The 57,365-nt window shown below is 56.2% G+C and carries 53 protein-coding genes (2 of these 53 cut by a window edge); 26 read left to right on the top strand and 27 right to left on the bottom strand.

The annotated features are described in order from the left end of the window. The 4 genes in view from E0L35_RS07600 to rfbC are tightly spaced (at most 15 nt apart) and all read left to right on the top strand, a layout consistent with a single transcriptional unit that may run on beyond the window. Positions 1-462, top strand: the 3' end of a protein-coding gene (locus E0L35_RS07600; RefSeq protein WP_022520459.1) for an SDR family oxidoreductase. 639 nt of this gene lie to the left of the window's left edge; the window shows 462 of its 1,101 coding nt (coding positions 640-1,101); its start codon lies off the left edge, out of view; the stop codon is at positions 460-462. Between the two features lie 15 nt (positions 463-477). After that, positions 478-1,254, top strand: coding sequence for a glucose-1-phosphate cytidylyltransferase (gene rfbF, locus E0L35_RS07605; protein ID WP_009287302.1), 777 nt, complete (start codon positions 478-480; stop codon positions 1,252-1,254). A 7-nt stretch (positions 1,255-1,261) separates the two neighbouring features. Further along, a complete protein-coding gene (locus E0L35_RS07610; RefSeq protein ID WP_022520458.1) occupies positions 1,262-2,608 on the top strand; it encodes an SAF domain in 1,347 nt (448 codons plus the stop codon). 3 nt (positions 2,609-2,611) lie between these two features. Beyond that, positions 2,612-3,160 (top strand): dTDP-4-dehydrorhamnose 3,5-epimerase, encoded by a 549-nt coding sequence (gene rfbC / locus E0L35_RS07615; RefSeq protein ID WP_022520457.1) that lies wholly within the window; start codon positions 2,612-2,614, stop codon positions 3,158-3,160. Positions 3,161-3,262: 102 nt separating this feature from the next. Here the strand turns inward: rfbC and E0L35_RS07620 are convergent, their stop codons facing one another. Continuing rightward, the gene (locus E0L35_RS07620) at positions 3,263-5,203 is read right to left on the bottom strand and encodes an exoribonuclease II (protein ID WP_022520456.1); all 1,941 of its coding nucleotides are present in this window, start codon (positions 5,201-5,203) and stop codon (positions 3,263-3,265) included. A 173-nt stretch (positions 5,204-5,376) separates the two neighbouring features. Between E0L35_RS07620 and E0L35_RS07625 the strand changes: the two genes are divergently transcribed. After that, positions 5,377-6,174, top strand: coding sequence for a Cof-type HAD-IIB family hydrolase (locus E0L35_RS07625; RefSeq protein WP_022520455.1), 798 nt, complete (start codon positions 5,377-5,379; stop codon positions 6,172-6,174). A 221-nt stretch (positions 6,175-6,395) separates the two neighbouring features. On the opposite strand, the gene E0L35_RS26250 is transcribed toward E0L35_RS07625, so the two are convergent. Together E0L35_RS26250 and E0L35_RS07630 are read right to left on the bottom strand one after the other, a co-directional pair. Continuing rightward, positions 6,396-6,536, bottom strand: a complete 141-nt coding sequence (locus E0L35_RS26250; protein ID WP_158414233.1) for a hypothetical protein — start codon at positions 6,534-6,536, stop codon at positions 6,396-6,398. A 64-nt stretch (positions 6,537-6,600) separates the two neighbouring features. Continuing rightward, a complete protein-coding gene (locus tag E0L35_RS07630) occupies positions 6,601-7,383 on the bottom strand; it encodes a hypothetical protein (RefSeq protein ID WP_022520453.1) in 783 nt (260 codons plus the stop codon). A gap of 280 nt (positions 7,384-7,663) precedes the next feature. Between E0L35_RS07630 and E0L35_RS07635 the strand changes: the two genes are divergently transcribed. The 6 genes from E0L35_RS07635 (at position 7,664) to E0L35_RS07660 (ending at position 14,462) form a co-directional block, all read left to right on the top strand. Next, on the top strand, positions 7,664-8,389 hold the full coding sequence (locus E0L35_RS07635) for a response regulator (RefSeq protein WP_009287305.1): 726 nt from the start codon (positions 7,664-7,666) through the stop codon (positions 8,387-8,389). Continuing rightward, entirely contained in the window at positions 8,386-9,897 is a 1,512-nt protein-coding gene (locus E0L35_RS07640) for an ATP-binding protein (RefSeq protein ID WP_022520452.1), read from the top strand. The genes E0L35_RS07635 and E0L35_RS07640 overlap by 4 nt, the downstream gene beginning before the upstream one ends. 111 nt (positions 9,898-10,008) lie before the next feature. Beyond that, entirely contained in the window at positions 10,009-11,268 is a 1,260-nt protein-coding gene (locus E0L35_RS07645) for an ABC transporter substrate-binding protein (protein ID WP_022520451.1), read from the top strand. A 93-nt stretch (positions 11,269-11,361) separates the two neighbouring features. After that, a complete protein-coding gene (locus E0L35_RS07650; RefSeq protein WP_041157867.1) occupies positions 11,362-12,288 on the top strand; it encodes a sugar ABC transporter permease in 927 nt (308 codons plus the stop codon). Next, positions 12,281-13,159 (top strand): carbohydrate ABC transporter permease, encoded by an 879-nt coding sequence (locus E0L35_RS07655; RefSeq protein ID WP_009287309.1) that lies wholly within the window; start codon positions 12,281-12,283, stop codon positions 13,157-13,159. The genes E0L35_RS07650 and E0L35_RS07655 overlap by 8 nt, the downstream gene beginning before the upstream one ends. A 181-nt stretch (positions 13,160-13,340) precedes the next feature. Then, complete coding sequence (locus E0L35_RS07660) at positions 13,341-14,462, top strand: ABC transporter ATP-binding protein (protein WP_022520449.1); 1,122 nt, start codon at positions 13,341-13,343, stop codon at positions 14,460-14,462. A gap of 96 nt (positions 14,463-14,558) precedes the next feature. Here the strand turns inward: E0L35_RS07660 and E0L35_RS07665 are convergent, their stop codons facing one another. From E0L35_RS07665 to E0L35_RS07685, 5 genes are all read right to left on the bottom strand, one after another. Further along, entirely contained in the window at positions 14,559-16,199 is a 1,641-nt protein-coding gene (locus E0L35_RS07665; protein ID WP_138799962.1) for a BCCT family transporter, read from the bottom strand. Between the two features lie 109 nt (positions 16,200-16,308). After that, a complete protein-coding gene (locus E0L35_RS07670; RefSeq protein ID WP_138799963.1) occupies positions 16,309-17,346 on the bottom strand; it encodes a TIGR01620 family protein in 1,038 nt (345 codons plus the stop codon). After that, positions 17,343-18,746 (bottom strand): YcjX family protein, encoded by a 1,404-nt coding sequence (locus E0L35_RS07675; RefSeq protein WP_138799964.1) that lies wholly within the window; start codon positions 18,744-18,746, stop codon positions 17,343-17,345. Before E0L35_RS07675 ends, E0L35_RS07670 begins: the two co-directional genes overlap by 4 nt. Before the next feature lie 188 nt (positions 18,747-18,934). Beyond that, on the bottom strand, positions 18,935-19,126 hold the full coding sequence (locus E0L35_RS07680) for a hypothetical protein (protein ID WP_022520445.1): 192 nt from the start codon (positions 19,124-19,126) through the stop codon (positions 18,935-18,937). 61 nt (positions 19,127-19,187) lie between these two features. Beyond that, positions 19,188-20,057, bottom strand: coding sequence for a D-hexose-6-phosphate mutarotase (locus E0L35_RS07685; protein WP_022520444.1), 870 nt, complete (start codon positions 20,055-20,057; stop codon positions 19,188-19,190). A 138-nt stretch (positions 20,058-20,195) separates the two neighbouring features. Here E0L35_RS07685 and E0L35_RS07690 point away from each other — a divergent pair, with 138 nt between their 5' ends. From E0L35_RS07690 to E0L35_RS07705, 4 genes are all read left to right on the top strand, one after another. Continuing rightward, a complete protein-coding gene (locus E0L35_RS07690) occupies positions 20,196-20,438 on the top strand; it encodes a GlsB/YeaQ/YmgE family stress response membrane protein (protein ID WP_008958536.1) in 243 nt (80 codons plus the stop codon). Positions 20,439-20,603: 165 nt separating this feature from the next. Continuing rightward, positions 20,604-23,081 carry a YbeU/YbeR family protein gene (locus E0L35_RS07695; protein ID WP_138799965.1) on the top strand — a complete coding sequence of 826 codons (2,478 nt, stop codon included), beginning with the start codon at positions 20,604-20,606 and terminating at the stop codon, positions 23,079-23,081. 260 nt (positions 23,082-23,341) lie between these two features. Then, positions 23,342-23,809 (top strand): NlpC/P60 family protein, encoded by a 468-nt coding sequence (locus tag E0L35_RS07700; RefSeq protein WP_202606267.1) that lies wholly within the window; start codon positions 23,342-23,344, stop codon positions 23,807-23,809. 27 nt (positions 23,810-23,836) lie between these two features. Further along, positions 23,837-25,027: an MFS transporter gene (locus tag E0L35_RS07705; protein WP_138799966.1), complete on the top strand. Its 1,191-nt coding sequence runs from the start codon at positions 23,837-23,839 to the stop codon at positions 25,025-25,027. A 177-nt stretch (positions 25,028-25,204) separates the two neighbouring features. Here the strand turns inward: E0L35_RS07705 and E0L35_RS07710 are convergent, their stop codons facing one another. The 5 genes from E0L35_RS07710 to E0L35_RS07730 all read right to left on the bottom strand — a co-directional run bounded on the left by E0L35_RS07710 (position 25,205) and on the right by E0L35_RS07730 (position 30,057). Further along, the gene (locus E0L35_RS07710) at positions 25,205-25,819 is read right to left on the bottom strand and encodes an ATP-binding cassette domain-containing protein (RefSeq protein ID WP_022520441.1); all 615 of its coding nucleotides are present in this window, start codon (positions 25,817-25,819) and stop codon (positions 25,205-25,207) included. Further along, positions 25,812-26,636: an ATP-binding cassette domain-containing protein gene (locus tag E0L35_RS07715; protein WP_138799967.1), complete on the bottom strand. Its 825-nt coding sequence runs from the start codon at positions 26,634-26,636 to the stop codon at positions 25,812-25,814. Before E0L35_RS07715 ends, E0L35_RS07710 begins: the two co-directional genes overlap by 8 nt. Positions 26,637-26,699: 63 nt before the next feature. Further along, on the bottom strand, positions 26,700-27,500 hold the full coding sequence (locus E0L35_RS07720; RefSeq protein ID WP_138799968.1) for an ABC transporter permease: 801 nt from the start codon (positions 27,498-27,500) through the stop codon (positions 26,700-26,702). Further along, on the bottom strand, positions 27,497-28,477 hold the full coding sequence (locus E0L35_RS07725) for an ABC transporter permease (RefSeq protein WP_138799969.1): 981 nt from the start codon (positions 28,475-28,477) through the stop codon (positions 27,497-27,499). The genes E0L35_RS07720 and E0L35_RS07725 overlap by 4 nt, the downstream gene beginning before the upstream one ends. Beyond that, complete coding sequence (locus E0L35_RS07730; RefSeq protein ID WP_138799970.1) at positions 28,468-30,057, bottom strand: ABC transporter substrate-binding protein; 1,590 nt, start codon at positions 30,055-30,057, stop codon at positions 28,468-28,470. The genes E0L35_RS07725 and E0L35_RS07730 overlap by 10 nt, the downstream gene beginning before the upstream one ends. A gap of 107 nt (positions 30,058-30,164) precedes the next feature. Here E0L35_RS07730 and nikR point away from each other — a divergent pair, with 107 nt between their 5' ends. Further along, complete coding sequence (gene nikR / locus E0L35_RS07735; RefSeq protein ID WP_007111085.1) at positions 30,165-30,566, top strand: nickel-responsive transcriptional regulator NikR; 402 nt, start codon at positions 30,165-30,167, stop codon at positions 30,564-30,566. Between the two features lie 53 nt (positions 30,567-30,619). Here nikR and E0L35_RS07740 read toward each other — a convergent pair whose 3' ends face one another. Beyond that, a complete protein-coding gene (locus E0L35_RS07740) occupies positions 30,620-31,102 on the bottom strand; it encodes a peptidylprolyl isomerase (RefSeq protein WP_071695751.1) in 483 nt (160 codons plus the stop codon). A gap of 176 nt (positions 31,103-31,278) precedes the next feature. On the opposite strand from E0L35_RS07740, the gene E0L35_RS07745 reads away from it, so the two are divergent. Beyond that, positions 31,279-31,560 carry a hypothetical protein gene (locus E0L35_RS07745; protein ID WP_027959688.1) on the top strand — a complete coding sequence of 94 codons (282 nt, stop codon included), beginning with the start codon at positions 31,279-31,281 and terminating at the stop codon, positions 31,558-31,560. Positions 31,561-31,646: 86 nt separating this feature from the next. On the opposite strand, the gene E0L35_RS07750 is transcribed toward E0L35_RS07745, so the two are convergent. The 9 genes from E0L35_RS07750 to E0L35_RS07790 all read right to left on the bottom strand — a co-directional run bounded on the left by E0L35_RS07750 (position 31,647) and on the right by E0L35_RS07790 (position 40,708). Then, on the bottom strand, positions 31,647-32,117 hold the full coding sequence (locus tag E0L35_RS07750) for a glycine zipper 2TM domain-containing protein (protein WP_022520434.1): 471 nt from the start codon (positions 32,115-32,117) through the stop codon (positions 31,647-31,649). A gap of 319 nt (positions 32,118-32,436) precedes the next feature. Beyond that, positions 32,437-34,035 (bottom strand): isocitrate lyase, encoded by a 1,599-nt coding sequence (locus E0L35_RS07755; protein WP_022520433.1) that lies wholly within the window; start codon positions 34,033-34,035, stop codon positions 32,437-32,439. A 400-nt stretch (positions 34,036-34,435) separates the two neighbouring features. Further along, positions 34,436-34,861: a GNAT family N-acetyltransferase gene (locus E0L35_RS07760; RefSeq protein ID WP_138799971.1), complete on the bottom strand. Its 426-nt coding sequence runs from the start codon at positions 34,859-34,861 to the stop codon at positions 34,436-34,438. 143 nt (positions 34,862-35,004) lie between these two features. Continuing rightward, positions 35,005-36,195 (bottom strand): cupin domain-containing protein, encoded by a 1,191-nt coding sequence (locus E0L35_RS07765; RefSeq protein ID WP_022520430.1) that lies wholly within the window; start codon positions 36,193-36,195, stop codon positions 35,005-35,007. 63 nt (positions 36,196-36,258) lie between these two features. Then, positions 36,259-37,644, bottom strand: a complete 1,386-nt coding sequence (gene purB / locus E0L35_RS07770; protein WP_138799972.1) for an adenylosuccinate lyase — start codon at positions 37,642-37,644, stop codon at positions 36,259-36,261. A gap of 83 nt (positions 37,645-37,727) precedes the next feature. Further along, the gene (gene hflD / locus E0L35_RS07775) at positions 37,728-38,366 is read right to left on the bottom strand and encodes a high frequency lysogenization protein HflD (RefSeq protein ID WP_138799973.1); all 639 of its coding nucleotides are present in this window, start codon (positions 38,364-38,366) and stop codon (positions 37,728-37,730) included. Continuing rightward, entirely contained in the window at positions 38,363-39,550 is a 1,188-nt protein-coding gene (mnmA, locus tag E0L35_RS07780) for a tRNA 2-thiouridine(34) synthase MnmA (protein ID WP_138799974.1), read from the bottom strand. The genes hflD and mnmA overlap by 4 nt, the downstream gene beginning before the upstream one ends. A gap of 82 nt (positions 39,551-39,632) precedes the next feature. Then, complete coding sequence (locus tag E0L35_RS07785; protein ID WP_027959682.1) at positions 39,633-40,073, bottom strand: NUDIX hydrolase; 441 nt, start codon at positions 40,071-40,073, stop codon at positions 39,633-39,635. Further along, positions 40,073-40,708, bottom strand: coding sequence for a pseudouridine synthase (locus tag E0L35_RS07790; protein WP_138799975.1), 636 nt, complete (start codon positions 40,706-40,708; stop codon positions 40,073-40,075). Before E0L35_RS07790 ends, E0L35_RS07785 begins: the two co-directional genes overlap by 1 nt. Before the next feature lie 175 nt (positions 40,709-40,883). Between E0L35_RS07790 and E0L35_RS07795 the strand changes: the two genes are divergently transcribed. The 3 genes from E0L35_RS07795 (at position 40,884) to clpA (ending at position 46,181) form a co-directional block, all read left to right on the top strand. Beyond that, positions 40,884-43,118 carry an NADP-dependent isocitrate dehydrogenase gene (locus tag E0L35_RS07795; RefSeq protein ID WP_138799976.1) on the top strand — a complete coding sequence of 745 codons (2,235 nt, stop codon included), beginning with the start codon at positions 40,884-40,886 and terminating at the stop codon, positions 43,116-43,118. A gap of 338 nt (positions 43,119-43,456) precedes the next feature. Continuing rightward, a complete protein-coding gene (gene clpS, locus E0L35_RS07800) occupies positions 43,457-43,765 on the top strand; it encodes an ATP-dependent Clp protease adapter ClpS (RefSeq protein WP_035538640.1) in 309 nt (102 codons plus the stop codon). 139 nt (positions 43,766-43,904) lie between these two features. Then, positions 43,905-46,181: an ATP-dependent Clp protease ATP-binding subunit ClpA gene (gene clpA / locus E0L35_RS07805; RefSeq protein ID WP_022520422.1), complete on the top strand. Its 2,277-nt coding sequence runs from the start codon at positions 43,905-43,907 to the stop codon at positions 46,179-46,181. Between the two features lie 191 nt (positions 46,182-46,372). Here clpA and infA read toward each other — a convergent pair whose 3' ends face one another. The 3 genes from infA to aat form a co-directional block, all read right to left on the bottom strand. Then, positions 46,373-46,591 (bottom strand): translation initiation factor IF-1, encoded by a 219-nt coding sequence (gene infA / locus E0L35_RS07810; protein WP_007111068.1) that lies wholly within the window; start codon positions 46,589-46,591, stop codon positions 46,373-46,375. A gap of 131 nt (positions 46,592-46,722) precedes the next feature. Further along, entirely contained in the window at positions 46,723-47,457 is a 735-nt protein-coding gene (locus E0L35_RS07815) for an arginyltransferase (RefSeq protein WP_171051131.1), read from the bottom strand. Between the two features lie 63 nt (positions 47,458-47,520). Beyond that, on the bottom strand, positions 47,521-48,267 hold the full coding sequence (aat, locus tag E0L35_RS07820) for a leucyl/phenylalanyl-tRNA--protein transferase (protein WP_138799978.1): 747 nt from the start codon (positions 48,265-48,267) through the stop codon (positions 47,521-47,523). Positions 48,268-48,398: 131 nt separating this feature from the next. On the opposite strand from aat, the gene E0L35_RS07825 reads away from it, so the two are divergent. Both E0L35_RS07825 and lolA read left to right on the top strand, forming a co-directional pair. Then, positions 48,399-51,650, top strand: a complete 3,252-nt coding sequence (locus E0L35_RS07825; RefSeq protein ID WP_138799979.1) for a DNA translocase FtsK — start codon at positions 48,399-48,401, stop codon at positions 51,648-51,650. A gap of 191 nt (positions 51,651-51,841) precedes the next feature. Further along, positions 51,842-52,507, top strand: a complete 666-nt coding sequence (gene lolA, locus E0L35_RS07830) for an outer membrane lipoprotein chaperone LolA (RefSeq protein WP_138799980.1) — start codon at positions 51,842-51,844, stop codon at positions 52,505-52,507. Between the two features lie 102 nt (positions 52,508-52,609). Here lolA and E0L35_RS07835 read toward each other — a convergent pair whose 3' ends face one another. After that, a complete protein-coding gene (locus E0L35_RS07835; protein ID WP_138799981.1) occupies positions 52,610-53,944 on the bottom strand; it encodes a replication-associated recombination protein A in 1,335 nt (444 codons plus the stop codon). A 297-nt stretch (positions 53,945-54,241) separates the two neighbouring features. On the opposite strand from E0L35_RS07835, the gene E0L35_RS07840 reads away from it, so the two are divergent. The 4 genes from E0L35_RS07840 to E0L35_RS07855 all read left to right on the top strand — a co-directional run. Continuing rightward, on the top strand, positions 54,242-54,787 hold the full coding sequence (locus tag E0L35_RS07840) for a hemerythrin domain-containing protein (protein ID WP_009288045.1): 546 nt from the start codon (positions 54,242-54,244) through the stop codon (positions 54,785-54,787). An 85-nt stretch (positions 54,788-54,872) separates the two neighbouring features. After that, the gene (locus E0L35_RS07845) at positions 54,873-55,724 is read left to right on the top strand and encodes a glutamate racemase (RefSeq protein WP_041157881.1); all 852 of its coding nucleotides are present in this window, start codon (positions 54,873-54,875) and stop codon (positions 55,722-55,724) included. 46 nt (positions 55,725-55,770) lie between these two features. Next, on the top strand, positions 55,771-56,895 hold the full coding sequence (trmA, locus tag E0L35_RS07850; RefSeq protein ID WP_138799982.1) for a tRNA (uridine(54)-C5)-methyltransferase TrmA: 1,125 nt from the start codon (positions 55,771-55,773) through the stop codon (positions 56,893-56,895). Between the two features lie 158 nt (positions 56,896-57,053). Next, positions 57,054-57,365, top strand: partial view of an NAD-glutamate dehydrogenase gene (locus E0L35_RS07855; protein ID WP_138799983.1) — the start only. It continues 4,512 nt past the right edge of the window; the window shows 312 of its 4,824 coding nt (coding positions 1-312); the start codon lies at positions 57,054-57,056; the stop codon falls past the right edge of the window.

Below are 57,365 nucleotides of genomic sequence, written 5' to 3' on the forward strand. Positions count from 1 at the left end.
GTCTCCGATATGGCCAGAGCTGTCGATTGGGCAGTACAGCGCAAGCCTGAAAACGGCGGGCGCATACTCAATATCAATACCGGATCGAACGAACGCAATCATCAAGTGCGAGACTTAGCCACTGCAGTGGCCAAAGCCGTTCCCGGCACCACGCTGAGTATCAATACCCAAGCCCCGGCGGACAGTCGCTCCTACCAAGTGGATTTCAGCCTGTTTGCCAAGTTGGCACCTGAGCACCAACCACAAATGACGCTAATAGATTCGATCATGGGATTGATCAATGGGCTCAAAAGCATGGAGTTTTCCGATACCCAGTTCCGAGCCTCGCGCTATATGCGTCTGCATGCGCTGCAGGCACATATCACTGCGCACCGTCTATCTGAAAACCTGCGCTGGCAAATGTGTGATGCAGTCACCCCGAGTGCTTTGTCTGCTGCTACCCACATTAACCTTGAGGCCTGAAACGGAGGCTAGACTATGAAAGTCGCAATTTTCGCGGGAGGGTTCGGAACGCGCTTAAGTGAAGAAACAGCCATTCGCCCCAAGCCCATGGTGGAAGTGGGTGGTCGGCCGATCCTTTGGCATATCATGAAGATGTACGCCCATCATGGCTTAAAGGAGTTTATCGTCCTGGGTGGCTATAAGGTGGAGTACATCCGTGACTATTTCCTCAATTATCGCGGCAATCGAACCGATTACACCATCGATCTGAAGACAGGTAACGTCGACTGGCTTCAGAGCGTTAATGATGATTGGAAAATCACTGTGCTGGATACAGGCGCCGATGCCATGACCGGAGGGCGTCTCAAGAAGGCAATGTCCCTCCTGGCAGATGAGCCTTTCTGTTTGACCTATGGCGATGGGTTGAGTGATCTGAATATCAATGCCTTGATCGACTCACATCTGGCCTCGAAAAATTGGTGCACCCTGACGGCAGTAACGCAGCCGGGCCGCTACGGTGCCCTGCGTTTGAAAGAGGGCAACAGCCAGGTAGAGGGCTTTCGTGAAAAGGGCGAAATAGATGGAGGGCTGATCAATGGCGGCTTCTTCGTCTGTAATCCAGAAGTGTTCGAGACGATCGACGATAGCCAGACCGTATGGGAAAACGAGCCCATGAACCGGATGATCGAGCTGGGGAAATTGGGCTACTTCCATCATAACGGGTACTGGCAAAGCATGGATACGCTGAGAGACAGAATGGTACTCGAGACCGCCTGGGCAGAAGGCGCCCCCTGGAAGCTCTGGAAGGAATGAACCATCAATGATTATTGTTGATACGGCGCTTGCCCAACGAGAGGCGCAGGGTAATCCCATTCGAGTGGGGATGGTCGGGGCGGGGTTCCAAGCGGGCGGTATCGGTCTGCAGATTATGACCGCTACGCCCGGGATGCGCCTTTGTGCGATTGCCAATCGTCATTTGGATGCAGCGATCAAAGTCTTCCAGCAAACCGGGATTGAGCCAGTCGCCTGCGAGACTCAGCAGGAACTTGAAGCGGCGATTGCGGCTGGGCGACCGGCAGTCATCGAGGATGCCGTGGCACTGGCACGCGCAGAGGGATTGGATGCAATTATTGAAGTCACTGGCTCGTTGGAGTTCGCGGCGCATGCCGTCCTGGCGGCGCTGGAAAGTGGTAAAGACGTCATTCAAATGAACGCGGAACTCGACGGCACGATCGGCCCCATCTTGAAAGTGAAAGCCGATGCGGCAGGGGTTGTCTACAGCTTTGCTGATGGCGACCAGCCTGGTGTACAGATGAATCTCTATCGGTTCGTCGCCGGGCTAGGCATTAAGCCGGTACTGTGTGGCAACATTAAAGGCTTGCATGACCCATATCGCAATCCGGCTACCCAGGAGAGCTTTGCTAAACGCTGGGGGCAAAAGCCGGCAATGGTGGCCTCTTTTGCTGATGGCACCAAGATATCGTTCGAACAGGCGATCGTCGCCAACGGCACCGGTATGCAAGTGGCGCAACGCGGTATGTTGGGCCCTGATTTCTCCGGTGGCGTAGCCGGTGGCCCTTTACTGCCCATCGAACAGGCGGTGTCGGCATTTGAGCCCTACTTGAACCCAGAGGAACCGGGTTTGGTTGATTATGTTGTTGGAGCGCAGCCAGGGCCGGGCGTATTTGTGCTCGGGACGATTGATAGCCCCCGCCAGCGCCACTATCTCGAACTCTACAAGTTGGGCGAGGGGCCATATTACTGCTTCACAACGCCCTACCACCTTTGCCATTTCGAAGTGCCCACGTCCGTTGCCCGTGCCGTGCTTTTCCGTGATCCAGTGTTATCCCCCTTAGAGGGCCCGAGGGTGGGCGTTATCGCCATAGCCAAAAAAGCGTTGCGAGAGGGGGGAACAATAGAAGAACTCGGCGGTTTTGAAGTCTATGGTGTGGCGGAAAACATTGAGGTAATACGCAGGGAACGGCTGTTGCCTATCGGGCTAGCGCTGGGCTGTCAGGTGGTGGGCCATGTGGAAAAGGATGCGGCGCTGACCTTTGATGATGTGCGTATACCGCCAGGGCGGCTGATCGACCGTCTTTATGCCGAACAGGAAGCCATGTTTGCCCTGGAATTGACGTCTGGTGTCGCTGCTACTTTCACGGAGTAAGACATGCATTTTCATCAAACGAACCTCAAGGATGCCCGCCTGATAGAACTTGAACCACATGGTGATGAGCGCGGTTTTTTTGCCCGTACCATGTGCCATGCGGAGTTTGAGCACCATGGCCTGCTGAGTGATTTTGTGCAGCAGAATACCTCCTTTTCTGCTCAGCGAGGCACCTTAAGGGGGTTGCATTATCAGCGGCAGCCCCATGCCGAAGCTAAACTGGTGCGCTGCATTCGAGGCGCGATTGTCGATATTATCGTGGATATCCGTAAAAACTCGGAAACCTACTTGCACCATCAGTTATTTGAATTAACCGATGCAAACCGGCACCAGCTGTATGTACCGCCAGGCTTTGCGCACTCCTTTCAGACGCTGACCGACGATGTTGAAGTCAGCTATCTGGTCTCGGCTGCCTATCATCCCGAGGCTGAAAGTGGTTTGCGCTATAACGATGAACGTCTCGCGATTGAGTGGCCGATTCCACCCACGGTGGTGTCTGAAAAAGACGCTAGCTGGCCCTTAATCAGTGAGCGAAACGAAGTGCTTTTTTGACCACTTGCCAATAGCTAGTAGCGAATCCAGATATCAAACACACTAAAAAAGGGGCAGCGTGATTGCTGCCCCTTTAGGTAATATCTAGCTAGTGATGACCCATCAATCAGTGGGCTTTGCCACCAGCGAGCGGGTCTCTTCACGCGCTTCGGTGAGCACTACGCGTAACGGATCACCAAGCTTGTAACGCTCTTCGCCCTCGATCTGGATACGGCCCTCTTTATCGTCAATGACCACTTTGCTACGGTCACTGTGCATCAAGGGCGCGGGTACAAACGCCGTTGCGCCGTTTTCCACCAGACGAACGCGCATGCCGCCACGGTTGATGGCCATGATTTCGGCCTCAAACGTATCCTGGTTCTGCGCAGCGGGCGTTAGGTAACGCACGTAGAGCCAGTCTTTCACGTCGCGCTCGGCCATACGGTTCAAGCGGCGGCGTTCCGTCAACTGCTCGGTGAGCTGCTGGGTCGCTTCGGCGGGGGCCTGTTCGCCTTTCAACACGCGTTTGATCAGGCGGTGGTTGACCATATCGCCATACTTACGAATTGGCGACGTCCAGGTAGCGTAGGCGGCTAGGCCCAGGCCAAAGTGAGGGCCGGGCTGGGCCGACATGCTGGTAAAACCCTGGAAGCGCCGCAGGCGCGCATCCAGCCAGGCGTCATCGCGGCTTTCCAGCGCACGCTTAAGCTCGGTGTAGCGGGCAAGCTCGGTGAGCGCTTCGCGCTCAACCACGATCTCCTGACCTGCCAGGAACTCCTGGGCGGCTTCGGCTTTTTCCGGCTCGAAAGCACGGTGCACGTTAAAGATACCGTGGCCGATATGCTGGGCCAGGAAGTCCGCGCAGCAGGCGTTGGCCACAATCATCGACTCTTCGATCATGCGGTTGGCAATGCGGCGCTCTTCGGTGCGCACCGCCAATACGTTACCGGCGGGATCGAGATCAAACACGTAGTCGGGGCGGTCTTTAAACACCAGCGCGTGTTCATTGCGCCAAGCGGTACGCGCTTCGGTCAAATCACGCAGCGCAGTAAGCTGTTCGGCGATCTCATCCGCGGGTGCCCAGTCGCCTTGACCTTCGATCCAGTCGGAGACGTTGTCGTAAACGAGCTTGGCGTGAGATTTAACGTTCGCCGCAAAAAAGCGGTAATCGCCCATGCTGCCGTCAGCATTAATATCCAGCGTACAGGCCAGCGCGGGGCGCTCCTTGCCTTCCCACAACGAGCAGAGATCATCTGCTAGCTGCTCTGGCAGCATAGTGACGTTTTGGCCGGGCAGGTAAACGGTAAAGGCGCGAGTGCGGGCTTCTAAATCAGCCGCATGGCCCTCTTCCACATAAGCGGTGGGGTCGGCAATCGCTACGCTCAACCGCCAGCCGCCTTCCGCACGGGTAGCCACGTGCAGCGCATCATCCATATCGCGGGTCTTCTCACCATCAATGGTGAAGAAGGGCGTGGACGTTAAATCTTCGCGAGTCAGGCCTTCATCGATCAGCGGCCAGTCGGTGCCCGCATCGGGGCACTCTTGCTCCAACGCATGGCGTGCAAGTGTGACGCGCCACGGCACCGCTGGGTCGTCGCTTTTGGCGACCAGCTCATCAATCTGGGCAAAGAAAGCGCGGTCATCGGCTTTTAGCGGATGGCGTACCAAGCGGGCAACGACCCAGTCGCCGTCAGCAATGGTGTCCTCATCAAGGCTGTTCTTAATCCGTGCCTTGATCACATTTTTAATCGACGGATGGTCGGGTACGACGGACAGGCGGCCTTCGCGCTTCTGCACGCGGGCGACAAACCGATCAAGACCCGCTTCAATCAGCTTTTCCGGCTCAATGGACTTTTTGTCACCGTTCTCGTGAATCACGCCTTCCACGCGATCACCGTGGATCACCTGCTTCATGGCGGGCGGCGGCACGAAATAGGATTCACCGTCGTCGGTTTCGAGAAACCCGAAACCTTTGTCAGTAGCTTTGATCACCCCTTCAGCGCGGGGGGTGGTTTGACGAATCTGTTGCTTGAGCTGGGCAAGCATGGCGTTGTTCTGAAGCATGAGCTCAATCAGTTGGCGAGAGTTAGGGTGCCACTATACGGATTCCCGCAGGCTGCGCCAATTGTCGCTATGCGATGTTGGCCCTGATGTTGGCTTTGGTAATGGCGAGTCAAAGGCTTACATGCGCTCAAGGGAATCGGTTAAGCTGAATATTCATACTCACGGAGCGCGCTATGACACCTCGCTTAATTGTTTCTGACCTGGATGGAACCCTATTAGGAAGCGACCACACCCTGCACGAGAGCACCATCGAGGTGCTAAGAGCATTGGTGAAGCAAGGTCATCATGTCGCGCTCGCCTCGGGTCGCCACTACCACGATATGAAGGTCTTTCGTGATCAGTTGGACATTCCTGCGCACTTGATCAGCACCAACGGCGCCTATGTTCATGACCCCGAAGATACTCTGCTGGCGGCTAATCACCTTGAGCCTGAACATGCAAAGACGCTGATCAATCTGCCGCGCCCGCCTCAAGTACGGCTTAACCTTTATCGCGAAAGCGGCTGGCATATTGATTCAGAGGCCCCGCACTTATTATCACTTCACGCTTCTACCGGTTTTGGCTATGAAGTTGTGCCGCCCGCGCAAATGGACACTAACGGTGTAGGCAAAGTGCTCTATCTAGGCGACCCAAATGCGCTAAAACAGCTAGAAGCCCAGGCGCAAGACGCCCACGGCGACGGGTTTCATATCACCTACTCCACGATTGATTCTCTGGAAATCATGGCCGGTGGGGTCAACAAAGGCGTGGCGCTGTCATCACTGCTGGAACGGTTAGGATTAACGCCCGCCGATTGCCTAGCGTTTGGCGATAATCTTAACGACACCGAAATGCTCGATTTAGCCGGGGAGGCCCAGGTAATGGGCAATGCTCACCCGGCACTATTTGACCGTGTCACCGGGGCTGAGCGTATCGGTCACCATGGCGAAGCCGCCGTTGCCCAATGGCTGAAAAAGCGCTTTGGGCTGTAGGGTTACGTATTAATTAGTGGCTCTTAATTTCGTCACTTGCAGCGACTTGGGGCTGAGGTCAATCTGAAGCAGCTCAACAGCTTGGCCTAAAATTTGGCGAGCTGCCTGTTTGGGCAGAACAGCGGCTGGAGCAAGCAACGCCTGCGCAGTTGGATGAGTGGTCTGGAGCGATCTTGACCGCCAACTCCCTTGATGAGCTGTTCAAAAACTGACGTTACGCTTTATTTATTCGCTGGTGGTTTCAGCCAATCAAACAATTTCATTATAAAGCTACGTTCAGTGGGTTTTTCATCGTTCTTGCCAATAAAAGCCTCAAGCAGACTTTGATTAAGCTGTTGAGGGAGAGCTTTGGCGTCGGCCATGAGCGCTTCGCGTGAAATATCTTCCTCAGCGCTAGAATTGCTTCGCATTTACTATTATCTCTTTTCAACTAACCGTTGAGTTAGCAAAGCGTTTACCAAGGTTGGCGAAGTCGTCACTTGACATCAGTATGTCAAAAATATCTTCAGGTGCCCCTTTGCCTTCGGCGCGGTGGGTTATAAAGTTGAAGTCCATCTCGATCAGGTGCTCAAGGCGTGGGGCATAGAAGTCGGGATATTGTGCCTGCATGATAGGGGGCAGCTCGTTGTAATTACCCAGCACTTCTTTGAAGAATTCTGTCATCTTGCCGGTTTGTTCATACTCCAATTTACCTCGAGCTATAACCGCTAATCTCCTTGCTGTTTCCTGGTCATACTCTTCTTTCCAGGCGGCTTTTCGCTCATTAGCCGTAAACGTGCCGCTATCATCATAAATAATCAGTGCAAGCTGATCTTGCGACAGGCCGCTAAAGGGGTTGCTGCCCCTTCCGCTGACAAAGGAGGTGGCTTGTTTTGCTCTATCTAATAGCTCGGGATCATCGGTGTTAGGTACTTCAGCGTCATATTTTGCACGGTGAAGATGAAAGTCCCGAGTTATTGGCTGGAGCAGTGCATCGGCTTTTTGCCCTAACGCTTTACGATCCAGGCTGGCATCACGCTCTTCGGCACGCAGGGCACTATCGCTTAACTGCTGAGCCAAAGTGGAAAGTTGGCTTGATGGCTTCGATGAACCAGAGGACGATGTCGTGCTTTCGCCTTTTTCGGTTCCTGTTGTTAATACGCCCTGAGTGCGGCTACCCGATGTAGATTGAGAGGTTACCGGAGTGGATGGCCCGATACCGATTGTCATTGCAATACCTCCTTGTGGCTTTGCTTAATCGCTATCAATATGTGGCCGATGATAGTGACGAAAGCGCTGGTTATTGCTCTATATCTACATTATTAATCGGCTAAGCAAACAAAAGCATTAAGTAAATATTGTATTTTTTTGTTAGCATTCTTATTAATACACAGAAATAGCGTAGCCACAGGTGATTTCATCATTAGTCGAAGGGGGCTTGAGGTGCACAGTTTCCTCGACCATCATCAAGGCCCAATAACGACAATAGCGTAGGGCTGAACCCGCTGAGATGACGACAACCCCTGCTACTTTGATTGTGGTCGACGATGACCCAGAGATTTGTGAACTGCTCGCGGACTACCTGGGGCGCCATGGCTATCGGGTATTCACAGCGGACGGTGCCCAAGCGCTGCATTCGTTGCGTGCAGAACACGCCCCCGACTTGCTGATTGTCGATTTAATGCTCCCCGGTGACGACGGCTTTACCATCTGCCGTGACGTCCGAAAGCACAGCGATGTGCCGATAATCATGCTTACCGCCAGTGCCGATGAGACCGACCGCATTCTTGGTCTGGAGCTGGGTGCTGATGACTACTTGGGCAAGCCGTTTAATCCCCGCGAATTGCTGGCGCGCGTCAAAGCGGTATTGCGACGCACCCGCAGTGCTCCACCAGAGTTGCCTGCGGGGCAGGCGCGCTGGGTCAGTTTTGGTAATTGGCAACTCGACCGCATGACCCGCGAGTTGATTGACCTGCAGGGCGAGCGCGCCGCGCTTTCAGGGGCTGATTTTCAGCTATTGCAGGTGTTTTTAGAGCATCCGGCGAAGGTGCTCACTCGGGATGATCTATACGCGCTTACCCGTGGGCGGGACGCGCCGCCGCTTGATCGCTCCATTGATGTCCACGTTTGCCGCCTGCGCCAACGGCTGGGTGAAGATGCCCAGCACTCGCAGTTGATTCGAACGGTGCGCGGGGCAGGCTATGTGTTAACCGCCCAAGTAGATGCATTAACGTGAGACGCGTGGAGTGGGCAACCATTCGTCGACGCTTATCCCGACGAGCTGCCCGCTGGCTGCCGGCGTCGCTGCGCGGGCGCTTCGTGATCATCATGATCGCCGGAGTGCTTGTCGCCCAAGGGGCCAGCTACGCCATCTGGACTTCCCAGGTGCGCTCCAGCCACTTGGCACAGCTTGATGAGCTGTCCACCAATATGGCGTTTAGCATCGCCTCCACCATGAAGTTTTTCCGCTCACTGCCCGTTGATTACCGCCATATTGTGCTCGATCAGCTGCGTAATATGGGTGGCACGCGCTTTTTTGTTAGCGTCAACGAACGCAGGCTGGCCATCGACGATATCGGCTCCGGGCCGGAAAAACAGGTGGTGGTGAACAATGTGCGCTCGGTGCTCACCCAGCAGCTCAATATCGACGACGTGATTGTCGAGTTCTCCCGCCCGGAAAACCTGCGTGTGCTCAATAACGAAGTACTGCTTTACGACCTACCGCCCCGCTGGGGGCAGCACAGCCTGCTGATGGAGCCACTCTCGCCGCCGATTTTAGTGGTCCAACTGGAGCTTGCCCCAGGCACCTGGCTCTATGTTGCCACGCTGCTGGGCGTACCCGATATTTTCAGCGGTTATCGCTGGCTTTCTGAAGAGCGTTTGCTGGTCGGGTTACTGGTGCTGCTGAGTGTGCTGGCGCTTTCTCTATTGGGTATTACCAGCGTGACCCGGCCACTGGCGCGGCTTTCACGGGCAGCGAATCAGTTGGGCGATGATTTGGATATGCCGCCACTACGGGAGAGTGGCCCCAAAGAAGTGGCCGCCACCGCCGCGGCGTTCAATCGTATGCAGCGGCGTATTCGTGAGCAGATTGAGGAGCGCGAACGGCTGTTTTCAGCGATTTCCCATGATTTAAAGACCCCCTTAACCCGCATGCGCCTGCGCGCTGAGATGCTCGATGACGACTATCAGCGCGAGCGTTTTTGCGCCTCATTGGATGAGCTGGATAGCTTGGTTAAAGGTGCCTTGGCCTCGGTAAAAGGCTTAGACCTGCATGAGGAACCCGCGCCCGTTGATCTAACGCACCTGCTCGAAGAGCTGGCCGAAGAGCTTAGCCTTCAGGGTGGTAAGGTCACTATCGAGATTAAAAGTGGTTCTCTTATCGCGCCGCTGATTGTCAAACCGGTAGCGCTTAAACGCTGCCTGGCAAACCTGCTTGAGAACGCGGTGTTCTATGGCAAGCAGGCCGATGTGCAGCTAATAGATCACGGTAACGCGGTCACCATGCGTATTCGTGACCACGGCCCAGGTATACCTGAAGAGCAATTGGGGCGGGTGTTTTCGCCCTTTGTGCGCCTGGAGCCCTCACGCAGTCGACACACGGGTGGTAGCGGCCTCGGGCTGGGCATTGCCCGGCATATTGCCCGTGCCCATGGCGGCGATATCACGCTCGCCAACCATGCTGATGGTGGGCTGGTGGTGACTCTCTCGCTACCCCGCCAGGAAACTATTACAGGTTTGTAATAAAACCCCAACACTATGCAGTACTCGGTAACTCCCGTTGACGCTTGCCTTGGCGTAACCTCTTGGATGTCGAACGTCCGAGAGGACAATAACAATATAAGGAGTTACTCCATGTCGACGCTTAAGAAGACGACCCTCGCGCTTGCTCTGGCAGGTGCCACGCTAGCCACCACCGCTCAAGCGAATGAAGTTGAAGTGCTGCACTGGTGGACTTCCGGTGGTGAAGCTCGCGCTGCCAACGTGCTTAAAGAGTTAATGGAAGCTGAAGGCTACGGTTGGCAGGACTTTGCAGTGGCAGGCGGCGGCGGTGAAACCGCCATGACGGTGCTTAAATCTCGTGCCATGTCGGGCAACCCACCCTCTGCAGCTCAAATCAAAGGCCCCGAAATTCAGGAGTGGGGTGAGCTTGGCTTGCTCGGTGACCTGAACGGCGTTGCCGATGCGGAAGGTTGGGATGAACTGCTGCCGGAAGTCGTGGCCGATATCATGCGTCACGACGGCAAATACGTGGCGGTACCCGTCAACGTGCACCGGGTAAACTGGCTGTGGGCCAACCCCGAAGTGCTCGAAGCGGCAGGGGTAGAGATGCCCACCACGCTGGATGAACTATTCGAGGCAGGTGAGGCTATCCGAGAAGCGGGCTTCGTACCGCTGGCTCATGGCGGCCAATCCTGGCAGGACGCTACGGTCTTCGAAAGCGTACTGTTAGGTGGTCAGGGTAGCGAGTTTTATCAGCAGGCATTGGTAGAACTAGACCCTGAAGCCCTGGGCGGCGAACAAATGATCGATGCCCTTGAGGACTTCAAGCGTACCCGCGAGCTGATGGATGAAGGCATGCCCGGGCGTGACTGGAATGTTGCCACGGCAATGGTGATTGAAGGAGTGGCTGGGTTTCAGCTGATGGGCGATTGGGCCAAAGGGGAGTTCACTGCGGCCGGACTGACCGCCGGGGAAGATTACCTCTGTGCCGCAGCGCCGGGCACCGAAGATGCGTTCACCTTCAATATCGATAGTCTGGCCATGTTCCGGGTCAGCGACGACGAGGAGCGCGAAGCGCAGCAAGCGTTAGCCCGCCTGGTGCTTGAGCCTACTTTCCAGGAAGCGTTTAACCTTGCCAAAGGCTCGATTCCTGCGCGGCCTGATCTGGACATGAGCGAATTCGATAGCTGTGCCCAGCAGTCGTTGGCTGATTTCCAGCGCACCGCTGAAGAGGGTGGCCTAGTGCCCAGTATGGCTCACGGTATGGCCGTACGTGCGGATATACAGGGTGCCATTTTTGATGTGGTTACCAACTACTTCAACGACGCCGATATGCCTGCTGAAGAAGCGGCAGAACGTATGGTGAGCGCTGCCGAAGCGGCCTCTTTCTAGGCTTTTCTAGCGTTAGCGTTCTTCAGGCGCCGCTGCAACGGCGGCGCCTTCGTTGCTTGGCAAGGATACTTCTCCATGAGAGATTCCCTCCCCATGAAAAATACCTCTGCGACGCCTTTAGGGGCTGGCGCTAAGCGGTCGACGCCATCCGGCGGTTTGCAGGCGTGGCTGCCTCGCCTGGTGCTGGCACCGTCGGTGGCAATTTCGCTGTTCTTTGTTTACGGCTTCATGCTGTGGACGTTCGTACTCTCGCTAACCAGCTCGCGCATGCTGCCCAGCTATGACTTTGTCGGCTTTGGTCAGTACGCACGCCTGATGGCCAATGAGCGCTGGTGGGTCGCCTCGACCAACCTGATGATTTTTGGCGTGCTGTTCGTGGTGATTTGCCTGGCGATTGGCTCGCTGCTGGCGATACTGCTTGATCAGAAAATTCGCCAAGAGGGCGCGCTGCGTACGATCTATCTTTACCCCATGGCGCTGTCATTTATTGTTACCGGGGTAGTGTGGAAGTGGCTACTCAACCCGCAGCTGGGCATTCAAGCGATGGTTCAAGGCTGGGGCTTTGAGTCGTTTCGCTTTGACTGGATTGTCGATCCTGATATGGCGATTTATACCCTGGTGATTGCCGCCGTATGGCAGGCGTCAGGCTTTGTGATGGCGCTGTTTTTAGCTGGCTTACGGGGTATCGATGACAGCATTATCAAAGCGGCGCAACTAGATGGCGCTAGCCTGCCGCGCATTTATTGGCGCGTAGTGATGCCCTGCCTGCGCCCAGTCGTGTTTAGCGCGGTGATGATTTTGGCCCATATTGCCATTAAGAGCTTTGACCTGGTCGTTGCGCTCACCGGCGGTGGGCCTGGCTATGCCACCGATTTACCCGCCACCTTTATGTACGCCCACGCCTTTACCCGGGCGCAGATAGGTTTGGGCTCTGCCAGCGCCATGCTGATGTTGGGCGGCGTGTTGGCGATTTTGATTCCTTATCTCTACTCCGAATTAAGGAGCCGCAAGCATGGCTAATGTGATTCGTCGTCAGACGCCCGCTGCGCGGCTGGGCCGTGGCCTGCTCTATGGCGTGCTGATACTCGCCGCGCTGTTCTATATTCTACCGCTGGTGGTCATGCTGATGACCTCGGTGAAGCCGCTGAGCGAAATCAGTGCCGGGTCGCTGCTCTCGTTTCCGCAAAATCCCACTTTCGCGCCGTGGACAAAAGCCTGGGGTGAAGCCTGTACCGGCATGCGCTGCGATGGCGTTGGCGGCTACTTCTGGAACTCCTTTGCGATTGTGATTCCAGCGGTGCTGATCTCAACCACTATCGGAGCCCTTAACGGCTATGCGCTGACCAAATGGCGCTTCAAAGGCTCTGAATTAGTCTTCGCGCTAATGCTGTTTGGCTGTTTTATTCCTTTCCAGGTGGTGCTGTTGCCCATGGCGCAAACCCTCGGCTGGCTGGGGATCTCCAGCTCCCGCGCCGGGTTGATTCTGGTTCACGTGGTCTTTGGCATCGCTTTCACCACGCTGTTTTTCCGCAACTTCTACGTGGGTATCCCCAACGAGCTGGTATCGGCGGCGAAGTTGGATGGCGCGGGCTTTTTCCGCATCTTCTGGCGCATTCTACTACCGGTTTCGGCTCCGATTATTGTCGTCTCAGTGATTTGGCAGTTCACCCAAATCTGGAACGACTTCCTGTTTGGCGTGGCGTTTTCAGCCCACAACACCCAGCCCGTTACCGTGGCGCTAAACAACCTAGTGAATACCTCCACCGGCGTTCGCGAGTACAACGTGGATATGGCGGCGGCGATGATTGCCGCGCTGCCCACTCTGGTGGTGTACGTGCTGGCGGGAAAATACTTCGTACGCGGGCTGACAGCCGGTTCCGTTAAAGGCTAATAACAACTAGGTGAGTGGCAACCATTTCTAGAAGGTCAGAAGCAGCCCGTAGCGGGGGTCTTTCGCCAGGGATGGCGAAAGTAGCGCCCAGGGATGGGTTCACAGCGCCCCCGCGGAGGGCTGCTTCTGGCCAACCCAGATGAATGGAGTTTGTCAGTCGCTTTAGAATAGGATTTTCATTATGGCAGCGTTAGAAATCCACAACGTGCGTAAAGAGTTTGGCAGCGAGCGGGTGCTCAAAGACGTTAGTATCTCCATCGATTCCGGCGAGTTTTTGATTCTGGTTGGGCCGTCAGGCTGCGGTAAGTCCACGCTGATGAACGCCATTGCCGGGCTTGAGCCAGTGACGTCCGGCAATATTTATATCGATGGTGAAGACGTAACCTGGCGCACCCCCGCGGATCGGGATATCGCCATGGTATTTCAGTCCTACGCGCTTTACCCCAGCATGACTGTACGCCAGAACATCAGCTTCGGGCTGGAGATGCGCAAGGTGCCCAAAGCCGAGCGGGAAGCCGCGGTGGAGCGGGTAGCCGATCTACTGCAAATTACCCACCTGCTGGAACGCAAGCCTGCACAGCTCTCCGGCGGGCAGCGTCAGCGTGTAGCCATGGGACGTGCGTTGGCTCGGGAGCCAAAGGTGTACCTGTTTGACGAACCGCTCTCTAATCTGGATGCCAAACTGCGCGTGGATATGCGCACCGAGATCAAAAAGCTCCACCAGCGCCTGGGCACCACCATTGTGTACGTCACCCACGACCAGGTCGAAGCCATGACCCTGGCCGACTGCATTGCGGTGATGCGCGATGGCCATATTCTGCAGCTCGGCTCGCCGGATGAGGTCTACAACAACCCGGTGGATATGTTTGTGGCTGGCTTTATGGGCTCGCCGTCGATGAACTTCATTCGCGCCACACTGGAGGACGATAACGGTGGGTATCAACTGAGGATTGCCACGCCAGGTGAGGATGAGCTGGTGCTACCCTGGCCGGAGGAGCGCATCGCCCCAGATATGGCCGAACGGCTTAACCAGCCGGTCATTCTTGGCCTACGCCCAGAGCACTTCAGCGAAGAGGATGAGCGGTTAACGTCCCAAGCCGAAGGAACGCTGCTGAGCGCCAGTGTGGCGGTGGTAGAACCTACCGGGGCGGATATCTTGCTGCGTTTACCCCTGGGCGAACAGGAAGTTACCGCCCGTGTTGGGCCTAAATGCGCAGTGGTTGCAGGGGAGCGCTTATCGCTACGTGTTGATATGGGCAGAGCGATTCTATTTGATGCCGAGACCGAACAGCGTATTGCGTAAGCGGTTTGACTTGAACCTGTTGTGAAATAGTAGGCCCCCTGCTGGTTTCAGCAGGGGGCCTCTTTTGTAGTTGCCTAAAGATTTCAACTGCAGGTATCACTTACGAATAAGCCGCAGCTCGCCATTGAGCGCCTTGATGATCGAGTAGCACATCAGCAGCATCACAATCGAGAACGGAATAGCGGTGGCGGTAACACCTGCCTGAAGGGCGGTCAGACCACCACCGATCAGCAGCACAATCGCGATGAGGCCCTCGACGACCGCCCAGAACATACGCTGTGGCCGCGGAGCATCGATTTTACCACCGGCGGTGATGGTATCGATGACCAGGGAGCCGGAATCCGAGGAGGTGACAAAGAAGATCAGCGCCAGGACGATACCCAAGGTCGACATCAGGCCCGTCAACGGTAGTTCGTTCAGCATGCCGAACAGCGAAAGCTCGGGTCTGTAGTTGTCGATTACATACTCTTTAACCAGGCTGCCCACCGGGTCAGCATAGAGCTGTTCAAGGGCGGTTGAGCCAAAGACGCCCATCCAGATAAAGATAAACAGACTGGGAACCAGCAACACGCAGAGTATAAACTCACGCACCGTGCGGCCCCGGGATACCCGAGCGATAAACATCCCCACAAAAGGTGCCCAGCTAATCCACCAAGCCCAGTAGAAAATCGTCCAGGACTGGCGGTAGGCATCATCCTCACGACCAAAGGGCGCGGACAGAGGAATAAAGTCCGTGACATAGGTGGTAAGTCCCGACCAGAAACCCGCCATGGCCAGCAGAGTAGGGCCAGCGAAAAGCACAAAAAAGAAGAACAGAACGGCCAGGATCATGTTGATCTCTGAGAGCTTCTTCAAGCCGCCCTCAAGACCGCGCCAAACCGACACCAGCGCCACCGCCGTCACCAGAATGATGACGATGACCTGGGTCAAGGTACTTACTTCCAGGCCGAAGACAAAGTTCATCCCCGCATTAGCCTGCTGTGCCCCAAGCCCAAGTGAGGTGGCCAGCCCGAAGAGGGTGGAAAACACCGCCAGGATATCGATCACATGGCCCCACCAGCCCCAGACACGCTCACCGAGAATGGGAAAGAACGCCGAGCGAATAGAGAATGGCAGGCCCTTGTTATAGGTAAACAGGCCCAGCGCTAGCGCCATCACCACATACACCGCCCAGCCATGGATACCCCAGTGTAGATAGGTACCCGCCAGGCCCATGGCGCTGGCATCATCAATAGCCGCTGAGTTCAGTTCGCCATCGGCGCCGAAGGGGGATGCGATGCCCAGAGGCAGCGAGACATTGGCGTGATAAACCGGTTCGAGTACGCCGAAGAACAGCAGGCCGATGCCGATTCCCGCGGTGAACAGCATGGCGAACCAGGAGAGATAGCTGTGATCCGGTCGCGCATCGGCCCCGCCCAGCCTGACTGAGCCATAAGGCAGAACCACCAGCGCTAAGCAGAACAGAATAAAGAAGTCGACCAGAATCATGAAATACCAGTCCAACGTTCCCGTCGAGAAGGCAACAATGGACTGAAAAGTGCTCCCCGCTCGCTCTGGAAACAGCAGGGTGAGGACGATGAAGATAGCGGAAGCAAGCGCGGATACCACAAAAACGCGGTTGTGGATGTCGAAACCGATGGGCCCAAGCTGCCCCTTGATATTGTCCTGGCCGACGACATAGTCGGTCTGCATGTCGCTCGTTACCGAAGGCGACTCAGGATCATTGGGATGGTTCATACACTACGTCTCCTCAGTGGAAGATGCCATGTCAAACCCCCATCATGAGGATAAACAGCGTTGAATCCCATTTTGTGGCCGAAAAGGAGGGGTGCCGCCGTTTAACCCTTTAGCGATTCTGCGGCACCTTTTCTTTATCGAGCCGTTTGATTTGCCGCCACAGGTCTTGGCGTAGATCGGCGATTTTGGGCTGCTCATCGGCAGTGAAGGGCACCGGACGACAGAGCCGCTGGGCGCGTAACCCAAGGCGCGCGCTAAGCAGCCCGGTGGCGAGGCCTTGACCCGCACGGGCGGAAAGGCGGCTGGCTAAATCCAGCGAGAGCATATCCATACTGGCGTCGGTGGCCAGTTCGCTGGCACCGGCAAAAGCCATGTTGTGCAGCACGTTACGAAACAGCCGCAGGCGGCTGGCGTAGCCCAGCTCAAGCCCATAAAGGCGGCAGAGTCGATCCACCATCGCCAGGCTGCGCCAGGCCACCAGCGCCATATCCACCAGTGTTAGCGGGCTGATGGCGACCATGATGGCGGTTTCACCGGACATACGCGTAATCAGGCGCTGGGCCTCGCGGTCACGCGGCGCTAGCAGGTGGTAACGCAACAGCGTCTGGATCTCCTCACCACTATGGTGGGGTTGGCAAGCGCGCTGAAAGGCTAGCCAGTGCGGGTCATCGTCGGCGAGCTTAAGTTGGCGCCTCAACTGCTCGGCCATGGCCCGGGCCTGCTTGGGCGAGCGTAGCGGCAGCTCGGCCAGATCGCCGCGCAGTTTGTCGTGGCGCTTGAGACGGCGCAAACGGCCCACCTCTTTGAGCAGGGAGAGGCCGCCCAAGCCAATCAGGCTGACCCCGAACAGCTGCCAGGCCATGGCTAGCCACTGCGACTGAGCCATCGCATCAGGAATGCCGGTGACCAGTTCTGCCGTGCCTAGCCCGGCACCACCCACCAGGGCAAATAGCAGCCCCCAGCGGCGTTTACGCGGCGCACCTAAACTGGCAGCAGGCAGCGCTTTATCTTCGGGAAGGGGCGCTAATGGATGATGCTCGCTGGCGCCAGCAAAGGCTTCGCGCTGACGTAGGACTGTCTCTGCATCAGCGGCCTTTTCAGGCTGGTCATCCAGCGTGAAGTGGCGGCGTGGCTGTGGGGTGGTCATGTCAGTTTATCTCCAATCAGCCAGTCGATGGCGGCGTCCATGCGGATATGATCCAACGCTTCTGAGCTGGTTGGCATCGGGCGAAAGCCGGGGAAGTCGAAGCCCTGCTGCTGCCAGAAATCGGCAGCGGGCAGCCGGGCGGGCACATCGCCGGGGTAAACCAGCACCTCTTCCCCCTCTAGTGTGGTGCCTCGCAGTGCAGGTGAACGCTTACCCTCATGGATCACCTCACGGGCTTCAGTGGCACGAATGGCCGCCAGCGAGAGCGCTTTAACCGGCACGTTGGCAAAACGAAGGTCTTTGAGAGGCTCTGCCAGCAGGGCCTCCAACAGCTGTACCAAGTGGCCGTGTTGATCGGGAGTGACGTGATCGGCTTTGGTGGCGGCAATCGCCAGGCGGTCAATTCTAGGTGCGAAGAGGCGCGTAAGTAGGCTGCGTTGGCCATAATCGAAGCTGTGCATTAACTGGCGTAGCGCGCTGGAAAGGTCTTCAAAGCGTTCTGGCCCGGCATTGAGCGCGCCCAGCACGTCCACCAGTACAATCTGGCGGTCAAAGCGGCGGAAGTGATCGCGATAAAAGGGCTTGACCACTTGCTGCTGGTAGTAGCGAAAGCGCGCCGCCAGGGTAGCGTAAAGGCTATTGGCAGGCAGTGCCTCCAGCGTTTCTCTAGAGGTGTTGAGTTGAGAGGCGTCGAGCTGCGGTAGCGGAAAAAACTGCAGCACCGGCGCACCTTCCAGTTCGCCGGGCAGTAAAAAACGCCCTGGCTGCAGGTCGGAAAAACCGGCCTTTTTGGCGCGGCGAAGGCCTTGAGCGTACTCCTCGGCAAGAGCAGCAAGCTGGGCTTCATCCGCTTCGCCAGCGGGGTCGAGCTGTTCTACTGCGGCAAGCCATTCGCTAAACAGGCTGCGGCGCTGTTCGCCCTCGTGTAACGCCTGGGCCTGGCTCCAGCTATAAAAGTCGTGCTGCAGCAGCGGCAAATCGAGCAGCCACTCGCCGGGGTAGTCGAATAGATCCAGGGTAAGGTGGGCGATTTCAGGGGTTAGCCAGCCGCTGCGGGCAGGGCGGTAGCGCAGCTGTAAGCGTAACTCGCTGATGCCGCGGGTGGGCTCCGGCCAGCGCGGCGGCGTATCGCGTAGTGCAGCCATGCCGGGGTCGTAGGGAAACCGTGGCACGCCTAAGTCGGGCTGGTTAAGCCGCTGGGCACCCAGCAAGCGGCCTTCCCGGGCAGCGGGTAGCAAATCGAGCTGCGCCTCAACGCCCGCATGACGCAGTTGATTGACCAACGACGTCAAAAACGCGGTTTTCCCCGCTTGGGAAAGGCCGGTGACCGCCAAGCGCAGCTGGCGATCTCGCCCACGCTCTAATAAATTGCTCAGTTCGCGACTTAACGGCTGGCGCATCCTTTCGATCCCTTTGTAGGAGCCTGTCTGACTTAACACTGATCTACTGCGAATCCCGGTATTTTGGCCAACTTTATTCGATCGATTTCGTTAAATAGCACGCTATTCGCCTCAATCGATCGATAAATTTGGCTCAAAATCCGCGCTTCTCGCGACGATCGGCCAAGCCAGGCAGGCTCTCTTAGCCTTTACTGGCTAAACATTAATACCAGTTGCGAAAGCATCGGTAGGGTGGCGATCAAAAAGCCAACCCCCGCCAGTGTGTAGCCTGGCCAGCGCCGGGTCATCTTCTGCGCCAAGGTTAGGCCCACTAAGCACACCACCATACCGATTAAATTAAACGCCAGCGTGGCGGCTTCTAGCCATTGTTGCGGATCCATTGGATCTCCCTAGCTCTAATGCCATTGAGCACATGATAGCAAAGCATTGATGAACCGAAGATTAACTGCGGCTGAGGGTGGTGCCTAACAGGTGCTGGGCGCCAGGCACTAGCCAGACTGGGTCTAGGCGTGTATTGGCGGCTTCAACGCAGATAAAATGTCGTGCTACGTCGACGGGCGTGTCGCTGGGAAGGTCGTTGTTGGGGTGCCACACTACCGTGGAGTCGCTGGACTGCTTGCCGATGCGCAGGCTGCGCTCACCATCGTTGAGCAGCACAGCTTCATTGGTGTGATAAATGCGGTCAACGGCGCCTTGAACGGCCAACGTGCCTTGCTGTTCGCTCTCCGCAAAGTCGCGCAGTTTGTCAAGATAGCGCGCGCCGGAAAGGCCTTCCAGACGACACTGGTGGGTATCGGCAACGGCTAAATAGGTATGCAGCGCACCGCTGGTTTTAATCGGCGTTTCGCCGATGTTTTCGCTAATCAGCTCAACGTTCAAGCGCTGGGCGTTGGCTTGTACCACCAGGCGCGCGGTAAGCAGTGTATGTAGGGGCTGTGCTGGAGAGAGGTGGAGCTCAATTCCCTCGGCGTGCTCATCAACAGCGTCTAGACGCCACTCAGCATGGCGTGCAAGGCCATGGAAAGGGCCGTTGTGGTTGGGGCTCTCATCGGAATAGCGCTCGTCGGCAAACCACGGCCAGCAGAGCGGAATACCACCCCGGATAGCGCCTGGCAGCGCCTGGGGCGTAGGCGTCAGCCATAACCAGCCGGTATCACCAGCAGGGCAGAAGTGCAGCACTTGAGCGCCCTGGAGACTAACCACCAACTCGCCCCAAGGCATATTGAAAAGCACCACGTCGCGGCCTTCCCACTGTGTCGTTTGCTGTCCTTGAGTGCTTTTAATCAGTTGATTGAGCGAGTCGGGGATCATGAATTTTCCTTTAAGAGTTGCCAAGCATCGATACCGAATAGGCGCCGAACACTAACGCTGTGTGCTATGGTAGAACAAGCGTGACTCTAAGGTAAAACGCGTAACTGCAACCCGTAATCGAGATAGTAAGGAGACTATATGGGCTTTATTGCATGGTTAATCATTGGTGGCCTGGCTGGTTGGATTGCTGGCAACATCATGCGCGGCGGCGGTTTTGGCATCCTGGGTAACATCGGTGTCGGTATCGTTGGTGCGGTTATAGGTGGTTTTTTGTTTAGCCTTCTGGGCCTCTCGTCCGGTGGCTTTATCGGTTCGCTGGTCACCGCGATCGTGGGTGCCGTGGTGCTTCTTTGGGTAATCAGTAAGGTTAAAAAAGCGTAGCGATTGAGTTGCTACCTGTATGTCACCGCCCGGCCTTTTGCCGGGCGGTGTCGTTTTATGCATACCGAGGCCTAAGGCTATCGGTGTTCGCACCACTTTCCGTTACACTAGGCAGCTTTACTTCCGGCTATTTGCTGGTGTTATTGTGCTTTTTCGAGGTGCCTCTTGATCGACGTGTTAAATGCCTGGTGGGCCCAACAGCTGGTGCTGTGTGATTGGGCGTTTACTCCTCATCCGCTGGCGGTCGATGCAGGAGCGGCAGAGCAGCGCCTGCTACAACTGGGCATTACCAATCGAGGCGAGCTGGCCGAACAGCTCTTCCACGGGCTGGGGGCTCCCGCAGGTAGCGCTGACCGTTTGCTAGGCGCTTTGGAATGGGCCGCGTTGGCGGGAGCGGCTGGCTGGTTAGAGGCTGATCAAGCCCGTCATTGGGCGCATCACCTAACTCGCCGCATCACCAGTGATTACAGCGACCTACGTGCCTGGCTGGCAGACCTGCGCCGTGCGTTAGGCGCGCGGGGCTGGGAAGTGGGGGCCGATGACCGTTTTATTGACGCTTGCCAAGCGCTGGCCAAGCTTGAAACCGATGGCGAAGGGGTTACCTGGGATACGCTTGAAAATGCCCTGGCTGAACTTCCGGCTCCCGCTTCGCTATGGCCCCAGCAACCTGAAGCGCAGAGCTGGCGGCTATGCGCGCTGTTCCGGCCGGTTATTGTCTATCCCGCCAGACAAGCCGACTGGCCCGAGGCCACCGAGTGGCTGGCCCACGTGTGGGATGTCCATGACCGTGACGCGCTAATAGGCGTGATGCTTTGGCTAGGTGCTCAAGGCGAGCGCCAGCGCTGGGATATCGAAGCACGCGAATTGCTCAGTATGGACAACGCCCAACGCATGGAGTGGCAGCGTAGCGTTGTGGAAGATTCGCCCTATGCGCCGGTGCTGAATAAGTTCGTCACTCAAGGCGAGCCCCTGGAGTGGGCAGCTTGGGATTGGCTGCGGATTGTGGAACTTGCCTGGGCTGGCGCCTGCTGTGGCTTGCTGAGCCAGGAAGAGGCTGATGACTTAGCGGGGCACGCCGCTGATTTACTCAGTCGGCGCTACCACGACTGGTATGCCGTGCTGAATGCGTACGGGCGCGGGCAGAGTCTGTTTGATGGCATTGACCGGCGGGGTAAAACACCCAGCGAGCGGCATCAGTTGTTGCTGCACAGCGCCCATAGCCCTTGGAATAGCCCCTGGAAATGCTCCCCAGGGGAGCTATTGGATGAGCCTACATGCAAGGCATCTCAAGCGCGCATTCGGCAGTGGCGCAATACGCCCCATCACTGGTTGTTGGCGCTGGCCAGCGTACGCGAACCGGATGCCATGCTGCGCCAGATAGCCCCCTCCGCGGCGCTGCCGGAAGAGCAGCGTGCCGATGCGGCGCTCTATTTGCAGGAGTCACTTGGCTTACATGCCGATGAAGGCGCTCATGCACTGGCGCGCTACTGGTTACCCGCTCAGGCGCACCATCTTAATCAGTTGGCGGCCGACGCCGTGCATGGCGTTTTGCCTCCCTCGCAAAGCTGGTTTGGTCAGCCGACCCCGGAAGAGCTTAAGCAGCGCAACGCGGTTAAAGGGGTAAGTCGCCATGCGGCGACGATCCATATGGCCGAAAAATTCGCCTTCTATCTGCATATGTCCCTCGACAGCGGCTTATTCGATCGCGCGCCGTTAATGGAGTATGCCAGCGCACTGCGAAGCTGCCTGTGCCGTTTTTATCCCAATGCCAAACGGTTGTTAGAAGCCTGGTTCGCTTGGGAGAGCTGTCTGCCCGAGCCTGAGCACGCCTCGCTGGTGAATGAAATTATTTGGCACATTGAAGATCCTGGCAGTCTGTTTCACTGGTTGGATTGGCGTCACGACGCCTGGCGCGAACCGGGTAGCCGCCCCACCTTAAGTCACTTCACCGCTATGTCGCTGGTGGGCCCGTTGAACAGTGCGGTATGGAGTGAGCCCCAGCCTGAGAGTGCCCGTGAGTGTGCCGAGATTCGCGAGTGGGTGGAGAGCCACTACCACTTGAGCAACGCAGGCGATATGCAGGAGTTTTTGACCTACATGCTCGAGTCGGGGGATCGCCAGGAGTATCAGATTAACTATGCGCCCTATACCCTCAATACTGAGCGCTTAAGCGCTGAGATCGCCATTCTTGAATCCGGCGACTGTGCTGAAGATGAACGCCACCACCTGCTTCGCTTACGTCGTGTGCGCGACAACGAAGATGGTTGTAATGAGGTGGATATGGCGGCCTGGGATATTGCCCAGCTGGTTGATTTGGCCATTGCCGCGCGGCAGTTAAACTGGCTGGATAGCGCTGCTTTCGCTAAGGTGTTGGATCGTGCTTACCAACTGGCGGCAGATCACTATGCCGGATGGCAGGAGTACGCCATGGGGATGTACGCAGGCTTCTCGTTTTTTATGGGCGAAACCCCAGAGCGAGAAAGCTTTTTAGCTGGTTTTCGTCAGGCGCTGGTGGCCTGGATATGCGGCGCGCCGGTTTTGGCTGGCCCATGGGTGAGCTTGGATTTTCCGGGCAATAAACCACGCCATTTTGCGCCACTGCATATTGATACCTTACCGGGCGATCAGCGCACATTACATTGATGCTCGCCAAACATATGATAATTAGCTTATAGTCGTGCTTAGAAAAAATGAGTTTTGTCATACCGCCCTCTTATTAATGTCACGAGGTTAATCGCATGGTTGCGTCGCCACGCCCCGCTGTGACCGCTGTCCGTGTCGTAAGTGTCTGTTTTTTAGTTACATTGTTCGCTGGCTGTGCAGGTTCAGCGCGACAAAACAATATTCAGGCCCCCGAGAATTACTTTTCAATGACGTTGCCGGGAATGGGGGCGAACCCGCAAATGTCCCCGGTTGATCCCATCGATGCGCATTTGCGCAGCTTGCAAGTACCGCCGCCAACAGTGGTTCGCGAGGCGCTGATGGCGCAACACCAGCGCTGGGCAGGAACGCCTTACCGAATTGGCGGCACCTCAGAAAGAGGCATCGACTGTTCGGCCTTGGTTCGCAATGTTTACCGTGACACCTTTAATTTAGAGCTTCCGCGCTCCACCCGTGGTCAAGTACACGAGGGACGCCCGATCGACCGCCAAGAGCTGCAGGCGGGCGATCTGGTGTTCTTCCGACCGCCGGGTCGTTATAACCATGTGGGTATCTACGTGGGCGATGGGTATTTTCTCCACGCCTCGACCTCAAAAGGGGTCATTATCTCCAGCCTGAATAATAGTTACTGGCAGCGCTACTACTGGCAGTCACGTCGCGCGCTGGAGCCAACGCATCTGGCCCAACTGGGCGGCAGCGTTTTCCAGTAGCCAGACCGAACACGTTTTAGGAACGGCATGATTGAAGCCAAATCGCGCTCCTGGTGGCGCGCCACCTTGGCGCTTTGCCTCGGCTCATTTCTTGTTTTTATCAATTTATACGCACCACAGCCGCTGCTGCCGGGGTTAAAGGAGACCTACCAGGTCTCGACCTTAGGTGTCAGCCTGCTCATGTCGGTGTCAACTCTCTCCTTAGCCATTGCGCTGTTGGTCTTTGGGCCACTCTCGGATGCCATTGGTCGCGAAGGCATAATGCGCATTACTCTGCTGCTTGCAGGCGGCTGTTCTATTGCCTTGGCATTCGCCCCCACCTTTGAAAGCTTGCTGTTTTTGCGCCTGGTGCAGGGCTTTGTGCTGGGCGGGCTGCCAGCGGTGGCGATCGCCTGGATGGGCGATGAGTTTGAGAAGCCTGCGCTGTTAAGCGCTGTAGGACTCTATATTGGCGCTAATTCACTTGGCGGAATCAGTGGGCGTATCGTCGGTGGCGGCGCCGCTGAAATTGGCGGCCCCACGGCGGCATTTCTAGCGGTCGGCATTATGACGCTAATTGGCTGTGGAGTGTTTTGGCGCCTGTTGCCCAATAGCCGCGCCTTTACTCCCCAGCGCTTTGAGCTGCGCAAAGCGGCAAGCGATTTAGTCAATCATTTGCGTAACCCGGTGCTACTCGCTGCTTATTGCCTGGGGGGGATCAACTTCCTGATTTTTATCAATCAATACAGCTATATCACCTTTCGGTTGGCGGCAGCGCCGTATCAATTAGCCGCCAGTGGTCTGGGGCTGATTTTTTTGGCCTATCTCGGCGGCACCTTCGGTTCGATGATTTCCGGGCGCCTGGCTGGGCGGTTTTCTCCCGCAGCGTGCATGATGGTGGGGGTGGTGATTTTAATGCTGGGCACGGCGATTACCTTAGCGGATTCGCTGCTGCTGATTATCGTCGGTTTAACCGTTAATGCCTTTGGCTTTTTCCTGGCCCATTCGTTGGCCTCCAGCTGGGTAGGGCGCTATGCCCAGGGCGCGCGGGGCAGCGCTTCGGCGCTCTACCTGGTGTTTTATTACGTGGGAGCCAGTTTGGGCGGCTTCTGGCTGGAGCCGTTCTGGCGCTGGGCCGGGTGGTCGGGTGTGAGCGTCGGTTCGTGGCTACTGCTGAGTATCACGCTGCTAATTGCTTTCGGCCTATGGCGCTTTGAGCGTCGCCAAGCGGTTGGCTAACCTTCACCAGTTGCACGCATTGATGCCGAGCGCAGGTTTCCGCGAGGGCGCTGTGAACCCCTCCCTGGGCGCTACTTTCGACATCTGACCGCCAGGGATGGCGGAAATGCCGGAATGGTCGGGAATATTTTTCCGGCCATGTCGAAAGACCCTCGCTTCAACCTGCCCTGGCATCAACTACCATGGCTTCAACTGCCCTTCGCTTAAGTGCAAGCGCTGTGGGCAAAGCCGTTCCAGTAGGGCGGTGTCGTGGCTAATCACCAGCACGCCAAGCTGGCGTTGTTCGGCCTCTCGTTTTAATGCCTGCCAAAGCTCAACCTGGGTAATGGGGTCGAGCATGGTGGAGATCTCATCGGCGACGAGAAAGCGTACTCCCGGCGCGAGCGCTCGCAACACGCATACCCGCTGCAGCTCTCCCCCCGATAACGACTGAGGGAAGCGCGTCAGCCATTTTGCTTTCACGCCAAACGCTTGGCACTGGGTGTCAGAAGGCGTCCAGGCTTCGCGCAGTATCTTACCTACCCGCCAGCGTGGATTCACCGCTAGCTCCGGCGATTGCGGTAGCCATTGCACAGGCTGCACACCGCTTTTCGGTAGCGCCTCGCCATCCAGGGTGATATCACCTGCCTGGGGCGCTAAGTAGCCCGCCAGCAGTTGGCCTAGCGTCGATTTACCCGCCCCCGAGTCGCCGCTTAACCCTAGCCACTGACCCGCGCACAGCGTTAGCGAAATGTCCTGAAGTAGCGGTACCTTGGGGGCAAAGTGAAAACTCAGCTGGCGTGCTTTAAGCAACGTGCGCCTCCTGTTCACGCCAGCTTATGGCAGTCGTTGCAAAAGCGTTGTCCGGCAGTGCCAGCCACAATGCCTGTGAATAAGCGTTGGTAAGCGAAGCGCCGCTGCCCTGAAAGGCGCAGGCGGGCGCAGTTTCGACCAGCTTGCCGTCACGCATAATGGTGACGCGGTCGGCGATTGGCAGCGCATGGCGCAGGTCGTGGGTAATCAGAATCACGCTTTTGCCCTGGTCGGCCAGTTCGCGTAGCGCATCCAGTACCCGCTGACGCTGGTGAGGGTCAAGGCCTACGCTGGGTTCATCGGCAATCACCAGCTTGGCTTGGCTGACATGGGCCATGGCCGTCAACACGCGCCGGGCCATGCCGCCGGATAGCTCATGAGCATAGGCCTGCTGTGCACGGGCATCTAGCTGATAGTGATCAAGGGCTTGTTGGGAGGCGTGCCAAGCATGTGCTGATGGCTGGCCTGCGCGCTGGGCTGCCCAGGTCACCTGGCGCTGAGTACGCACCAGCGGATCTAAGGCGCTTAGCGATTGGGGGATCAGCGCCAGCTCACGGCCGCGAAGCTGGCGTTGGCGTGACGCGTTAAGCGGTTTGCCTTGATAGTAAAGCTGACCGTTTAAGCGTGCAGGTGTTGGCAGTAAACCCATAATGGCATAAGCCAATAGGCTTTTTCCGGCACCGGAGGCGCCTACCACCGCATGAACCTCGCCAGGGAACACCGTTAGTGAAAATTCATCCAGGCAGGTGGCCCAGTCGCGCTTCCACCAGGAGGCATACAGAGGTAGCTGTAGCGATAATTGATCAATCGTTAACACGGCAGGCCTCCCATTAATAGTTTTACAGCCAGTGGTTTTTACAGCCAATTTTTCTGAAAAGCGCTAAAGCGCACGGCGTAGGTGGCTTGAGAGGCGCTCGAAACCCAGCACCATCAGTAACAGCCCCAAGCCGGGAAATACCCCCAGCCACCAGTAACCGCCGCTTAAGTAGCGCATGGCATCGGCCAGTAATACGCCAATAGCGGGCTGGCTGGGGCTTAAGCCAAAGCCCAAAAAGGTCAATGCGGCTTCGTGGAGAATGGCGTGGGGAAACAGCAGTAACGCGCCAACCAGGCAGTGGGGAATAAGATGGGGAAGCAGGTGGCCGTGGAGCACAAACCAGCGCGATTTACCTAGAGCGCGGGAGATGCGCACATAGGGCGCCTGCCGTAACTGCCATAGTTCGGCGCGCAGCACCCGGGCTAGGCTTGGCCAGTGGGTCACCGCAACAGCAATAATCACTGCCTGGGTACCGCCACCCAGGGCAAAAGCGATCAGCATTAATAAAATCAAATGAGGCACGCTAAGCAGCGTATCAATCAGCAAACTAACCAGTGCGTCCAGCCGCGCTGACAGCGTGGCTATCGCTGCCAGGCTCAAGGCAATCAGCGTGCTCAGTAGCGCCGCCAAGCAGCCCACCCAGAAGCTTAGTGCCAGCCCCGCCAGAGTGCGCGCCCAGAGTTCACGGCCCAGCGCGTCGGTGCCCAACCAGTGGTCAACGCTGGGCGGGGCCAGGCGGGCATCAAACTGCATCTGTTGCGGTGAATCACCCAGCAGCCACTGGCTAGCGACTAGTCCCATGACCAGCAGGGCGGTGACACCCAGGCTGACGGCGGCACGAAGGCGCGGTTGAGCCTGACTCATAAACCACTTGCCTTAATGCGCGGGTCAATAACGCCATACAGGCTATCGGCGATCATATTGCCGACGCTGACAAACAGGGCGGTAAAGAGTGCGATGCCCAGCAGCAGTGGGACGTCACTGCGCAGGCCCGCCGCCACTGTGGCTTGACCTAAGCCGGGGTAGGCAAATACCTGCTCGATTAAAATGGAGCCGCCAAACAGTTCGCCCAGTGAGGCAAACGCTAGCGTAATCGCCGGTACACTGGCATGGCGAAGACCGTGACGCCAAGCCACATCAAGACGGCTGGCGCCCTGAGCAAAGGCGTGAGTAGCAACGTCTGAGCGCATTAGCTCAAGCATGCGGGTGCGGGTGTGCAGGGTGATACTGGCGATGCCCAGCAGTGCCAGGGTAGCCACTGGCAGCAGTAAATGGTGCAACCGTGTGGCGAGGGTGACTTCCTGGTTTAACGCCCCGGCGGGGCCTGCGCAGCAGGTGGGTGTCCACCCCAGGGTTACCGAAAATAGCAGCACCGCAAGTATCGCCAGCCAAAAGGCGGGCGTGGAGGCGGTAATAAAGGCGTAGGTGCTGATGATGTTATCCAGCTTGGAGCCCTCTTTGGCACCCGCTACAACACCGAGGCTAAACCCCACCAGCGCAGAGAGCAGCCAGGCGCTGCCGAGTAGCGCAATGGAGCGCTGAAAGCGCTGAGCGATTACCTCACTGACCGGCTGGTTGTATACGTGGCTCCAGCCTAAGTCACCACTGACTAACTGGCGCAGCCAGTGGCCAAACTGAACGGCAGCTGACTCATCAAACCCCCAGCGTTGGACAATCAGTGCGCGCTGCTCTGGGCTCACTTGGGCCATTTGTGGGCCTAGGTAGGCATCAACGGGGTCAATGGGGGAGGCCATCATAAGCCCATACGACACCAGGGCGACGCAGATTAATACCAGCGCCAGGCGAGCCACGCGCTTGGCGATAGGCGCAATTAGTCGCACGTCCAGCGCCACTCAAGCAGGTTGGCGGTGATCGGCCAGCCATGGCCGTGGGGCGCTACACCTAGATCTCCGACATCTAAGCAGGTATTGGTAAAATAGACATGCTCAAGATTGACCAGCCAGGCCCAGCTACTATCGCCGCGTACTCCGTAGCCGGTGGTGCCGTCCCACTGCGCTGCCTGCCACTCGCGGTTGGCTTGCTCAAAGCTAGGCGCCGCCTGGGCGGCGTCCAAGTGGGCATCCACCTCTGGATTAGCGTAGAAACCGCTGTTATAGAAACCGTTGCCCGCATGCTGACTGTGGAAGAGGTAGTAAACTTCCTGGGGGCTATGGCTGCCAAAACCGAACATAATGGCATCCTGGTGCAGTGCTTCGCGCTGGATTTCGTACCAGTGGCGGCCGGTGGGCTGCATCTCAATTCCCAGTGGACGCACCATCTCAGCACTGACTTCCGCAAGCAGCTGTCGGGTGGTATCGCTGGAGGGGTACGTAAGTCGAAAGCTAGCGGGCAGGCCATCTTTATAGCGCAGGCCATCATCGCGTAGCTGCCAGCCTGCGGCGTCGAGTATCTCCTCCGCCTGGTCAAGGTCGGGAGCGGCAAGGCGCTCATCGCTCTCGCTCCAGGGGAGGCCGTCCGCCGGGCCAAAGGCGGGGCGCCCATAGCCGTGAAGCGCCACCTCGACCAGCGTATCGCGGTCAACCGCAAGATTGATGGCTTGTCGGATGGTTATATCGGCGGTTACATCGTTACCGATCGGTGCCCCGGAAGCGGCGTGTTCGCCATTCGCCGGTTGCATGGGGAAAAGAATGCCGCGGTTATCGACACTCTCCATGGTTACCCGCTGCATATGAGCTGGTACATTGGCTGCCAGTGCCGGGGAAACCGAGGCGACATCCACTTGGCCGGCATGGGCGGCACTTAGTGTGGCGTCTTCTCCGGTAAAGAGAAATACCAGCCGTTCAAAAGCAGGCGTAGGGCCGTAGAAGTAAGGATTACGCTCAACAATTAGCTGCTCGCCTTCCTGCCACTCTACCAACTGATAGGGCCCAGAACCCAGGGGATGACGACCATACTGATCACTGTAGCCGTTATCACGCTCGGCGCGGGGCACAATGCCCAGTGTCAACAGCTGATCAATAAAGGTAATGCGCGGGGCCTTCAGGCGGAGCGAAACAGTGTGCTTATCCAGCGCGGTTGCTTCAGCCAGGGCGCTAAGATCCGCCCGTCCGCCCGCCTGGGCCGCCGCATTAAAAGTATAAGCCACATCTTCAGCGGTCAGCGGCGTGCCGTCGGCAAAGCGGGCGTCCTCGCGAAGTGTGAGTGTCCAGGTCAGGCGGTCTTCAGAAAGCCACCACTCAGTGGCCAGCTCTGGCTGCGGCGCAAGATCTTTGCCCCGTGAGAGTAGCGTCGACTGAAACAGTGGATTGCCATACTGCCCCCAGCCCAACAGTGGGTCGAAACCCTGCTCGGGCTCGCCGCCAATGGCAAGTACCAGCTGTTCTTTTGCCTGCGCAGCGGTGGTTACGACTAAACAACTTAGCGCAATACCCAGTAAGATGGGCCGAGTTGGTTTAGTCATCGCTTTATCCTTTATGCTGTTAGCGTCACTAGTATGATGTTTTTACAATAACATCATACTACCGGTGGTGGCAGCGCATGCAAAGTTAATCAGTACAGGGGGCGTGAATGCAGCGTGTAACGGTAACGCTTGATGAGGAACTGGTGGCAGAAGTGGATGCGTTGATGCGCGAGCGCGGCTATCAAAACCGCTCAGAGGCGATTCGCGATTTGACCCGCAGTGGCTTAAAACAGGTAAGAGAAGAGGCTGCACCGGACTCGCCCTGCATGGGCGCGCTGGTGTATGTCTATGATCATGCCGCTCGGGAGCTGTCCAAGCGCTTAACACGCCACTCCCATGACCATCATGACCTGACGCTTTCGACCTTGCATGTGCACATCAACCATGACAGTTGCCTGGAAGTGGCGCTGCTCAAAGGCCAGGGGCGGGCGCTCAAGCAGTTTGCTGCTGAAGTCACTTCGTCGCGCAGCGTGCGTCATGGGCAGTTAGTGCTGATACCTGACGAGTAGGCATAAAAAAGGTGACCCTGAGGTCACCTTTTCTGATCGGTAGCGCGAGCGTCTTAGTGCTCAACGCCGCCTTCGCCGTGCACGTGGCCGTGCTCAACTTCTTCAGCACTTGCTTCACGTACTTCAGCGATCTCAACATCAAAGTTGAGCTGCTGGCCGGCCAGCGGGTGGTTGCCATCGACAACGACCGTATCGCCTTCGACTTTCTTGACGGTAACCATCAGAGGGCCGCCTTGAGTCTGGGCTTGGAACTGCATACCTGGCTCAATGCTTTCAACGCCTTGGAACGCATCGCGGGGTACTTCTTGCATCAGCTGCTCTTGCAGCTCGCCATAACCTTCTTCAGGAGAGACGCTAACGTTTAGCTTCTCGCCCGCTGCACGACCTTCCAACTCTTTCTCAAGACCCGGAATAATGTTACCAGCGCCGTGGAGGTAGGTAAGTGGCTCACGGCCTTCGGAACTGTCTAGCACTTCACCTGCATCGTTGGTCAGGGTGTAGTGAAACGCGACAACCGAGTTTTGCGCAATTTGCATGGAATAACCTTTCGGTGAGTGCATGTCCCAATATGGTAACGCGTGTGCGCTGGCTTGTCAGGGGGTAGCGACGCTTTTTCCTACTCACCACTTTCGGCGGTATTGCGCGTCAGGGTGACCAGGGATACCCTACAACCATCATTTTTTCCTTTGCCCTATCACTTTTGGAGCATGTAATGACGATCTTGATTATTTGGCTTATCGCTTTTTGCCTGATTGCTTATTTTGTCTATCAGCGCTGGAATAGCGGCGTTAGCGAGGGGTTAGATAAGGTGTTGCCCGGTTTTTTGAAAAGCCATGGCGACAATCGCTATCTATGGGTGATTACGCTGGCAGTGTTGGGGGCCACCACCCTGGTGCAACCGGTTGAAATGCTGCTGGTCGTTATCCTGCTTGCCCTGATTGGCTGGGCAATCATGGCGCTGGCTAAATGGGCTGGGAATAAAACCCATCACTAAGCTGTTCGCGATAAACTAAAAAGCCCGGTCCTCTCATTTGATGGCCGGGCTTTTTTGATACTTAAGCGCTAGATTAACGCTCTCGATTAATAGGGTGCCACGCTCATGTTGGCGCCATTGCCAATCAAACGCACACGCTGGCCGGCTTGGAACTGGCGATCCGCACGCTGAACGACAACCACGTCGGTACCGTCATCGCGACGAATTTCCATCTCCAGCGCATTAACGCGGTTAGTCGCATCTTCAGCGGCCGTACCTGCCACAGCGCCGCCCAGGGCGCCTGCCACAGTCGCCAACTGACGACCAGAGCCACCGCCGACCTGGCTACCCAGAAGACCGCCGATAACCGCGCCACCGCCGCTACCTAAAAGGCCGCCGGCACGGCTTTCCGCTTGGATCTGCACCGGGCGAACCGCCACGATAGTGCCGTAAGTAACACTTTGACCGGTTTTGGCTTGGCTGCCGCGATAGACATCACCAGAGTAACCAGACGTATTGGCACAGCCTGCCAGCGTGAGAATGCTCAGTGCGACAACAGGTAGAAGAAGACGTTTCATTAAAACCTCCAGAGTGTCTATTTTTATAACTGTCATCCATTGGCCTGTTATCCATATAGCGCTCATAACTGGGCAGGCACAGAGTAGATGTAGTTATAGAACAGTGTTCGTTAAAGATAGCCGATGCTAACGGCTTTGACCAGCGTTCATGAAAAAAGATCAAAGTTGATAGAGCAGTCGCCAAAAAAAGCTTAACCGAGAGTTTAACAGTGTATTAAGAAAACAGTGTGCAAATACGTATAACCAAGCAAAAACAGGAGACCCGAAGGCCTCCTGTTGCAGGGGTACATAGTGATCTATGGCGTTGAAACCTGCTAAATTAGCCAAACTGGTTCATGGTGTTGTCTTTGCCACCGGCTTTGAGCGCGGCATCGCCGTGGAAGAACTCTTTATGGTCATCACCGATATTGGAGCCTGCCATATCCTGGTGGCGAACGGTTGCAATCCCTTGGCGAATTTCCTGACGCTGTACGCCTTTCACGTAAGCCAGCATACCTTCATCGCCGAAGTAGCCTTTCGCTAAGTTGTCGGTGGACAGGGCAGCCGTGTGGTAAGTTGGCAGCGTGATCAGGTGGTGGAAGATGCCCGCTTCGCGAGACGAGTCGCGCTGGAAATTGCGTGTCCACTCATCGGCCAGCTGGCCAAGCTCGGTATCGTCGTACTCTGCGCTCATCAGCTTGTCACGCTGGTAAGCCGAAACGTCTTTACCCTCTTCCTGCCATGCATCGAACACCTGCTGGCGGAAGTTCAGCGTCCAGTTGAACGACGGAGAGTTGTTATAGACCAGTTTGGCATCCGGCACGACCTGGCGAATGCGGTTGACCATGCTGGCGATCTGGCCAACGTGGGGCTTCTCGGTTTCGATCCACAGTAGGTCGGCGCCGTTTTGCAAGCTGGTGATGCAGTCCAGTATAACGCGGTCTTCGCCGGTGCCGGGTTTAAACTGGTAGAGGCCCGAAGCGAGGCGCTTGGGTTTAACCAGTTTGCCGTTCTGCTTGATGACCACATCGCCGTTGTTGATATCGGCGGCGTTTTCAATCACATCGCCGTCCAAAAAGCTGTTGTACTGGTCGCCGAGATCGCCTGGCTCGTTGGTAACGGCAATTTTTTGCGTCAAGCCCGCGCCGAGTGAGTCGGTACGCGCGACGATAACGCCATCTTCAATGCCGAGTTCCAAAAAGGCGTAACGCACGGCGTTGATTTTGGCCAGGAAGTCCTCGTGGGGCACAGTAACTTTACCGTCCTGGTGACCACACTGCTTCTCATCAGAGACCTGGTTTTCCAACTGGATGCAGCAGGCGCCCGCTTGAATAAACTTCTTGGCTAACAGGTAGGTGGCTTCTGCATTACCAAAGCCAGCGTCGATATCAGCAATAATCGGTACGATATGAGTTTCGTAGTTATCGATTTTACCGATCAGTTCCTGCTCTTTTGATTTGTCGCCAGCCTCTTTGGCTTCATCGAGGGCGCGGAACAAGTGGTTAAGCTCCCAGGCATCGGCTTGTTTTAGAAAGGTATAGAGCTCTTCGATCAGGTTCGCGACGGAGGTTTTTTCGTGCATCGACTGGTCGGGCAGCGGGCCGAACTCGGAGCGCAGCGCGGCAACCATCCAGCCGGAAAGGTAGAGGTAGCTACGTTTGGTGGTGCCAAAGTGCTTCTTGATCGAGATTAGCTTCTGTTGACCAATGAAGCCGTGCCAGCAGCCTAGCGACTGGGTGTACTGGGCGGTATCGGCATCATAGGCGGCCATATCTTCGCGCATGATCTTGGCGGTGTAACGCGCAATATCCAGGCCGGTGTGAAAGCGGTTCTGTGCACGCATGCGAGCGGCATACTCAGGTTTGATGGTTTCCCACTTGCCGCCTTGAGCTTCGCGTAGTTGGGCCATGGCTTTGATATCGTCGAGCAGTCCTGTCATGAGCTTATCCTCTTCGGGCTGGATAGTGTTTCGCAAATCAGCTTTTGCTTATGCTGCACCTGCGAAGTTGTATTTAGCATTATTGATTTTCGTGATTGTGTCTCTAGGTCAATCGTCTCTCATGCAAACGTCTTGAAAGCTGGAAGCAGTAACGCTAGAGACCTCAGCTACAGCGTTGAGCTTGATGGATTGACCCAATCCGCTTAACGCTGCAATGCAATAACTATCCACGAGGATGGCGCCTTCAACAATTGACACTTGGGGGCAGAGGCCGTTGTAACCCGACGACAGGGAGGTAGAGGAAGGGAGGGTTTGTGTAGTCGTTTTTCGTCAAGATGGCGGCAAGAGCGCATAAAAAAGCACTGCCGAGGCAGTGCTAGAGATCAATCAAGAGGGCTTGTTAATCGAGCGAAAGCGTCATTTCTCGATGAGGGATGCCTGCATCCAGAAACTCATCGCCATGGGCGATAAAGCCTAGACGCTCATAGAACGCCAGTGCGTGTACCTGGGCACTCAGGGCCACTTGGGAGTGGCCCGCATGGCGTGCCGCTTCAATCGCGGCCTGCATCAGCAGTACACCAATACCGGTGCCGCGGGCATTAGCGAGTACGGCGACGCGGCCTATATGCCCATCGGGCAGCAGTCGTGCGGTGCCTACCGGCTGCTGATCAAGCATGGCGAGAAAGTGCTGGCACGCCGGATCCAGGCCATCCCACTCCTCATCCTGGGGCACGCTCTGCTCTTCAATAAATACCTTGCAGCGGATCTCGCTGGCCGTTGGGCCCAGCGTTTCCCAACTGCCAGTGCTAATGTGGGTAATCGCCATTAGGAAACCTCCGATTAACTATTGCGCTTGGCCATACTGCGTTAAAAATCGCCTCAAAATACTCATTTACACCCCGTAAACTCCGTTTTTTCGTTGATTTTTGCCTTGTCTGGCCTGCGCTCATCACGTTAATCAGAGGTTCCTTAGTACTCCTCGTCATCATCACCTTCATCACTCATAAAGCCGAGGCTGCCGGTATTGACCAACTGGGTGATGAGCGCAGTTGCGCCGTCAAGCTCAAGGTCTTCGGCGTAGAGAGGGGTGGTGTCGGCTAGGCGTTTGGCTAATTCAGTTGAACAGGCGTGGCCGTCACCATCCACAAATAGCGTGGTACCGCTGGCATCGCGACGCCAGGCAAAGCGTGAGCCAGGCATATGGTAGAGCGGCTCCCCCTCTTGTAGTTGAGCAACAAGCGCCTCTTCGTCCAACGGTGTTTCAAGCGGTACCACTTGATCGACATATTTTGGCTGAGTCATCACCCGGCCAAACCACTGGGCAATCTGAGTAGGGTTATCCAGCGTCGACATAATCAGCTGACGCATACGCTCAACGGCTGCGTCGTCCAGTTCACCGACCTGCTGAGCAGGCGCCATGCCCGCATCGCTGTAACGCTGAGAGGCAGGCAACTGCTCACCCAAATAGTCGGCGTAGGAGGTGATCGCCTCATCGGCCGAAGGAGCGCGAAAGCCAACTGAAATGGTCATGCAGTCATCGCTCTGGCTAACGCCGTGATGCGCCCAGCCGGGAGGGAGATAAAGCATATCGCCGGGGTCAAGCACCCAGTCGGAGTCGGGCTCTACGGTGAATTCTTTCAGGATGCGGAGATCGATACCTTGGATGATCGGCGCATCTTCCGTGAGCTTGCCGCCCAACTGCCAGCGGCGGTGGCCGCTGGCTTGGAGTAAAAAGACATCGTACTGATCGATATGTGCACCCACATTTCCGCCAGGAGGCGCGTAGCTGATCATCACGTCATCGAGCCGCCAACGAGGCAGGAAGTCAAACTCATTCATTAGCGCAGCCACCGATGGAACATAGTGGTCAACCGCTTGCACCAGAAGGCTCCAGTTTTTTTCCGGGAGCCGTTCAAAAGTGGCTTCATCGAAGGGGCCGTGGGAGACCTGCCAAGGGCCATCCGGGCCCTCCTCTTCAACCAAACGCGCCTCTACGCCAGGCTCGCAGGCGAGTCCAGCCAGCTCATCGGCTTCAATCGGGCTGATGAAGTCGGGCATGGCGCCACGAATCAGCAGCGGCTTTTGCTGCCAATAATTGGCCAGAAAGTCTGCGGCGGTAAGATCGCCCAGCAGTGTTAGCGGCTTATCGTGATGGTTCATGGCGTGTCCTGGTGTAGTGGTCGCAGTAACGTTGGTCACAGCAAGTTGGTCACAACAAATGGGTTACAGAGAGTTTAACTGATGTGTCAGTGCTTCGGCTTGCGTCTGGGCATTACCAATATAGTTGGCCGGTGAGAGCGCCTTCAATTCGGTTTTGACCTCGCTGGGCAGTTCAAGGGTATCAATAAACGCCGCAAAGCCTGCTTGGTCAATACGTTTGCCACGAGTCAGTTGCTTGAGTTTTTCATAGGGCTTTTCAATACCGTAACGGCGCATCACCGTTTGAATCGGCTCGGCGAGCACTTCCCAGCTGTTATCCAGATCAGCATCTAAACGCTCAGGATTGGCTTCAAGCTTGCTGATGCCTTTGAGGCTGGCGTGGTAAGCAATCAACCCATATGCCAGGCCCACGCCAAGGTTACGCAGCACGGTGGAGTCAGTCAGGTCGCGCTGCCAGCGGGAGATTGGCAGCTTTTGCGCAAGGTGGCTAAGCACAGCGTTGGCCAGGCCCAGGTTGCCCTCGGAGTTTTCAAAATCAATCGGGTTGACTTTATGTGGCATGGTCGAGGAACCGATCTCGCCCTCAACCGTGCGCTGCTTAAAGTAGCCCAGTGAGATATAGCCCCATACGTCGCGATCGAAGTCGATCAGGATCGTATTAAAGCGGCAAATGGCGTCAAACAGTTCGGCGATATAGTCGTGGGGCTCGATCTGTGTAGTGTAAGGGTTAAAAGTCAGCCCTAAGCCTTCCACAAAGGTGCGGGCATTGGCTTCCCAGTCGATCTCCGGATAGGTGGTCAGGTGGGCGTTATAGTTGCCCACAGCGCCATTGATTTTGCCGAGTACTTCCACCGCTTCGATCTGCTTCAGCTGGCGCTTAAGGCGGTACGCCACGTTGGCCATCTCTTTGCCCAGCGTGGTCGGGGTGGCGGTTTGACCGTGAGTACGCGACAGCATCGGCTGGGCGGCGTGGGCAATGGCTAGCTTGGCAATGTCATCGGCAACCTCGTGCATGGTGGGCAGCATGGCGTTCAGGCCGTCGCTGAGCATTACGCCGTAAGAGAGGTTGTTGATATCTTCGCTGGTGCAGGCAAAGTGAATGAACTCGGTCACTGCATGTAGCTCGGCCTGACCTGCGATCTTCTCTTTGAGGAAATACTCCACTGCTTTGACGTCGTGATTGGTGGTGCGCTCGATCTCTTTGATGCGTTCGGCATCCGCGATAGAAAACTCACGAATCAATTGCTCAAGGAACGCGGTAGCCTCAGCAGATAAGCGCGGTACCTCGGTAATCTGAGCATGCTCAGCCAGGCGCTGTAGCCAGCGAACCTCCACAATCACACGGGCGCGAATAAGGCCGAATTCACTGAAGTGTTCGCGCAGGGCGGCGGCTTTAGAGGCGTAGCGGCCGTCGACGGGGGAGAGGGCGGTCAAAGCGGAGAGTTGCATGGCATCGTTTCCAGGAGGTTCGAAAGAAAATTAGTCGAGAGCAAGTTAATTGAAAAGACGTCGATCGAGAACAGAGTAGCCGTCTAGTCGAGGCTATCCAGTGCCCGGCGTAGCGCTTTACGCTGGAATACCAGTTTCCAGCGGCGCCCGCCTTGCTGGTGCCACAATAATCCAAAGCGAATCCCCGCCATTAAGCAAGCGCGTACACGCTCAGGCATCATGCGGCTCTGCAGCAGTGATGGATCCCCTTGCACCACAATGCGGGTTTTAAAGGTGGATATCGTCTCTTGGTACGCTTCCCCAAGACTGGCCACCACGTTTTCATGGGTAGTGCCAAAGTGCTCGGCTTGACCCTGAATGCGGGTTAATTTTTGGCCCAGTGAATCCATCATGTCGTTATTGGTACGCAGCTTATTCATTAGCATCAGCAGCGAAAAACCGTAGCGCAACACCACCGGGTTCGCCTGCTTACGCCCCACCAGGGCTTCTAAGGTATCCAGGCCGCGGCGCAGATTATTGGGGTGCCCGCCATAAATCGCCTCGAAGCTTTCCGGGTTAGTATCCACAGTGGCCTCAATCAGCGTTTCCCAGGCGCGGGTGTCGACCTGCCCGTTGCGAGCCAGCTCATCGACCAGGCTGGCGGCTTGAAAGACGCCAGCAAGGGCAAGTGCTTGGCGGACTGCCGGAGAATCGGGGGCGCGATGAATCGGGGTAGGATTCATGCAGCAGCCTCCGCGGCTTTCTTCCAGGTAGCGCGAATAACGCCGCCGCCCAAGCATATGTCGCCATCGTAAAGCACCAACGACTGGCCAGGGGTGACCGCCCACTGCGGGTCGTCAAACGTGACCTCAACGCCACCGTCGGGCAGCGCGCGCATTTCACAGCTGCAGTCGCTTTGCCGATAGCGCGTCTTGGCGGTAAAGCGCCCCTGCTGAACCGGCGGCTCACCCGCCACCCAATCCATGGCCTCTGTGACCAAGGTATCGGAGTAGAGCAACTGGTCATGCTTACCCTGCACCGCGATCAGTACATTGCGATCAAGATCTTTTGCCGCCACGTACCAGGGGTCTTCGGAGTAGTTGGCAAGCCCGCCAATGCCTAGACCCTGGCGCTGGCCCAGGGTGTAGTACATCAGCCCCATATGTTTGCCGATGACATCGCCATCCGGCGTTTCAATGGTACCGGGCTGGGCGGGCAGGTACTGCTGGAGGAAATCGCGAAACCGGCGCTCGCCGATAAAGCAGATGCCGGTGGAGTCTTTTTTCTTAGCGGTGATCAACTCGTGCTGTTCTGCAAGCGCGCGTACGGCGGGCTTTTCCAGCTCACCTACGGGGAACAGGGTACGGGCAATGGCGGCTTCTGGCACTGCATGCAGGAAGTAGCTTTGATCTTTATTGCTATCCAGGCCTTTCAGCAGGCGCGGGCGAACATCGCCATCGCCTTGGCTAACATGCCCTTTACGAACATAGTGACCAGTGGCGATTTTGTCGGCTCCGAGCATTTCAGCGTACTCAAGGAAGACCTTAAATTTGATCTCCCGGTTACACAGAATATCCGGGTTGGGCGTGCGGCCCGCTTTGTATTCGGCTAAAAAGTGCTCGAATACATTATCCCAATACTCGGCGGCAAAGTTAGCGGTGTGCAGTTTAATGCCCAGTTTGGCGCAGACCGCCTCGGCGTCGGCGAGATCCTCTTTGGCCGTGCAATATTCGGTTCCGTCGTCTTCATCCCAGTTTTTCATAAACAGGCCTTCGACCTCATAGCCTTGTTGCATGAGGAGAAGGGCCGAAACGGACGAGTCGACGCCGCCGGACATACCGACAATCACTTTGCCATTAGCGGCTGTGGCGGATGACTCAGTGGTGGATGAGCCTGGCGTAGTTGGTTCAGTGGATGACATGGGCATCCTCAGTTGAAGTAGGGTGCAAATAAGCAGTGTGCAGTTGGGCGAGGATTATACACGATGGGGGGTAATGGCTTCGAGTGCTTCACTCGCGAATCACCGACAGGGGATAGCCAGGCCCGCTGAGTGCATCCTCGATACGTTTGAGTACCAGCGGGCTGCGTAGGCGCGCCTGCTGATCTAACGACCGTATTTGCTCAATGGTAAGCCAGTGGGTGGCAAAGATATCCGGGTCGAGGGGGAGGTCGAGTTGATGAAGCGGCGCAGCAATAAAGCCGTGGCTGTGAAACGTTTGCCCTTCGTCGGTATGAAATACGTATAAACCCAGATATCCGGTGAGCGATACCTGCCATGCAGTCTCTTCCAGTACCTCGCGCAGAATGGCCGCTATGGGACCTTCGCCGGGTTCAATATGCCCAGCGGGCTGGTTAAACACACTTTGCGGGCCGCCACGCTGCTCTTCTACCATCAAAAAGCGCTCGCCCTGCTGGATGACGCAGGCCGCCGTGCTGCGAATAAGGCTCATCAGGGGTTCCTGCGTTTTGTGGTGGGCCGCCTACGCTGATCTTTTCGCGGAGCAATTCGTCGCTGACTTGGGGGCGTATTCGTCGGTCTGGGCGCGTGTAGGGCTTCTTTGCGCCATTCGCCAGGTGCCAAACCATCCAGCCGCCAGGGGCCGATCGCTACGCGAATCAAGCGCAGGGTGGGGTAGCCGACATGAGCAGTCATACGGCGAACCTGGCGGTTACGGCCTTCGCTTATGGTTAGCTCCAGCCAGCTAGTTGAGGGGTGGCGTTTGGGGTCGATGGGAGGGTGGCGTGGTGCGGTCGTAGGCGGATCTATTCTGTGCGCTTTGGCCGGCTGCGTTGGGCCATCTTTCAGCGCAATGCCTTGGCGCAACGCCTTCAATGCCGTGTCATCTATTTGCCCTTCCACCTGGGCCCAGTAGGTTTTGGGCTGCTTATGGCGCGGATGAGAAATGCGGTGAATCAGCTCGCCATCATTGCTGAGCAGCAGTAGGCCTTCAGAGTCGTAGTCAAGTCGTCCTGCGGGGTAAATATCTTTCACATCGACATAATGCGCCAGGGTTTGCCGCCCCTCACGGTCGCTGAATTGGCTCAGTACCTGGAAAGGCTTATGCAGTAAATAAAGGTTGCTCATGACTTCTCGTTGCCCCTTTTACTTTCTATTCGCTCTCAGGAATAGGTATGTCGACAATGCGCACGGCGGGCAGCGCTGGTATACTCCGGCTACCTGATGGGGCGCCCATCGTTGAGCTCGCGCTCCGCTCAAGATTTCTTGCCATCGCAGCGAAAAGAGAGAGGTTAACGCAAAAATGACCAAAACGCCGAAGATCATCTATACGCTCACTGACGAAGCGCCCGCGCTCGCGACGCACTCCCTACTGCCGATTATCGATGCCTTTACCGATTCTGCCGGCATTCAGGTAGAGACCCGCGATATTTCCCTGGCCGCTCGCATCATTGCTCAGTTCCCTGACTATCTGAGCGAAGAGCAACGGATCGGCGATCACCTGGCGGAGCTTGGCGAACTGACCAAGACCCCAGAAGCTAACATTATTAAATTGCCCAACATTAGCGCCTCTCTGCCTCAGCTAAAGGCGGTGATTAAAGAGTTGCAGCAGCAGGGTTACAAACTTCCTGACTACCCTGAAGCGCCCCAAAGCGATGAAGAGAAAGACATTCAGGCGCGCTACGACAAAACTAAAGGCAGCGCCGTTAACCCGGTGTTGCGTGAAGGTAACTCGGATCGCCGCGCTCCGCTGTCGGTCAAGAATTACGCCCGCAAATATCCCCACCGCATGGGTGAGTGGAGCAGCGACTCCAAGTCCCATGTGGCGCATATGAGTGGAGGCGATTTCTACGGCAGCGAGAAGTCCGCGCTGATTGAAAAAGCCACCGATCTCAAGATCGAGCTGGTCGCTAAAGATGGCAGCACCACGGTGCTCAAGCAGAAAACCTCGGTACTGGAAGGCGAAGTCGTCGACGCTGCGGTCATGAGCCGTAACGCGCTGCGTCGTTTTGTGGCCGACGAAGTCGCTGACGCAAAAGCCAAAGACGTGCTGTTCTCGCTGCACCTTAAAGCGACCATGATGAAGGTCTCTGACCCGATTATGTTCGGTATGGTGGTCAGCGAGTTTTATCAGGACGTGCTGAGTAAGCACGCAGATGACCTCCAGCAGGCGGGCTTCGACCCCAATAACGGTATCGGCGATCTCTATTCGGCCATTAAGTCACTGCCGGAAGAGCGTCAGACCCAGATTGAGGATGAGGTTCAAGCACTTTATGCCGAGCGCCCGCGCTTGGCGATGGTGAACTCCCATAAAGGGATCACCAACCTGCACGTGCCCAGCGATGTGATTATCGATGCTTCCATGCCGGCGATGATCCGCGATTCCGGTAAAATGTGGGGCGCCGATGACCAACTGCACGACGTCAAAGCCGTCATTCCTGATCGTTGCTACGCCGGTATCTATCAAACGGTCATCGATGATTGCAAACAGCACGGTGCCTTTGATCCGACGACTATGGGTAGCGTACCCAACGTAGGTTTGATGGCCCAGAAAGCTGAAGAATACGGCTCCCACGATAAGACCTTCCAGATTCCTACCGACGGTACCGTACGTGTCACCGATACCAGCGGCAATGTAGTGCTTGAGCACAGCGTTGAGCAGGGCGACATTTGGCGGATGTGCCAGACCAAGGATGCCCCGGTTCGCGATTGGGTGAAGTTGGCGGTTAATCGTGCCCGCGAAAGCGGAACGCCGGCTATCTTCTGGCTGGACGCCCAGCGCGCCCACGATGCTCAACTGATCAAGAAAGTCGAGAGCTACTTAAAAGAGCACGATACCACTGGCCTGGATATTCGTATCATGACGCCAGAAGAGGCCATGCGCTTCTCTCTGGAGCGTATCCGCAAGGGCGAAGACACTATCTCCGTCACTGGTAACGTACTGCGCGACTATCTGACTGACCTGTTCCCGATTATGGAGCTCGGCACCAGCGCCAAGATGCTCTCAATCGTACCATTGATGAATGGCGGTGGCTTGTTTGAGACCGGCGCTGGCGGCTCTGCTCCCAAGCACGTTCAGCAGTTGCTGGAAGAGAACCATCTGCGCTGGGACTCGCTGGGCGAGTTTTTGGCCCTGGCGGCATCCCTTGAACACCTGGGCAGCACCTTCGATAACGCTCGGGCAAAAATGCTGGCCAAAGCGCTCGATCAGGCGAACGGCAAGTTCCTGGATAGCAACAAGTCGCCGTCGCGCAAAGTGGGTGAGCTGGACAATCGCGGCAGCCACTTTTATTTGGCGCTATACTGGGCTGAAGCGTTGGCAGAGCAGAGCGAAGATAGCGAAATGCAGACGCTGTTCAAACGCTTGGCTGACGCGCTAACGGCCAAAGAAGCGACCATTGTCGATGAATTGAACAGCGTTCAGGGCCAGCCTGCGGATATTGGTGGCTACTTCCACCCGGATCACGAGCTGACGGCTAAGGTGATGCGCCCCAGCCAGACTCTCAACGAAACGCTTGCCATGGTCGCAAAAGGCTAATAGAGACCGCCTGTGATTAGGCTGAATGACCCCCGTCCGCTTGGCGGGCGGGGGTTTTGCATTGCACTCGCTATTGCGCTCTGTAATATTTTAAGTTTTCCATGAACCCTTGCTGATCGAAAGCGTCTTACGTTTAGGCTAATAAGCTATAGTAGTTAAGAAATTATAGTAGTTAAGAGGCTACAGTTAAGAAACTACACTAGTGAATTGGCGATGTGAGGTCTGATAAACGCTTCCATCGGTCAGTGTCGAGACAACCAACCGTGCAGCTTATGCCCAACCAAGATAGTTCATACTTGACCGTGTTACCCGTAAAAGCGGGGATGACGCGGCCAGATATGCCCGATGAAGATGGTGATATAGCGGTACAGTCAGCAGAACCGGCGCTGGCGCAACCACCGCTTTATAAGGTAGTGCTTCACAACGACGATTACACGCCGATGGAATTTGTCATTGAAGTGCTGCAAGATTTTTTTAACATGGACAGCGAGACGGCCGTTCAGGTCATGCTCGCCGTACATACCCAAGGAAAGGGCACTTGTGGCGTGTTTACGCGCGATATAGCCGAAACAAAAAGCTATCAGGTAAATGAATATGCCCGTGAGTGTGAGCACCCGTTGATAAGTGATATTGAGGCCGCCAATTAAAAGCGTTGAGAAATAATTGGTGGTGAGGCTTGCAACCGTGCCATTTGTACCCGATGTTGAGAGTGCCGGTCGACTAAATTGATCCGACGCAAGCCCTAGGTGGCGACACGCCCTAGGTAGTAGCGAAAAGGGGACTGCCATGCTGAGCAAAGAACTTGAAATGACCCTGAACACGGCCTTCACCGTGGCGCGTTCAAAGCGCCATGAGTTTATGACCGTTGAGCACCTGCTGCTAGCGTTGCTAGATAATGCCTCAGCGGTAGACGTACTGAAGGCCTGCGGGGCTAACCTCGACAAGCTGCGGTCCGATCTGCAGGATTTTATTAACTCGACTACGCCACTGATTCCAGAAGGCCAGGGTGATCGTGAGACCCAGCCCACGCTTGGTTTTCAGCGTGTTTTACAACGGGCGGTCTTCCACGTTCAGTCATCTGGCAAAAGCGAAGTGTCCGGTGCCAATGTGTTGGTGGCGATCTTTTCCGAGCAGGAGAGTCAGGCGGTATACTTCCTTAAGCAGCAGAACGTTGCGCGGGTCGATGCAGTCAACTACATCGCCCATGGTATCTCCAAAGTGGCCGGTCACGGGCCGTCTCCCTCGCCTTCTTCACCTGAGAGTGAAGACGCGGAGGAGGGTGGCAGTGAGGGCGCTGCGCATCCGCTCACTGGCTACGCTACCAATCTCAATGAACAGGCACGGCTGGGTAAAATTGATCCGCTGATTGGCCGCGACCACGAGCTTGAGCGCGTGGTGCAAATTCTGGCCCGTCGGCGCAAAAACAACCCGTTGTTAGTCGGTGAGGCGGGTGTAGGTAAAACCGCCGTGGCCGAAGGCCTTGCCAAGCGTATCGTCGAAGAAGACGTTCCCGATGTTATTGCCGATGCGGTGGTCTACTCGCTGGACATGGGCGCGCTACTGGCCGGTACCAAGTACCGTGGTGATTTTGAAAAACGCCTCAAAAGCCTGCTGAGCGAACTACGCAAGCAGCCTAACGCTGTGCTATTCATTGATGAGATTCACACGGTGATTGGTGCAGGTGCCGCCTCTGGTGGCGTGATGGATGCGTCCAATCTGCTCAAGCCGCTGCTCTCTTCGGGCGAATTGCGCTGCATTGGTTCGACTACGTTCCAGGAGTTCCGCGGCATCTTTGAGAAAGATCGTGCTCTGGCACGGCGCTTCCAGAAGGTGGATGTGATGGCACCGTCGGTGGAAGACACCATCAAAATCCTCAAAGGGTTGCGTTCACGTTTTGAAGAGCACCACGAACTTAAGTACACCGATGGTGCGCTTGAAAGCGCAGCGCGCTTAGCGGATCGCTACATCAATGACCGCTTCCTGCCCGACAAAGCGATTGACGTGATTGACGAGGCAGGGGCTCACCAGCGTCTATTGCCGCCAGAAGTGCGCGCCAAGACGATCGATGTCGAGCAAGTGGAAGCCGTGGTAGCGTCCATTGCACGTATCCCACCGAAGAGTGTTTCAAGCTCCGACCGCAAGCTGCTCGAGAAGCTGGATCGTGACCTGAAGATGCTGGTGTTCGGTCAGGATGAGGCGATTGATAGTCTCTCTGCGGCTATTAAGCTGTCCCGGGCCGGGCTTAAATCTCCCGATAAGCCCGTTGGTAGCTTCCTGTTTGCAGGTCCCACCGGTGTGGGTAAAACCGAAGTGGCCAAACAGCTGGCGCATATCATGGGCATTGAACTGGTGCGCTTTGATATGTCCGAGTATATGGAGCGCCATACCGTATCGCGCCTGATTGGTGCGCCTCCAGGCTATGTCGGTTACGACCAGGGTGGTCTACTGACTGAAGCGGTGACCAAGCAGCCGCACTGCGTGTTGTTGTTGGATGAGATTGAGAAAGCGCACCCGGAAGTCTTTAACCTGCTGCTGCAGGTCATGGATCATGGCCGCTTAACGGACAACAACGGGCGTGAAGCGGACTTCCGTCACGTTATCGTGATTATGACCTCTAACGCTGGTGCGGAGCAGGCGTCGCGTCGCTCCATTGGCTTCCAGCACCAGGATCACTCCACCGATGCCATGGAAGTGATCCGCCGTACCTTCTCACCGGAGTTCCGCAACCGCCTGGACGGTATTATTCAGTTCCACTCGCTGCCGGTCTCGGTGGTGCGCAATGTGGTCGACAAGTTCTTGATCGAACTACAGGCGCAGTTGGATGAGAAGCGTGTTCAGTTGGATGTAGACGACATGGCGCGTGATTGGCTGGCCGATAAAGGCTACGATCCTGACATGGGTGCACGTCCAATGGCGCGCCTCATACAAGAGAAGCTGAAGAAGCCATTAGCCGAAATGATTCTGTTCGGAGAACTGGCTGATCAGGGCGGTATTGTCCATGTTAGCCTGGAGGAGGGCGAGTTGCACCTTTCCACAGAGACTGAGATGGCAGATGCGCCCTGAAAAGGGCGCTAAGCCGTGCTAAAAGCTATCTTTCTAATACTCATGCTATATGCATAAAAACGCAGCGCCCTGTCATCGACGGGGCGTTGTCGTTTTTAGTGAACCGCCATTGACGCTGATCGGCGCTGTCGTTAAAAGACAGTCTAGCTGGAGCAGTTAAAATCAGCCGAGCGCGTTAATGGTGTAACGACTTAGCGCGAGCGGTAAACGATACGGCCTTTAGACAGGTCGTAAGGTGTCAGCTCAACTTTTACCTTGTCGCCGGTCAGAATGCGGATATAGTTTTTGCGCATTTTGCCGGAGATATGAGCGGTAACAACGTGACCGTTTTCCAGCTCAACCCGAAACATGGTATTCGGAAGGGTATCGACGATAACGCCTTCCATTTCAATATGATCTTCGCGTGCCATATAGGCATGTCCTCACTGATGAGTTAGTAATGTCATTATCGGTCAGAATTTGAGTGCCGCTAGGTGGGCACTCAAGAAACAGCGCTATATTGTGCCGTAAGCCCGTCGTCAAGGCAAAAAAGCTGGCATTTTTAGCGAATCAGCGGCCGCCAATGGCGTCCATCGAGTATTTCCAATGGCGCGAAAGCCTGCTTGTAGCGCATCTTACGGCACTCTTCGATCCAATACCCTAAATAAAGGTGCGGCAGCGCTTTTTTGCGGCTGAGCTCGATGAGCTGAAGAATGGCAAAAGTGCCTAGTGAGCGCTTGTCCAGAGTCTCGCTAACGGCAAAGAAGGTGTAGATTGCCGAGAGCCCATGCTCCAACTGGTCGAATGCAGCCACACCAACCAGCTCTTCGTCGAGGTACATCTCCATCAGATGGGCATAGGACTCATCAAGGGTAAGGAAGGTGCGGTACTGCTCGCGGCTGGGCGGGAACATATCGCCGTCAGCATGGCGCTGACGAATGTAATTCGCGTAAAGCGAGTAGTGAGTAGACGCAAAGTGAGCAGGCACAATACGGATGCTTATATCGGCATTGCGGCGCCAAATTTTTCGTTGCGTGCGGTTAGCCGCAAACTGGTCAACCGGAATACGCACCGAGCGGCAGGCGTTGCAGCCCTCACAGTGAGGGCGGTAAAGATGGCGCCCACTGCGACGAAACCCTAGCAGCGCCAGCGAGTCATAGACACCTGGAACGGGCGACTCCTGCGGGTCGAGAAACAGCGTTGTCGCTTCCTTGCCGGGTAAATAGCTACAGGCATGCGGCACGGTAAGGAAAAAGCGCAAATCCCGCACCGGCCGACGCGGAGTGTTACTACTCACGGCCTGCCTCCTCATTGTAAAAAAATGGTTGGAACAGAATAAGTTCGTCACGATGGTTCATCACTACGCATTACCCTCGGTGGCAATCGCCTTAAGCCAGAGCGATGCAGGAACAGTGGGTGTTTCAGTGGGTGACGTGGTAAACGTAAATGCCTTATCGGGTAACCAGTTTTTAAGATAGTTGATGAATGCCTCGCGAGCGACTGTAATAGCGCCCAGGCTTGCCAGATGAGGCGTGTGCATTTGGCAGTCGATGAGTTTTCCGTCATGTTCGCGCATGGCCCTGGCGAGATGGGCCAGCGCTACCTTGGAGGCATCCGGGGCGCGGGAGAACATCGACTCGCCAAAAAACACCGGCCCCATGGCGATGCCATACAGCCCGCCCACCAGTTGGCCGCGTTGATGGACTTCGATGCTATGAGCAATGCCTAGAGCGTGCAGCAGCCCGTAGGCCTCGCGCATTTCGTCTGTAATCCAGGTGCCCGCCTCTTCACCACGCGGGGCGGCGCAGGCCTGAATCACCTGATCGAAGTGTTGATCCAGGGTGATATGAAAGCCACCATGGCGTAATCGTTTGGTGAGGCTACGACGCTGCTTAAATTGCTCAGGTAGGAGTATCATGCGCGGGTCTGGACTCCACCACAGAATGGGGTCGTCGTCGCTGAACCAGGGAAATATGCCCTGCCGATAGGCTTCTACCAGCCAAGCGGGCGAGAGCTCCCCTCCGGCGGCCAGCAGGCCATTGGGGGAGGCCAGCGCTTGGGAGGTAGTTGGAAAATTAGGATGTGGCGAGGAAAGCCAAGGTAGCATTACTTGCTCCTGTTACGACGTTCTTGTACTGAGCGCTTTACGATAGCCTCTGTGACGGCGGAAGGATGCTCGGTATCATGCAAACTCGCAAGTGGATTAAAGACGCCATTGAGGTGTAAAGGGAGAGTCGCTTGAAAGTGAATAAAGCAGTAAACAAGCGAACGCAGCGTAGCGCGCGTCAAACACCATCATCGGCTTCAGCTGCGCGCGTTAACGCCGCAAAGGATAAGGCTCGTCGTTTTGGCCTGCGCTTACAAGGCTCCGTGCGCGAAGGCGTAGTGGTGATCCTGCTGGCGCTGTGTGTTTTCTTATTATTAGCGCTATTTAGTTACCAACCCTCTGACCCAGGCTGGTCTTATCAGGGCCCTGAGACAGATGTGGGTAACTGGATGGGGCAGGTTGGCGCTTGGCTGGCCGATGTTCTCTACTCACTGCTTGGCGCCAGCGCTTTGTGGTGGCCGGGTATGTTCGGCTTTGCCACCTGGTGGCTGATTCGCTCACGCCAGGTACGTTTTGAACTCGACCCCGTGGCAATTGCTGTCCATGCGGGTGGCTTAGTGCTACTTATTTTCGGCACTACCATGTTGGGTGCGCTGCACTTTTATCACCCTGAGAGCATGCTGCCCTATGCCTCAGGCGGTATTTTGGGCGAAGGTTTGGTTGGTGCGTTAAGGCCTTTAGTGGGAAGTGGTGGCGTTGGTTTAATCGCTGCGGCGTTAATTTTAAGCGGCTTTCCGCTGTTTAGCGGTATGTCGTGGCTGCAAGTGGCTGATGAGCTCGGCAAGCGTATATGTCGGCTGGGTAGCTGGTTATCGGCACGTCGCCAAGCGCGTCGTATGCGCGCTGCTCAGCGAGCGGCTGCCAAAACTGCAGCCAAGTCTCAAGTAGCGCCTGAAGCGCAGACTCAAGAAGCTAAACCTGAAGCTGCACCCGCTGAGATAAAGCCTGCGGCAGAGCCAGTAGGGAAAAGCCCCAGTGGCCGCGAACGCCGTGAGCCAGGCTTCTCTGTACCACTTTCCAGTCGTGAGGCGAACAGCTCTTCAGAGAGCAATGCGTCAGAAGCGAGTCCTTCAAATAGCAACGAAACCACGGATACTTCGATTCCCTGGGAGGCCGCAGCGTTTTCAAGTAATAAGCATGTGCCTGCTAAAACACCCGCGCCTATCTCTTCGACACCTACCGCGGAGCCGACGGTTTCAGCGCCTGGGGCAGCCCCGTCAGTGACGCCAGCGGCTAAAACGGCAGAAGAGGAGGGAGCAGCGGCACCCCCAGCGCCGCGGGAAAATGCCTTTGTCCAGGCAGAGGTAACGTCAGCAGCGCCTGAGACTCAAGCACCTGCGCCCGGTGATGAACCCAAAGAAGCCGAGACTTCCTTCCCGCTGCGTGCTACTCGTCAAGAAGAGCCTCCGGCGCCTGCCAGGAGTAACTTCTTTGCCAGCGATGAGGCGCCCGCCGAGAAAGAGACTGTTCATGCCGCGCCCGTTGAGCGTCGCAGTGAGCCATCACTCACCGCTGATCCCAGCAGCAGCCAAGCTGAACCACGTGTTGGTGAGCCACATATTGGTGACACTGATGCTGCCTGGAGCCCTGAGCGCGTCACCGCGCCTGAGCCTGCACGTAAACCTGAACGTGTAGCGGAAGTAGTGCCTGAGCCGGTGTGGGACGATGAAGAGATGGATGATGAGCTGTATGCCCAAGGCCGCGATGGAGGAGCGCACTCAACGACTACTCCTCCGTCCACGCCCACCCCAGCAGCTCGCCAAGAACCCAGCTTTGCGCCCGAAGAGAGCACGCCAGAGGCGGATGAAGGCCCCGCCCTGTGGACCGTGGAGCATTTGCAGAGCCAGCGGCCTGCTTTTGAAACTCTGGACGAACCTGAGGGCGACGTGCCGAGCTTGCAGCTGTTGACACCTGCAGAACCGTATCAACCCAATTATAGTGACGAGCAGTTGGCTGATATGGCTGAGCTGCTTGAAGTGCGGCTGCGCGAATACGGTGTGAAAGCGGAAGTGGTGGATACCTGGCCTGGGCCGGTGATTACCCGCTTTGAGATCAAGCCCGCCGCGGGCGTCAAAGTGTCTAAAATCAGTAACCTCGCCAAAGACCTGGCGCGCTCCCTGATGGTGAAAAGTGTGCGAGTGGTCGAGGTTATTCCAGGGCGTCCCACGGTGGGTATTGAAATACCTAATCCCAACCGGGCCATGATCCGCCTGCGCGAAGTTATCGACTCCGACCGTTACCAGCAGGAGACGTCACCACTCACCATGGCGTTAGGCCAAGATATTGGTGGCAGCCCAGTGGTCGCCAACCTGGGCAAGATGCCCCACTTGCTAGTAGCCGGTACCACCGGGTCGGGTAAGTCGGTGGGCGTTAACGCCATGCTGATCTCAATGCTGCTTAAAGCGAAGCCTAGTGAGCTAAAGCTGATCATGGTCGACCCGAAAATGTTGGAGCTGTCGGTATATGACGGCATTCCCCATCTGCTGGCGCCCGTGGTCACCGATATGAAAGAAGCGGCCAACAGCCTGCGCTGGTGCGTGGCCGAGATGGAGCGCCGCTACAAGCTCATGGCGGCCATGGGTGTGCGCAACATCGCGGGCTTCAATGGCCGTTTGGATGAAGCGGAGCGCGCCGGTGCCCAAGTGGCAGACCCGCTCTGGGAACCGCAGCCCTGGGAAGTGCATCAGCCGCATCCAGTGCTGGAGAAACTGCCCTACATCGTCGTGGTGATCGACGAGTTTGCCGATATGTTTATGATCGTCGGCAAAAAAGTCGAAGAGCTGATTGCGCGCTTGGCGCAAAAGGCACGCGCCGCAGGTATCCATTTGATTCTGGCTACCCAGCGCCCCTCTGTGGATGTTGTGACTGGCTTGATCAAAGCCAACATTCCTTCGCGGATGGCGTTTCAGGTCTCATCCAGAATTGATTCGCGCACCATTCTGGATCAGGGCGGCGCTGAAAGTCTGCTGGGGCATGGTGACATGCTCTATCTACCTGCAGGTTCCGGACCACCTAACCGCATCCACGGTGCCTTTGTGGACGATGACGAAGTACACCGCGTGGTCGATGACTGGAAGCGCCGTGGAGCACCCGAGTATATCGAAGAGATCCTTTCTGGTGGCGTATCCGCCGATGCCTTAACGGGTCTTGAGGCTGAGGGGGGGGATGGCGACGATGCGGAGCAGGATGCGCTCTACGATGAAGCCGTGCAGTTTGTCACTGAAACGCGCAAAGCCTCGATTTCCGCCGTGCAGCGTCGCTTTAAAATTGGCTATAACCGGGCCGCTCGCTTAGTTGAGGCAATGGAGGGCGCCGGTGTGGTGACCTCTATGGGCTCTAACGGTGCTCGGGAAGTGCTTGCCCCGCCTCCGGTGGGCCATTAACCGCTTGATGAAAGCCACAATTATGCAATAAGCGTGAAAGTAGCGCCGCGGGTGAAACCCTGCGGCGTTTTTCTCGTCTGATTGTTACGTTTTTGAGTTAGCCATGGCCGGTTAAGCCGACCTCACTGCTTGATTTTTAAGCAACAGTTTTGAGCAACAGTTACCGGGCAACGGTTGCCTAGGGAGATTATATGCGCGATACGCAAACAAAACGCACTTCAGCAATGGGCGCTTCGCCACTGGCATTTGCGGCAAGTGCCTTGGGTTTAACCTTTGGTGCTCCCGCTTGGGCAGACGATGCTGCCGAGCGTTTGACTGAACGGCTGGATCCGCTTGAGCGTTATCAAGCGGATTTTGAGCAGCAAATTCTTGATGGCAGCGGGGAACGCCTCCAAAGCGCGCGTGGTGAGATGTGGCTGTCTCGCCCCGGTATGCTGCGTTGGGAAGTGGAAGCGCCTTACTCTCAAACCGTGGTCTCTGACGGCGATGATGTGTATATGTACGATCCCGACCTTGAACAAGTCACCGTTCAAGAGATGGACGATCGAGTAACCCATACCCCTGCGTTACTGCTGTCGGGAAGCGTGGACGATTTAACCGAAAGCTATGAGGTATTCTACGAGCAGGACGGGGGAGAAGATGTCTTTACCCTAGTGCCTATCTCGGCCGATACGCTGTTCGAAGAGCTAAGCATGGTGTTCGATGCCGATACGCTAACCGAGCTGTGGATGATGGACAGTACCGGCCAGCGCACCGCCATTACCTTTAGCAATATCACCCTCAATGGCGAGATTGCTGAGAACATGTTTGATTTCGAAATTCCCGAAGGCACCGATGTTATTCGTGAAGAGCTTTAAGGGTGAAGCGTGAATGGTAAGGTGTGAGGAGTCAGTCGTTAAAGATAAGTAATTGCTGGAGAGTGGCAGTTAAACCTGCCACTGGTTTAACCATCAGGCGCCTTAGGGCGCCTGATCTGCTTCCTGGTCAAGATTTTCCCGCCATGCCATGATTTCCCCAAAGCGCTTCTCCTGACCAAAGGCACTTGGCTTGAAGAAGGTGGCTTTAGGCAGCTCTTCAGGCCAGCAGTCGTGGGCGCTTCCCGCCGGGTAGCCGTCTGGTTCGTTATGCGCATAGCGATAGCCTTCGCCATGACCCAACTGCTCCATCAGCTTAGTGGGCGCGTTGCGCAGGTACGTCGGTACCTCAACCTGGGGCTGCTGGCGTACGTACTGCTTGGCTTCACTCCAGGCGCGGTCAATGCGGTTACTCTTGGGCGCCACTGCTAAATGAATTGCCGCGTGGGCAATTGCCCGCTGGCCTTCGTAATCGCCCAGGCGTAAATAAGCATCCCAGGCGGCAATCACCAGCGGTAGCGCGCGAGGGTCAGCATTGCCGACGTCTTCTGAGGCAATCGCGGTCAGTCTGCGCACTACGTCCAACGGGTCACCGCCGCCCTGCATAAAGCGGGCCATATACAGCAATGCCGCGTTAGGGCGTGAAGAGCGTATCGACTTATGAATGGCCGAAAGTAGATCATAATAAGCGTCCCCCTGCTTATCGAAGGCGCTGGCCTGATGGCCGATCACATCGGCGAGTACCTCTTTATGCAGTACTTCGCCGTTTGCTTCCTGAGTAGCGAAATCGCAAGCGGTTTCCAGTAATCCCAGCGCCCGTCGTGCGTCGCCAGCGCTAGCGTGGGCCAGAGCAGTTAATACTTCGTCATCAATCTGAATGTCACGCTTGCCCAGCCCTCGCTCTACGTCGCTGAGTGCCTGGCGCATCACCGTGATCAGTTCCTCATGGGTAAGCGATTTCAGCACATATACCCGCGCACGGGATAGCAACGCCGAGTTGACTTCGAAGGAGGGGTTTTCGGTGGTGGCACCAATCAACGTTAACAGGCCCGACTCCACGTGGGGCAATAATGCGTCCTGCTGGCTCTTGTTGAGGCGATGAATCTCATCTAAAAAGAGGATAACCGTGGAGGACATCTGTTGGGCCCGCTCCACCACAGCGCGAATCTCTTTTACTCCGGCCATCACCGCGCTGAGGTGCTCCAGATGGGCCTGGGAGGCTCGGGCCAACAGCTCTGCCAGCGTGGTTTTGCCAACCCCTGGCGGCCCCCATAAAATCATTGAGCGCACAATGCCTGACTCCGCCATGCGACGTAGGGGTTTATCTGGCCCCACCAGCGCTTGCTGGCCCACGTAATCGTCCAGTTGGCGTGGCCGCATACGAAAGGCTAACGGAGCATCGTCAGCCGGTGTCGCCTGAGCGCTATCAAAAAGATCCATGTAAGCTTCCGTTATAAATCAGTACGTTGAGCAACAAATTGCCAACAAGTATAGGTGGTAAACTGCGTCTTAGAGAACTACCTTAGACGTAACCTATCAGAAAGATACACTTGCGAGGATAGCTTGAGAGGGGCATTGTTCATGATAACTGTTGTTGATAACCCCCGTTAGTTACGACACGCTCAGGTTACGATATGTTTTAGCGACACAACATGTTTGTTACCTCGCGCTTATTATCGCATGCCGTCAATCACGAAGGCTCGACGGTAGGCATGACACAATAAAGGAGACAGTTCGATGTTAAACCAACTGCGTCTAGATCATGCCAACATGGCGAGATTACTCCATGTGCTGCAGCTTAAGCAGAAAACCCTTGCCCAAGGTGAGCGGCCCAACTTCCAGCTTATGCGCGAGGTCGTCGACTATATTTTGTCCTATATGGATGGTTTTGCAGCCCCTCTGGAACGCGTCTGCGTGGAGCGATTGCAAACCCAGGCCCCAGAGCACGTTGCCCTGACCGAACAGATGGCGAATGACTATCGTGAGTTAAAGCCGCGCTTACAGCGCCTCTCCAACGACATTGACATGGTGTTAATGGATAACATCATTCCGATGGATCGTTTTGCCGACGACCTGAAAGATTATTTGGAAGCGCATCGTGCCTATTTGCGTCACGAACGCGAGGGGCTGTTCCCGCTGATTGACGAGCACTTTAGCGAGGAAGATATGGACGAGCTGCGTCAGGCGCTCCCCGAAGGCGCAGAGAAAGAGCTAGAGCGCCTACAGGACGCTTATCCCGAGCTCTATGCTGAACTGCGTGGTGCTGACGTGCCTGTGGTATAGCGCTAGCGGACAAGTGGCCGCTACGGGGCATCAATAAAATGACGGAGCATGCTAAAATAGCGGCTCCGTTTTTTTAGGCAGAGCCATGATAGGCAGAGTCAGGAAAGGCCCCGTGTTAATTTTTGATTCCGGTGTCGGCGGCCTGTCGGTGGCGCAGTCGCTGCGCCAACACTACCCTGATGCTGCCCTGTGCTATGCCTGCGACAATGCTTGGTTGCCCTATGGGCTGCGCGAAGATGCAGCCCTGACCGACCGCATTGTGGCGGTATGTCGTTCCGCTGTGGAAGCGTGCCAGCCGAGTGTTTTGGTTGTCGCCTGCAATACCGCGAGCACTCTGGCGCTGGAAAACTTGCGCGAGCAGTTGGCGATCCCTGTCGTGGGCACCGTACCTGCTATCAAACCTGCCGCAGCGATTAGCCAGACACGCCATATTGGGCTGTTAGCCACCAAGGCCACGGTAGGGCGGCCCTACACCCAGCGCTTGATTGATAGTTTTGCCAGCGACTGTGTGATTACTCGCGTCGCCGCCGATGCCTTGGTGGTCGAGGCGGAAGCATACCTGGCTGGTGTCACCCCCAATATTGATCGCATGCAGGCGGCGCTGGCGCCGTTATGGCACGCCGTTGCATCTCCATCGTCTGCGCATTGTTTATCGTCTGCTCATCAAGCGCTGGATACCCCAGAGCTAGATACAGTGGTACTGGGCTGCACTCATTTCCCGCTGCTAAAGCCCTGGCTGATGCAGCTGGCCCCCGTGCCGCTACATTGGGTCGACTCCGGCGATGCGATAGCCCGACGGGTTTCGCAAGTCGTTTCTGAGCTAAACAGTGATCAGCAGGATGGCCGCTGCTTTACCACGGCACCCGCTGCCAACCTCACCGCTGGCCTAGCCCGCTATGGGTTTAAGGCGTCCCAATTGCTTAATGTGGGCGACTGAGCACTATTTACTACTATTGCTGATCGAATTATTCAAAGGAGCAGCCTTGGCTATCCCCGTTGTAGAACCTGAACGCTACGCTGAGCAGCTAGCCGACAAACGCGACTATCTGGAAAGTACCTTTGCCGCTTTTCAACCACCGGCATTAGAAGTGTTTGAATCGCCGCCAGGCTATTACCGTCAGCGCTGCGAGTTTCGCATATGGCATGAAGAGGACGACCTCTTCTACGCCATGTTCGAGGTAGACCCTGAGAATCCGAAGAACAAGCGGGTGATTCGTTTAGATCAGTACGCAGTCGCCAGTGAGCGAATCAATCAGCTAATGCCGCAGCTACGCGAAGCTTGCCTTCGCTGTGATGAGCTGCGTCGGCGGCTGTTCCAGGTAGAGTTTCTAACCACGCTGTCAGGTGAGGCGCTGATAACGCTGATTTACCACCGCCCGTTAGGCGATGAGTGGGAGCGCGAAGCCCGCGCTCTGGAGGCTGAGCTGGGTATTATGATTATTGGCCGCTCCCGCAAGCAGCGTATCGTACTTACCCGAGACCACGTATGGGAGCGGCTAGAGGTGGATGGCCGCACGCTGCACTACCAGCAGGTCGAAAACAGCTTTACCCAACCCAATGCGCATATCTGCCAGAAAATGCTTAGCTGGGCGCGAGAAGTCACCGCTGGCCAGCAGGAGAGTAATGCGAAGAAAGATCTGGTCGAACTCTATTGCGGTAATGGCAATTTTACCATTGCCCTGGCGGATAACTTCCGCCGCGTGCTGGCCACAGAAATTTCCCGCACGTCAGTGGCTAGCGCCAACGTAAACCTGGAAGCCAATAGGGTAACGAACGCGCAGATTGGTCGTATGTCAGCGGAGGAGTTTTCGCTGGCGCTGAAGGGCGAAAAAGCCGGGCGTCGCGTGGCGGAAATGGCGTTGGAAGAGTACGATTTTTCCACCGTGCTGGTCGACCCGCCCCGTGCTGGTTTAGACGAGCAGAGCTGTGAGCAACTCAGCGAGTACGCTCAGATCGTCTATATTTCATGCAACCCAGCCACGTTAGCTGAAAACTTGACCATACTGACCAACACCCATGAGATAGAGCGCTTTGCGCTATTTGACCAGTTTCCGTTTACCGACCACTGTGAGTGTGGAGTTCTGTTGAAGCGGCGGACAGTCGAGTAAGCATACGACCTAATGCGTAAACGGTATGTGCCATGAACAACACGTCAAGTGATTAGGGACGCGACGATAGGTAGCGTAAGCTAGTCGTTATGTTGGCCTAAAGGCCTATTGTCCTTCGTTTTTTGGCCGTTTAATGGCCTAGGCAGTCGAGGTGATGGATGCACTACGTTGCGATTGAAGAGAGTCGGCAAGATCTTTTGAAGCAGCTCCAGGAGCGGCTATACGCGCGGTTAGACCCCGCTCGCGCCGCCACTGTGGACGCTTTTGCTCGGCACTTTTATGCCACCGTGCCGGTGGAAGACCTAGTGGATCGTCGCCTGGACGATCTGTATGGCGCAACGCTGTCGGTCTGGCAGTTTTTGCAGCATCACGACCCGCAAAGCCCCAAGGTAAGGGTATTTAACCCTGATTTTGAAGAGCACGGCTGGCAGTCGACGCATACCTTTGTCGCCGTTCTCCACGAAGATATG

Origin of the sequence: Halomonas sp. ATBC28 (assembly GCF_005937175.1) — a bacterium.
Lineage (GTDB): Bacteria > Pseudomonadota > Gammaproteobacteria > Pseudomonadales > Halomonadaceae > Vreelandella > Vreelandella titanicae.

Excerpts from the sequence above, each read along its gene's own strand:
- rfbF (WP_009287302.1), top strand. The coding sequence starts at position 478 with ATGAAAGTCGCAATTTTCGCGGGAGGGTTCGGAACGCGCTTAAGTGAA.
- E0L35_RS07610 (WP_022520458.1), top strand. The coding sequence starts at position 1,262 with ATGATTATTGTTGATACGGCGCTTGCCCAACGAGAGGCGCAGGGTAAT.
- rfbC (WP_022520457.1), top strand. The coding sequence starts at position 2,612 with ATGCATTTTCATCAAACGAACCTCAAGGATGCCCGCCTGATAGAACTT.
- E0L35_RS07620 (WP_022520456.1), bottom strand. The coding sequence starts at position 5,203 with ATGCTTCAGAACAACGCCATGCTTGCCCAGCTCAAGCAACAGATTCGT.
- E0L35_RS07625 (WP_022520455.1), top strand. The coding sequence starts at position 5,377 with ATGACACCTCGCTTAATTGTTTCTGACCTGGATGGAACCCTATTAGGA.
- E0L35_RS26250 (WP_158414233.1), bottom strand. The coding sequence starts at position 6,536 with ATGGCCGACGCCAAAGCTCTCCCTCAACAGCTTAATCAAAGTCTGCTT.
- E0L35_RS07630 (WP_022520453.1), bottom strand. The coding sequence starts at position 7,383 with ATGACAATCGGTATCGGGCCATCCACTCCGGTAACCTCTCAATCTACA.
- E0L35_RS07635 (WP_009287305.1), top strand. The coding sequence starts at position 7,664 with ATGACGACAACCCCTGCTACTTTGATTGTGGTCGACGATGACCCAGAG.
- E0L35_RS07645 (WP_022520451.1), top strand. The coding sequence starts at position 10,009 with ATGTCGACGCTTAAGAAGACGACCCTCGCGCTTGCTCTGGCAGGTGCC.
- E0L35_RS07650 (WP_041157867.1), top strand. The coding sequence starts at position 11,362 with ATGAAAAATACCTCTGCGACGCCTTTAGGGGCTGGCGCTAAGCGGTCG.
- E0L35_RS07655 (WP_009287309.1), top strand. The coding sequence starts at position 12,281 with ATGGCTAATGTGATTCGTCGTCAGACGCCCGCTGCGCGGCTGGGCCGT.
- E0L35_RS07660 (WP_022520449.1), top strand. The coding sequence starts at position 13,341 with ATGGCAGCGTTAGAAATCCACAACGTGCGTAAAGAGTTTGGCAGCGAG.
- E0L35_RS07665 (WP_138799962.1), bottom strand. The coding sequence starts at position 16,199 with ATGAACCATCCCAATGATCCTGAGTCGCCTTCGGTAACGAGCGACATG.
- E0L35_RS07670 (WP_138799963.1), bottom strand. The coding sequence starts at position 17,346 with ATGACCACCCCACAGCCACGCCGCCACTTCACGCTGGATGACCAGCCT.
- E0L35_RS07675 (WP_138799964.1), bottom strand. The coding sequence starts at position 18,746 with ATGCGCCAGCCGTTAAGTCGCGAACTGAGCAATTTATTAGAGCGTGGG.
- E0L35_RS07680 (WP_022520445.1), bottom strand. The coding sequence starts at position 19,126 with ATGGATCCGCAACAATGGCTAGAAGCCGCCACGCTGGCGTTTAATTTA.
- E0L35_RS07685 (WP_022520444.1), bottom strand. The coding sequence starts at position 20,057 with ATGATCCCCGACTCGCTCAATCAACTGATTAAAAGCACTCAAGGACAG.
- E0L35_RS07690 (WP_008958536.1), top strand. The coding sequence starts at position 20,196 with ATGGGCTTTATTGCATGGTTAATCATTGGTGGCCTGGCTGGTTGGATT.
- E0L35_RS07700 (WP_202606267.1), top strand. The coding sequence starts at position 23,342 with ATGTCCCCGGTTGATCCCATCGATGCGCATTTGCGCAGCTTGCAAGTA.
- E0L35_RS07705 (WP_138799966.1), top strand. The coding sequence starts at position 23,837 with ATGATTGAAGCCAAATCGCGCTCCTGGTGGCGCGCCACCTTGGCGCTT.
- E0L35_RS07720 (WP_138799968.1), bottom strand. The coding sequence starts at position 27,500 with ATGAGTCAGGCTCAACCGCGCCTTCGTGCCGCCGTCAGCCTGGGTGTC.
- E0L35_RS07730 (WP_138799970.1), bottom strand. The coding sequence starts at position 30,057 with ATGACTAAACCAACTCGGCCCATCTTACTGGGTATTGCGCTAAGTTGT.
- nikR (WP_007111085.1), top strand. The coding sequence starts at position 30,165 with ATGCAGCGTGTAACGGTAACGCTTGATGAGGAACTGGTGGCAGAAGTG.
- E0L35_RS07740 (WP_071695751.1), bottom strand. The coding sequence starts at position 31,102 with ATGCAAATTGCGCAAAACTCGGTTGTCGCGTTTCACTACACCCTGACC.
- E0L35_RS07745 (WP_027959688.1), top strand. The coding sequence starts at position 31,279 with ATGACGATCTTGATTATTTGGCTTATCGCTTTTTGCCTGATTGCTTAT.
- E0L35_RS07750 (WP_022520434.1), bottom strand. The coding sequence starts at position 32,117 with ATGAAACGTCTTCTTCTACCTGTTGTCGCACTGAGCATTCTCACGCTG.
- E0L35_RS07755 (WP_022520433.1), bottom strand. The coding sequence starts at position 34,035 with ATGACAGGACTGCTCGACGATATCAAAGCCATGGCCCAACTACGCGAA.
- E0L35_RS07760 (WP_138799971.1), bottom strand. The coding sequence starts at position 34,861 with ATGGCGATTACCCACATTAGCACTGGCAGTTGGGAAACGCTGGGCCCA.
- E0L35_RS07765 (WP_022520430.1), bottom strand. The coding sequence starts at position 36,195 with ATGAACCATCACGATAAGCCGCTAACACTGCTGGGCGATCTTACCGCC.
- purB (WP_138799972.1), bottom strand. The coding sequence starts at position 37,644 with ATGCAACTCTCCGCTTTGACCGCCCTCTCCCCCGTCGACGGCCGCTAC.
- hflD (WP_138799973.1), bottom strand. The coding sequence starts at position 38,366 with ATGAATCCTACCCCGATTCATCGCGCCCCCGATTCTCCGGCAGTCCGC.
- mnmA (WP_138799974.1), bottom strand. The coding sequence starts at position 39,550 with ATGCCCATGTCATCCACTGAACCAACTACGCCAGGCTCATCCACCACT.
- E0L35_RS07785 (WP_027959682.1), bottom strand. The coding sequence starts at position 40,073 with ATGAGCCTTATTCGCAGCACGGCGGCCTGCGTCATCCAGCAGGGCGAG.
- E0L35_RS07790 (WP_138799975.1), bottom strand. The coding sequence starts at position 40,708 with ATGAGCAACCTTTATTTACTGCATAAGCCTTTCCAGGTACTGAGCCAA.
- E0L35_RS07795 (WP_138799976.1), top strand. The coding sequence starts at position 40,884 with ATGACCAAAACGCCGAAGATCATCTATACGCTCACTGACGAAGCGCCC.
- clpS (WP_035538640.1), top strand. The coding sequence starts at position 43,457 with ATGCCCGATGAAGATGGTGATATAGCGGTACAGTCAGCAGAACCGGCG.
- clpA (WP_022520422.1), top strand. The coding sequence starts at position 43,905 with ATGCTGAGCAAAGAACTTGAAATGACCCTGAACACGGCCTTCACCGTG.
- infA (WP_007111068.1), bottom strand. The coding sequence starts at position 46,591 with ATGGCACGCGAAGATCATATTGAAATGGAAGGCGTTATCGTCGATACC.
- aat (WP_138799978.1), bottom strand. The coding sequence starts at position 48,267 with ATGCTACCTTGGCTTTCCTCGCCACATCCTAATTTTCCAACTACCTCC.
- lolA (WP_138799980.1), top strand. The coding sequence starts at position 51,842 with ATGCGCGATACGCAAACAAAACGCACTTCAGCAATGGGCGCTTCGCCA.
- E0L35_RS07835 (WP_138799981.1), bottom strand. The coding sequence starts at position 53,944 with ATGGATCTTTTTGATAGCGCTCAGGCGACACCGGCTGACGATGCTCCG.
- E0L35_RS07840 (WP_009288045.1), top strand. The coding sequence starts at position 54,242 with ATGTTAAACCAACTGCGTCTAGATCATGCCAACATGGCGAGATTACTC.
- E0L35_RS07845 (WP_041157881.1), top strand. The coding sequence starts at position 54,873 with ATGATAGGCAGAGTCAGGAAAGGCCCCGTGTTAATTTTTGATTCCGGT.